General features: G+C 33.9%; 43 protein-coding genes (2 of these 43 cut by a window edge). 15 read left to right on the top strand and 28 right to left on the bottom strand.

All coding sequences use genetic code 11. From position 1 onward, the window contains the following. The 3 genes from gshB to aroC all read right to left on the bottom strand — a co-directional run. On the bottom strand, positions 1 to 169 hold the start of the coding sequence (gene gshB / locus IE051_RS00760; RefSeq protein WP_189358481.1) for a glutathione synthase. 869 nt of this gene lie to the left of the window's left edge; only the first 169 of its 1,038 coding nucleotides appear in the window; it begins with the start codon at positions 167 to 169; the stop codon falls past the left edge of the window. A 45-nt stretch (positions 170 to 214) separates the two neighbouring features. Then, positions 215 to 1,540: a dicarboxylate/amino acid:cation symporter gene (locus IE051_RS00755; protein ID WP_189358479.1), complete on the bottom strand. Its 1,326-nt coding sequence runs from the start codon at positions 1,538 to 1,540 to the stop codon at positions 215 to 217. A gap of 408 nt (positions 1,541 to 1,948) precedes the next feature. Then, positions 1,949 to 3,010, bottom strand: a complete 1,062-nt coding sequence (gene aroC, locus IE051_RS00750; RefSeq protein WP_189358477.1) for a chorismate synthase — start codon at positions 3,008 to 3,010, stop codon at positions 1,949 to 1,951. A gap of 187 nt (positions 3,011 to 3,197) precedes the next feature. Between aroC and IE051_RS00745 the strand changes: the two genes are divergently transcribed. Beyond that, the gene (locus IE051_RS00745) at positions 3,198 to 4,058 is read left to right on the top strand and encodes a UDP-2,3-diacylglucosamine diphosphatase (RefSeq protein WP_189358476.1); all 861 of its coding nucleotides are present in this window, start codon (positions 3,198 to 3,200) and stop codon (positions 4,056 to 4,058) included. On the opposite strand, the gene IE051_RS00740 is transcribed toward IE051_RS00745, so the two are convergent. Beyond that, entirely contained in the window at positions 4,050 to 6,959 is a 2,910-nt protein-coding gene (locus IE051_RS00740) for an FAD-binding and (Fe-S)-binding domain-containing protein (RefSeq protein ID WP_189358474.1), read from the bottom strand. The genes IE051_RS00745 and IE051_RS00740 overlap by 9 nt on opposite strands. A gap of 131 nt (positions 6,960 to 7,090) precedes the next feature. Between IE051_RS00740 and IE051_RS00735 the strand changes: the two genes are divergently transcribed. From IE051_RS00735 to IE051_RS00725, 3 genes are all read left to right on the top strand, one after another. Next, positions 7,091 to 7,516 (top strand): outer membrane insertion C- signal, encoded by a 426-nt coding sequence (locus IE051_RS00735; protein WP_189358472.1) that lies wholly within the window; start codon positions 7,091 to 7,093, stop codon positions 7,514 to 7,516. 193 nt (positions 7,517 to 7,709) lie between these two features. Beyond that, on the top strand, positions 7,710 to 9,164 hold the full coding sequence (locus tag IE051_RS00730; protein WP_189358470.1) for an MltF family protein: 1,455 nt from the start codon (positions 7,710 to 7,712) through the stop codon (positions 9,162 to 9,164). A gap of 71 nt (positions 9,165 to 9,235) precedes the next feature. Then, on the top strand, positions 9,236 to 9,607 hold the full coding sequence (locus IE051_RS00725) for a VOC family protein (protein WP_189358468.1): 372 nt from the start codon (positions 9,236 to 9,238) through the stop codon (positions 9,605 to 9,607). A 2-nt stretch (positions 9,608 to 9,609) separates the two neighbouring features. Here IE051_RS00725 and bshA read toward each other — a convergent pair whose 3' ends face one another. The 7 genes from bshA to IE051_RS00690 form a co-directional block, all read right to left on the bottom strand. Beyond that, on the bottom strand, positions 9,610 to 10,749 hold the full coding sequence (gene bshA / locus IE051_RS00720; RefSeq protein WP_189358466.1) for an N-acetyl-alpha-D-glucosaminyl L-malate synthase BshA: 1,140 nt from the start codon (positions 10,747 to 10,749) through the stop codon (positions 9,610 to 9,612). An 80-nt stretch (positions 10,750 to 10,829) separates the two neighbouring features. Beyond that, positions 10,830 to 13,748: a serine hydrolase domain-containing protein gene (locus IE051_RS00715; protein ID WP_189358463.1), complete on the bottom strand. Its 2,919-nt coding sequence runs from the start codon at positions 13,746 to 13,748 to the stop codon at positions 10,830 to 10,832. A gap of 324 nt (positions 13,749 to 14,072) precedes the next feature. Further along, positions 14,073 to 14,558, bottom strand: coding sequence for an ABC transporter ATPase (locus tag IE051_RS00710; protein WP_189358462.1), 486 nt, complete (start codon positions 14,556 to 14,558; stop codon positions 14,073 to 14,075). Positions 14,559 to 14,595: 37 nt separating this feature from the next. Continuing rightward, on the bottom strand, positions 14,596 to 15,387 hold the full coding sequence (locus tag IE051_RS00705) for a (Fe-S)-binding protein (protein WP_189358459.1): 792 nt from the start codon (positions 15,385 to 15,387) through the stop codon (positions 14,596 to 14,598). Between the two features lie 138 nt (positions 15,388 to 15,525). Continuing rightward, positions 15,526 to 16,839, bottom strand: coding sequence for a 4Fe-4S dicluster domain-containing protein (locus IE051_RS00700; protein ID WP_189358457.1), 1,314 nt, complete (start codon positions 16,837 to 16,839; stop codon positions 15,526 to 15,528). 2 nt (positions 16,840 to 16,841) lie between these two features. Further along, positions 16,842 to 17,792, bottom strand: coding sequence for an MlaD family protein (locus tag IE051_RS00695; protein WP_189358455.1), 951 nt, complete (start codon positions 17,790 to 17,792; stop codon positions 16,842 to 16,844). 50 nt (positions 17,793 to 17,842) lie between these two features. Next, a complete protein-coding gene (locus tag IE051_RS00690) occupies positions 17,843 to 18,940 on the bottom strand; it encodes an N-acetylmuramoyl-L-alanine amidase family protein (RefSeq protein WP_189358453.1) in 1,098 nt (365 codons plus the stop codon). A 184-nt stretch (positions 18,941 to 19,124) separates the two neighbouring features. Here IE051_RS00690 and IE051_RS00685 point away from each other — a divergent pair, with 184 nt between their 5' ends. Both IE051_RS00685 and IE051_RS00680 read left to right on the top strand, forming a co-directional pair. After that, a complete protein-coding gene (locus IE051_RS00685) occupies positions 19,125 to 21,896 on the top strand; it encodes a putative LPS assembly protein LptD (protein ID WP_189358451.1) in 2,772 nt (923 codons plus the stop codon). A gap of 38 nt (positions 21,897 to 21,934) precedes the next feature. Then, positions 21,935 to 22,315 carry a RidA family protein gene (locus IE051_RS00680; protein ID WP_189358449.1) on the top strand — a complete coding sequence of 127 codons (381 nt, stop codon included), beginning with the start codon at positions 21,935 to 21,937 and terminating at the stop codon, positions 22,313 to 22,315. Positions 22,316 to 22,325: 10 nt separating this feature from the next. On the opposite strand, the gene IE051_RS00675 is transcribed toward IE051_RS00680, so the two are convergent. Continuing rightward, on the bottom strand, positions 22,326 to 23,744 hold the full coding sequence (locus tag IE051_RS00675; RefSeq protein WP_189358447.1) for a response regulator: 1,419 nt from the start codon (positions 23,742 to 23,744) through the stop codon (positions 22,326 to 22,328). Between the two features lie 128 nt (positions 23,745 to 23,872). Between IE051_RS00675 and guaC the strand changes: the two genes are divergently transcribed. Continuing rightward, entirely contained in the window at positions 23,873 to 24,916 is a 1,044-nt protein-coding gene (guaC, locus tag IE051_RS00670; RefSeq protein WP_189358445.1) for a GMP reductase, read from the top strand. Positions 24,917 to 24,931: 15 nt separating this feature from the next. Here the strand turns inward: guaC and IE051_RS00665 are convergent, their stop codons facing one another. The 5 genes from IE051_RS00665 to IE051_RS00645 all read right to left on the bottom strand — a co-directional run bounded on the left by IE051_RS00665 (position 24,932) and on the right by IE051_RS00645 (position 33,690). After that, on the bottom strand, positions 24,932 to 26,104 hold the full coding sequence (locus IE051_RS00665) for an ABC transporter ATP-binding protein (protein WP_189358443.1): 1,173 nt from the start codon (positions 26,102 to 26,104) through the stop codon (positions 24,932 to 24,934). Between the two features lie 80 nt (positions 26,105 to 26,184). Beyond that, positions 26,185 to 27,045, bottom strand: coding sequence for an N-acetylglucosamine kinase (locus IE051_RS00660; protein ID WP_189358441.1), 861 nt, complete (start codon positions 27,043 to 27,045; stop codon positions 26,185 to 26,187). 81 nt (positions 27,046 to 27,126) lie between these two features. Then, a complete protein-coding gene (gene gap / locus IE051_RS00655) occupies positions 27,127 to 28,131 on the bottom strand; it encodes a type I glyceraldehyde-3-phosphate dehydrogenase (protein ID WP_189358438.1) in 1,005 nt (334 codons plus the stop codon). Positions 28,132 to 28,148: 17 nt separating this feature from the next. After that, positions 28,149 to 29,135, bottom strand: a complete 987-nt coding sequence (gene pfkA, locus IE051_RS00650; protein WP_189358436.1) for a 6-phosphofructokinase — start codon at positions 29,133 to 29,135, stop codon at positions 28,149 to 28,151. A gap of 148 nt (positions 29,136 to 29,283) precedes the next feature. Further along, the gene (locus IE051_RS00645) at positions 29,284 to 33,690 is read right to left on the bottom strand and encodes a translocation/assembly module TamB domain-containing protein (protein ID WP_229796688.1); all 4,407 of its coding nucleotides are present in this window, start codon (positions 33,688 to 33,690) and stop codon (positions 29,284 to 29,286) included. Positions 33,691 to 33,936: 246 nt separating this feature from the next. On the opposite strand from IE051_RS00645, the gene tsaD reads away from it, so the two are divergent. From tsaD to IE051_RS00610, 7 genes are all read left to right on the top strand, one after another. Next, entirely contained in the window at positions 33,937 to 34,959 is a 1,023-nt protein-coding gene (gene tsaD / locus IE051_RS00640) for a tRNA (adenosine(37)-N6)-threonylcarbamoyltransferase complex transferase subunit TsaD (protein WP_189358433.1), read from the top strand. Positions 34,960 to 34,999: 40 nt separating this feature from the next. Beyond that, positions 35,000 to 35,704, top strand: a complete 705-nt coding sequence (locus IE051_RS00635; RefSeq protein ID WP_189358431.1) for a 16S rRNA (uracil(1498)-N(3))-methyltransferase — start codon at positions 35,000 to 35,002, stop codon at positions 35,702 to 35,704. A 1-nt stretch (position 35,705) separates the two neighbouring features. After that, positions 35,706 to 36,353: a DUF4159 domain-containing protein gene (locus IE051_RS00630; protein WP_189358429.1), complete on the top strand. Its 648-nt coding sequence runs from the start codon at positions 35,706 to 35,708 to the stop codon at positions 36,351 to 36,353. 27 nt (positions 36,354 to 36,380) lie between these two features. Next, positions 36,381 to 36,881, top strand: coding sequence for a TrmH family RNA methyltransferase (locus IE051_RS00625; protein WP_189358427.1), 501 nt, complete (start codon positions 36,381 to 36,383; stop codon positions 36,879 to 36,881). Positions 36,882 to 36,939: 58 nt separating this feature from the next. Beyond that, positions 36,940 to 38,028: an AI-2E family transporter gene (locus IE051_RS00620; protein ID WP_189358425.1), complete on the top strand. Its 1,089-nt coding sequence runs from the start codon at positions 36,940 to 36,942 to the stop codon at positions 38,026 to 38,028. A gap of 6 nt (positions 38,029 to 38,034) precedes the next feature. Beyond that, a complete protein-coding gene (locus tag IE051_RS00615; RefSeq protein ID WP_189358423.1) occupies positions 38,035 to 39,213 on the top strand; it encodes a THUMP-like domain-containing protein in 1,179 nt (392 codons plus the stop codon). A gap of 102 nt (positions 39,214 to 39,315) precedes the next feature. Then, on the top strand, positions 39,316 to 40,374 hold the full coding sequence (locus IE051_RS00610) for a DUF4421 family protein (protein ID WP_189358421.1): 1,059 nt from the start codon (positions 39,316 to 39,318) through the stop codon (positions 40,372 to 40,374). Positions 40,375 to 40,469: 95 nt separating this feature from the next. Here the strand turns inward: IE051_RS00610 and IE051_RS00605 are convergent, their stop codons facing one another. From IE051_RS00605 to IE051_RS00585, 5 genes are all read right to left on the bottom strand, one after another. Further along, positions 40,470 to 41,270: an alpha/beta hydrolase gene (locus IE051_RS00605; RefSeq protein ID WP_189358419.1), complete on the bottom strand. Its 801-nt coding sequence runs from the start codon at positions 41,268 to 41,270 to the stop codon at positions 40,470 to 40,472. Positions 41,271 to 41,443: 173 nt separating this feature from the next. Beyond that, positions 41,444 to 42,559 (bottom strand): Zn-dependent alcohol dehydrogenase, encoded by a 1,116-nt coding sequence (locus tag IE051_RS00600; protein WP_189358417.1) that lies wholly within the window; start codon positions 42,557 to 42,559, stop codon positions 41,444 to 41,446. 11 nt (positions 42,560 to 42,570) lie between these two features. Further along, the gene (locus IE051_RS00595) at positions 42,571 to 43,824 is read right to left on the bottom strand and encodes an NAD(P)/FAD-dependent oxidoreductase (RefSeq protein ID WP_189358416.1); all 1,254 of its coding nucleotides are present in this window, start codon (positions 43,822 to 43,824) and stop codon (positions 42,571 to 42,573) included. Positions 43,825 to 43,826: 2 nt separating this feature from the next. Further along, complete coding sequence (locus IE051_RS00590) at positions 43,827 to 44,135, bottom strand: 2Fe-2S iron-sulfur cluster-binding protein (protein WP_189358414.1); 309 nt, start codon at positions 44,133 to 44,135, stop codon at positions 43,827 to 43,829. Positions 44,136 to 44,155: 20 nt separating this feature from the next. After that, positions 44,156 to 45,322 (bottom strand): cytochrome P450, encoded by a 1,167-nt coding sequence (locus tag IE051_RS00585; RefSeq protein WP_189358411.1) that lies wholly within the window; start codon positions 45,320 to 45,322, stop codon positions 44,156 to 44,158. Positions 45,323 to 45,626: 304 nt separating this feature from the next. On the opposite strand from IE051_RS00585, the gene IE051_RS00580 reads away from it, so the two are divergent. Further along, a complete protein-coding gene (locus IE051_RS00580) occupies positions 45,627 to 46,487 on the top strand; it encodes an AraC family transcriptional regulator (protein WP_189358409.1) in 861 nt (286 codons plus the stop codon). A 245-nt stretch (positions 46,488 to 46,732) separates the two neighbouring features. On the opposite strand, the gene IE051_RS00575 is transcribed toward IE051_RS00580, so the two are convergent. The 6 genes from IE051_RS00575 to IE051_RS00550 all read right to left on the bottom strand — a co-directional run. Then, positions 46,733 to 48,319: a hypothetical protein gene (locus IE051_RS00575; protein WP_189358407.1), complete on the bottom strand. Its 1,587-nt coding sequence runs from the start codon at positions 48,317 to 48,319 to the stop codon at positions 46,733 to 46,735. Between the two features lie 18 nt (positions 48,320 to 48,337). Further along, positions 48,338 to 50,053: a RagB/SusD family nutrient uptake outer membrane protein gene (locus IE051_RS00570; protein ID WP_189358405.1), complete on the bottom strand. Its 1,716-nt coding sequence runs from the start codon at positions 50,051 to 50,053 to the stop codon at positions 48,338 to 48,340. 18 nt (positions 50,054 to 50,071) lie between these two features. Further along, positions 50,072 to 53,155 (bottom strand): SusC/RagA family TonB-linked outer membrane protein, encoded by a 3,084-nt coding sequence (locus IE051_RS00565; protein ID WP_189358403.1) that lies wholly within the window; start codon positions 53,153 to 53,155, stop codon positions 50,072 to 50,074. Between the two features lie 403 nt (positions 53,156 to 53,558). Next, positions 53,559 to 55,745 carry a glycoside hydrolase family 3 C-terminal domain-containing protein gene (locus IE051_RS00560; protein WP_189358401.1) on the bottom strand — a complete coding sequence of 729 codons (2,187 nt, stop codon included), beginning with the start codon at positions 55,743 to 55,745 and terminating at the stop codon, positions 53,559 to 53,561. Between the two features lie 136 nt (positions 55,746 to 55,881). Further along, entirely contained in the window at positions 55,882 to 56,514 is a 633-nt protein-coding gene (locus tag IE051_RS00555) for a T9SS type A sorting domain-containing protein (RefSeq protein ID WP_189358399.1), read from the bottom strand. 129 nt (positions 56,515 to 56,643) lie between these two features. Next, positions 56,644 to 57,671, bottom strand: the end of a protein-coding gene (locus tag IE051_RS00550; RefSeq protein WP_189358397.1) for a T9SS type A sorting domain-containing protein. The gene runs 1,471 nt beyond the window's last position; only the last 1,028 of its 2,499 coding nucleotides appear in the window; its start codon lies off the right edge, out of view — the gene reads right to left on this strand; the stop codon is at positions 56,644 to 56,646.

The raw sequence follows: 57,671 nt of genomic DNA, 5'->3' as shown, positions 1-57,671 counted from the left end.
CAACTACGGTACAATTAGCTGTTGTTACACTATTCCTAATGGTAAGACTTGCCGGTGTACACATAGCTACACCATGTTTTCTTTTTACACATTCCTTGATTAATGCCAAAGTAGTGTCATTCTCAGGATCTATCTCTTCCCAAGGATACATGATAAAACACACATTCATATTGCAATTGTTTTAGGTTATTTACTTATGCTTAAAGTTATAAATTTATTTCACTTCATCATAATTATCATCCCATTCTTTGGGTTGTGGATCATGCAATTTGTTTAATGATTTAGCAACCATCATAGAAACCGTAGCATCGCCAGTAACATTCACAACGGTACGGCACATATCAAGTGGCCTATCAACTGCAAAAATTAAGGCGATTCCAATAGGAAGTAACTCTGCTGGAAAGCCAATAGATTCAAGTACTATTACGAGCATAACAAGACCTGCACTAGGCACAGCGGCACTGCCAATAGAAGCCATCAAGGCCGTAATTATAATTATAAGTTGATTTGAAAACACTAAGCCTTCCGGCCATATTACTTGCATAATAAACACGGCTGCAATGCCTTGATATAAGCTAGTTCCATCCATATTTACCGTAGCGCCTACCGGTAAAACAAAACCAGAAACCTCTTTATCTACCCCCAAATGTTCTTCAACACGCTCCATGGTAACTGGAAGTGTAGCTGCACTACTACTGGTTGAAAAGGCTAACAATTGCGCGGGACTTATTTGCTGTAAAAACCACAGTGGTGATTTTTTGACATATACACCAATGAGTAAAAGATAAAAACCAATCATTAAAACTAGTCCACCAATAACGCATAAGCTATACCATAATAATTTAATAAGGATTTCAGTGTCATCAAAAGCAATAATCACATTCGCTAGAAGTGCAAATACTGCATAAGGCGCAAAAAGCATGATGAGGTCCACCATTTTCATAACGACTTCATTTAGCGAGTCAAAAAAGTCTACAAGTGGTTTCGCCTTTTTTTCGCCAATGAGTAGCAAGCAAATACCAACAAATAAAGCAAAGAAAATAATTTGAAGCATAGAAGCTTCTGTAAAGGATTTAAAAATATTACTAGGAAAAATATCCACTAAAGCTTGGAGTGGACCTGCTTCTTTTTGAGCTGTCGCTTTTGCCAATTTATCTGTAACTCCAGCATCATTTTCATACTTTAGTTTGATTTTTTCAATAGTAGTTTGGTCCATACCTTTCCCTGGCTTTATTGTATTTACAATACTCAATCCAATAATAATGGCTACTAAGGTCGTTCCTATATAAATTCCTATAGTTCTTAAACCCATAGATTTTATTTTAGAAATATCCTTTAAATCGGATATACCTTTAATTAGAGAAGCTAAAATTAGCGGTACGGCTATTAATTTGAGAAGATTAATGAAGATGGTACCAAAGGGCGCTATCCAGTCAGCTACAAACCCCTTGCCTCCAGCAATATTATTCATTATAAAACCAAAAATGATTCCAAGAACCATTCCTATAATTATCTTCCAATGCAATGCCATTTTTTTCATATGCTCCTTTAATATTTAATTGCGATACAATATAGGTTTTTTTAAAATTGTTCAAAGCATTTCTTAAAATGGATATTTAACCGAATTTAAGAATCAAAACATGTGATTTTCCAACGGAATATCTTTAGAATGCTTTTTAACCAAGCCAATAAATGCTAGATATAATCCATTATTTGCCTCTAGAATGAAGTACATCCGTATAAAGGTGGTTAATTTATCCAACGCCTTTGAAGTCTTAAAAGCTAACCGAAACTAAATATAGAAAAGGGCTATGGTTCGCTGACTAACCTTTAATATTTAAATTTAATCCCTTGCTCAAAATCCAACTAAAACCTAGAAAAAACAAGTTTTGTTTACTTCAGAATAAAATAGAAATAGAATACTATATAGTAATCCCTCAAGTACCTTCTACTTGTACATTTTATTTATTAGTAAAAAGTCTGCTATAACCAATGCAGCCATAGCTTCTACAATAGGCACAGCTCTTGGAACCACACATGGATCATGACGTCCTTTACCTTGCATCTCAACAGTATTACCGGCTTTATCAATGGTTTCATATTTCTGAATAAGCGTAGCTACGGGCTTAAAAGCCACGTTAAAATAAATATCCATGCCATTACTTATGCCGCCTTGAATACCACCAGAAAAATTAGTTTTGGTAGAACCATCATTATTAAATGAATCGTTATGGTCACTGCCATACATGGTACTGCCGTGAAATCCGCTGCCATACTCAAAACCTTTTACAGCATTTATAGATAACATGGCTTTACCTAATTCAGCATGCAGTTTATCAAAAACAGGCTCTCCAAGACCTACAGGTACGTTTTTAATAACACAACTCACAATACCACCAACAGTATCTCCTTTACCACGGACTTCTTTGATATAGGTTTCCATTTTTGCCGCCATGTCTTGATCCGGACACCTAACAATATTAGATTCAATTTGTGTGAGATCTAAATCCGTATATGGTCTATCAATCTGTAGCTTGCCAACGCCTGAAACATAAGCCTGAATTTCAACCCCTTTAATTACTTGTTTTGCAATAGCTCCTGCTACAACTCTACAAGCTGTTTCTCTTGCTGAACTACGGCCCCCACCACGGTAATCCCTAATACCATACTTCTTGTCATATGTATAATCAGCGTGACTCGGTCTATAACTGTCTTTTATATGCGAATAATCATGAGACTTCTGGTTTGTATTCTCGATAACAAAACCAATTGAAGTTCCTGTAGTAACCCCTTCAAAAATTCCAGAATGGAACTTTACCGTATCCGGTTCTTTACGCTGTGTCACAATGGCTGATTGTCCAGGTTTTCTTCGGTTTAACTCATTTTGAATTTCATCCAAATCCAAAGTAATACCTGACGGACATCCATCAATAACGCCTCCTAGTGCAGTTCCATGAGATTCTCCATAAGTGGTAAGATTAAATAGTTTCCCGAAAGAATTTCCAGCCATAATTTCAATTTTTCGCTAAAATAAAGCTATTCCTAGAAATAAGGAAATGAAATAGCCTCTTGTTATTTATTAATTCTTATAGTCTTAAGTAACCTTTATTTAACAAATTGCTGATATTTAAATAATTAAGACATAATAATGAATTAATATTAAGACCATTACTTTGTAAAGTATAAAGACAAATACATTGAAAATAAAAAGAAAACTTGAAATTGCAGTCATATCCGATGTTCACTTAGGTACATACGGGTGTCATGCCAAGCATTTATTAACTTATTTAAACAGTATTGAGCCTAAGAAATTGATATTGAATGGCGATATCATAGATATTTGGCAATTTAGTAAACGGTATTTCCCAAAATCACATTTGAAAGTCATCAAGAAGATAATGACCATGGCTTCCAATGGCGTTGAAGTTATCTATATAACCGGGAATCACGACGAAATGTTAAGAAAATTTAGTAATACAACCATAGGAAATATTTCTATCGTAGATAAAGCAGTATTGGATTTACACGGAAAAAAGGCTTGGTTCTTTCATGGCGATGTTTTTGATGTTTCCATACAGCACGCTAAGTGGTTAGCAAAATTAGGTGGATATGGCTATAATTTTTTAATCCTTATCAATAGACTTTTCAATTGGTATTTAGATAAACGGGGGAAAGCACGTTACTCCATATCAAGTAAGTTGAAAAACGGCGTTAAAGGTGCTATAAAATATATTCATGATTTTGAAAGTGTAGCCGCTGAGCTGGCTATTGAAAATGGCTATGATTACGTAGTTTGCGGACATATACACCAACCTAAAATGGAACATTTTGAAAACAAAAACGGTAAAACCATCTACCTTAATTCCGGCGATTGGGTTGAAAACTTTACCGCTTTAGAATATCAATTTAAACGTTGGAAAATATACAATTTCAGCAAGGATAAACTGACACCTTTTAGTATAGAAGACGAATTCAATGACCTTGAATACGACAACCTTAACTATTTAATTTCAGCGATAACTATTGTTGATAAACCCTCAAATAAAAAATCAAATTAAAGCTGCTTTTAACACACTAATAGGGTGTTTGGCTTCTCGCTGAGTACCATCTTTAATCTGATGTCTACAACTTGTACCATTTGCAGCTATAATAACCTCTTCTGATGCTTTTCTTATAGCAGGAAATAAGGTTTGCTCACCTACGGTCATACTCACCTCATAGTGCTCTTTCTCATACCCAAAACTACCAGCCATACCACAGCATCCGCTTGGTATAATGGTTACCTTGTAATTGGCTGGTAAATTTAGAACAGAAAAGCTTGAAAGTTGATTAACCATGGCCTTTTGATGACAATGTCCATGAAATTTCACTTGTCTAGCCTCTTTAGTAAACTGTCCCGAATGTATATTGCCCAATTCAATTTCCTGCTGAATGAACTCTTCGATCAAAAAGGTGTTTTTTGCAATAGCCTCTGCTGATGTTTTATCGTCTGCTAATCTTATATACTCATCCTTAAATGTTAATATCGCAGAAGGTTCAATACCGATAAGCGGCGTATTTTCCGAAATAAAATCTTTAAATAGTGCGACATTTTTATCTGCACAAATTTTTGCTTGATCTAAAAAACCTTTAGATAAAAATGTCCTTCCCGATTCCTCATTATTAATGATTTTCACTTCATAATTTAAGGATTCCAAGAGATCCAGGGCGTCAATGCCTATATCCGTATCCAGTAAATTTATAAATTCGTCATTAAACAAATAAACCGTTTTAATGTAGCCTTTACCCTTTTGTCTGTTCTTAAAAGCGTGATAATGTTTCTCCAAGCTAGTTGAAGAAATAAAAGGTAGATTTCTTTGTTTCGCAACACCAAAACCTTTTTTAAGTAAACTAGCGCTTAATTTATTTGAAAACATAAAGTTTGCCAAACTTGGCACCATACTCCCAAATTTATTGAGTTGATTATTATAGGCAAACAATTTTGTTCTAAGCGAACTTCCATTACTTTTCTGATATTGATATTGAAACTCTGCCTTTAAAGCCGCCACATTTACACTACTAGGGCATTCACTAGAACAGGCTTTGCAACTCAAACATAAATCAAATACATCTTTCAGCTCTTTGTGATCAAACCTGTTTTCTTTATCAGAATTCGTCAAAAACTCCCGTAAGGCATTTGCTCTCGCCCTAGTGGTATCCTTTTCATTCCTAGTGGCTCTAAAACTAGGACACATGGTTCCTCCAAATTCGGGTAACTTTCTACAGTCTCCAGTACCATTGCATTTTTCAGCTTCTCTTAAAATACCAAGTGATTTTGAAAAATCCAGCAGCGTTTCAATTTCTGGTTCTTCTCTATCCGCTTTATATCGTAATGATTCATCCATAGGAAATGCATCCACAATTTTACCGGGATTGAAAACACATTCTGGATCAAAGACCTCCTTTATCTGTTTTATAATTTCATAGTTCTCATAGCCTATCATTAGCGGGATAAACTCAGCTCTAACAATACCATCCCCATGTTCACCGCTCATTGAACCATTATATTTTTTTACCAAATGGGCCACATCGGTAGTTATTTTCCTAAAGAGCTTTACATCCCCACTTTGTTTTATATCTAAAATGGGTCTTAAATGAATTTCCCCAGCTCCAGCATGTGCATAATATATGGCGTCTTGCTTGTAGCCCTTCATAAGATCGGTAAATTCAGAAATATAATTGGCTAAGTCTGGCAATGCTACTGCAGTATCCTCTATACAGGCCACCCCTTTTTTATCTCCAACAATATTACCCAATAACCCCAAACCGGCACTTCTTAAGTTAATGGCTTTATTAATATCCTCACCTCTTAAAACAGGGTAGGCATAACTTAACCCAGTATTCTTAATTTCTTTAAGCAATTTATCTGCTAAAACCTCAACTTCTTCTTGACTATTGGCCTTGACTTCACACATTAAAATAGCCATAGGGTCACCGTTAATAAAATAACGATTTTCTTGTTGGGTTTTATTATGCTTTGTACAATCTAAGATGGTTTTGTCCATCATTTCACAGGTGTACAAATTATGTTTCATTACCGGTTGAACAGCCTCTAAACACCTTTGAACGCTATCAAAATGTGCCGCAATCATAATGCTTTCCTTTGGAGGAATCTTGTCCAACTTTAAAGTTATTTGTGTGGTAAAAGCTAATGTCCCCTCACTTCCTGAAAGTAGCTTACACATATTGAACGGTAATTCTGATTCCTCAAAAACATTGGCATTGATAAGCGCATCAATTGCATAACCTGTATTTCTACGATGAATTTCTGGTTTTGGGAATTGCTCTTTAATGCGCGTTTTAACCTGATCTGATTTTAAGGCATTAAACACTTTATTATAAATGCGCCCTTCTAAACCTCCACTGTTTAATTTATCATCAAATTCTTTATTAGACAAGTTTCCAAAAACAGCTTGACTTCCATCACTTAACACGGCTTGAATTTCTAATACTTTATCGCGAGTAACACCATATTGTATTGACGTCGTTCCTGATGAATTATTACCAACCATGCCGCCAAGCATACATCTATTAGAAGTAGACGTATTAGGTCCAAAAAACAAATTATAAGGTTTAAGATAATTATTAAGAACATCCCTCACAACACCAGGTTGAACAGTAACCGTTTGATCCTTTTCATTAACTTCAATAATCTTGGTAAAATACTTTGATACATCAACCACAAGTCCTTCACCTACACATTGACCTGCCAACGATGTCCCTGCCGTTCTAGGAATTAAAGAGGTTTTATTGGCCTTCGCAAATTGAATAAGCAATTTAATATCATTTTCATTTTTTGGATAAGCCACGCCTAAAGGTAGTTTTCTATACACCGAGGCATCTGTGGCATAAATGCTTTTTGAAAGATTATCAAAAAACAATTCCCCTGAAAATGTTGACTTTAAAATATTTATTGTCATAAACTAAAATTTGTAATACAAGAACTTCCTGAAGCGCTAAATTCCTATTACTTTTGAAGCTTTATATTAATAAGGTCAATATACTTTAAAAAAAGAAAATTTTAATAACAAACACAGAAAATTAAGAACTTATGAAACATTTAATTTTAGCCTTTTTTATGATTGCCTCAGTTGCCTTAAGCGCCCAAGAAATAGGTATTCGCTTTGGTCAAGTTTCTGGCTCCAACAATGTAGCTGTTGATGGTATAATCCCAACAGGTTCTGGTAGAATTCATGCGAATGTATCCTTTGGTGATGGTGTTGGATTGGATGCCTTATGGGACCTGTTATACAAACCTCTAGGCGAAGACAATCTTAACTGGTACGTTGGCGTTGGACCTTCTGCTTATTTTGGAGACAAGTTTTTACTTGGAGCTAGTGGAGAAATAGGCTTAGAATATACGTTTGATGCACCCATTTCCATAGGTGTAGATTACCGACCAACATTTTGGATTGTAGAAGATACCGATTTTGAATGGGGTGGATTTGGACTTAATATTAGATATCGATTTAATTAAATTACCTCCTTTAGTCGAACAAATAAAATGAAGCACCTATTATAGGTGCTTTTTTTTTTACAGCTAGATAAGTGGTAAACCGCCGAAATTAAGGACTTTCTGAAAAAAAACACTTTTCTAAGAACTTAACTAAAGAAAGAATATTTTCATTTCTCTTCTAACGTTTGTATATTCCAAAAATTAAAAGCCCTCTATGAAATTACAAACCTACCTCTATTTAACTGCCATATTTATCTTATTTTCCTGTACTTCGGAAAAAAAACTAGCAGAACATGATATACCTTTTGATAATCCCTCAATAGCTGGGCCTATTAATTTTGATTTAGAGGCCATTAAGAAAAGGGGTGTTTTAAAGGCAATTGTAGTTAGTGGACCAACTAGCTTCTTCATATATAGAGGTGAAACTATGGGGTTTGAGTATGAACTTTTAGAACGTTTTGCAGATGACATAGGGGTTACTTTAGAAATTGTTGTAGCAAAAGATTTTAGTGTTCTAGGCGAATGGCTTAATAATGGCAAGGGTGATATTGTTGCACATGGTTTCACGCCCACTCTAAGTAGAAAAGAGCGATTTACGTTTTCGAACTACTTATACCTAACCAAACAAGTTCTTGTTCAAAAAAAACCAGATAACTGGCGGGATTTAAAATTACATGAAATTGATGGCATGCTTAAGAATGACGTTATTGAATTAATTAATGATACGGTTAGTGTGAGAGCCAATTCTTCATACAAAATGAGACTTGAAAACTTAATGGATGAAATAGGTGATGTTATTCATATTGATGAAGTTAATTCTAATATCACAACAGATGAGCTGATTGGCATGGTAAGCACAGGTGAAATAAAATACACCATAGCAGATAATACATTGGCTCAAATGCACGCCTATAACTTTAAAAACCTTGATGTATCCGTTCCTGTGAGTTTATCGCAAAAGGCATCTTGGGTATTGAGGAAAAACGCCACTGGCCTAAGTAGTTATTTAAACGAATGGGTGTCTAAAATAAAAAACACTACCGACTATTATGTAATATATAACAGGTACTATAAAAACAAAAGGACAATAAAAAAGCATATTAAAAGTGATTATTTCTTAAATAACACCGGAAAACTTAGTCCTTATGATGACTTAATAAAGAAATATGCAAAAGATTTACCTTGGGACTGGGTCTTATTAGCCAGTCAAATATTTCAGGAATCTAGGTTTAACCCGAATGCCAAAAGCTGGGCAAGTGCCCATGGCTTAATGCAAATTATGCCTTCTACTGCCAAAGAATTAGGCGTTTTAGATACCTCTAGCCCAGAAGAAAGTATTAAAGCCGGTACTAGATACCTTAAACAACTTTGGAATGAGTGGAAATCAATACCAGATAGAAATGAACGCATTAAATTTACTTTAGCAAGCTATAATGCAGGCATAAATCACGTTAAAGATGCCGTGACATTAATCAAACTAAATAAGGATGGTAATCAAAATATTTGGGATGAAAATATTGAAGCGTCCCTCCTTAAACTTACCTATAGAAAGCACTATACTAAGCCCGGTATAAAATACGGGTATGTGCACGGTATAGAACCCATTTCATATGTAAAAGATATTTATGAACGTTATAATTTGTACAATCAAATTCTTGAAGCACAATAAATCATTTTCTATGATTTATTTGATTTTCAGTAATAATCAATATCTTTAGAGAAGAACCAACAACTAAAATTATGAAATTAGGAGCCTTTTCAGTTAGTCTGAGTGTTAAAGATATTAATGCCTCAAAAACGTTTTATGAGCATTTAGGATTTTCTGTTTTCGCAGGTGATATTGATAAAAATTATCTGATAATGAAAAATGGAAATTCACTCATAGGCTTGTTTCAAGGGATGTTTGAAAATAATATTATGACTTTTAACCCAGGTTGGGATGAAAACGCTAACACGTTATCAGATTTTGACGATGTTAGGAGTATCCAAAATCATTTAAAAAACCAAGGGATTAAATTAACACAGGAAGCAGATGACAGTACCACAGGTCCTGCAAGTATCGTTTTTATGGATCCTGACGGCAATACAATTTTAATAGATCAACATGTATAATTTTAGAGCACTAAGCATTTTGCTAAGGTGTCTTTATAAATTGCTTCATACATAGGTACAATAGCATGTAAATCAAAATTCAAAGATTGTTTCCTTGCTTTATCCTTAAAGGTTTTTAATCGCTGTTCATCCTCTAGAATATATAAGGCATTTTTGGTCATATCTTCAACATCACCAACCGGACTTAAAAACCCCGACTCACCATGAATATTCACTTCCGGAATACCGCCTGTATTACTAGAAATTACAGGCACCCCTGAAGCCATTGCTTCTAATGCCGCTAATCCAAAACTTTCCGTAAGTGATGGCAACAAAAACAAGTCGCTAAAGCATAATATTTTATCTATTTCATTACTTTTTCCAAAGAACACCACTTTATCCAGAATACCTAGTTCTTGACAGGTAAGCTCTACTTTTTCCTTCTCTGGCCCCTCACCTATAAACATGAGTTTTGCAGGCATTTCTTTTTGAATATTATAAAAAACACTAATCACATCTTGTACACGCTTCACCGGACGCAAATTACTAATATGTGTAATTATCTTTTCATCATCATTTGCCATCATACCGCGCTGACAATCTGTAAAACCATGAAGGTTATGTTTTTCTAAATCTATAAAATTAGGCACCACACTAATGTCCTTTTTTATATCAAAAAGACGCATCGTATCATCTTTTAAACTTTGAGAAACAGCTGTAACGGCATCAGATTTATTAATACTAAACGTTACCGCCGGTTTATAAAATGGATGACTACCTACTAGAGTAATATCTGTACCATGCAGCGTGGTTACAATAGGTATATAAATATTTTCTTCTTGCAGCATCTTCTTGGCCATATATGCTGCATAAGCGTGAGGAATAGCATAATGCACATGTAATATTTCAATACCATGAAGCTTAACCATATCTACCAATTTGCTCGATAAAGCTAGTTCATATGGCTGATAATGAAACAACGGGTACTCCGGTACATTAACTTCATGGTAGTGCACATTATTGCTTATAAGTTCCAGCCGTACAGGTTGGTTATAAGTAATAAAATGAATTTCATGGCCACGCTTAGAAAGCTCTAAACCAAGTTCAGTAGCTACAACACCACTACCTCCAAATGTAGGGTAACATACAATACCTATTTTCATATACTTTTTTTTAATGCCTCAATTTTACAAGTCCAAAAAAATAAAAATTTAGACTTTCAAAACGAAAAACTACAGATCCTTTATTCTTCTATTGCCTCATATATGAGACGTTGTATTTCAGTTCTAATATTCTCCCTTAACAATAAATTTTTTCCTGCATTAGGGTAAGTTCTATTCGCTAAAAAGATATAGACAATTTCTTCTTCAGGGTCTGCCCATGCGTAAGTCCCAGTAAAACCAGAATGTCCAAAACTAGTCATTGAAATACAACCACAAGTAGGACCAGCATCGCCCAACTGTGGCTTATCAAAACCTATGCCTCTTCTATTGTCACTTTCACAATAATAACAGGTGTTAAATTTATCTATAGTTTCAGGTTTTAAATAACGCTTTCCACCATAATAGCCTTTTTGCAGGTACATCTGCATAATTTTGGCAACATCATTTGCATTACTAAAAACCCCTGCATGCCCGCCAATACCACCTTGCATTGCTGCTCCCATATCATGAACATAACCATGTACTTTTTGATTTCGGTAATAGTCATCAATTTCTGTAGGTACAATTTTCTTACTACTGATGTTGTGGTATGGATTGTACATGGTATAATTAGCCCCTAATGATTCATAAAAATGTGATTGAACCAATTGTTCTAATGTTCTGTCGTAATGCTCCTCTATAAATTTCTTTAAAATATAATAAGGAAAATCACTGTAGCGGTATTTAAGTTTACTTAATAATTCAGAATCTTTTATAATTTCAGGGATAGAATCCTGATAATCCGTTCGTAAAAACAAATTTCTTGCAACCTCCACCTCAAAAGCATCAGATCTACTAGATCGATAATATTTTGCATCAGGCTTTTTGGTTATCGAGTCCAGTGTTTTATAATAGAAGGGTTCCCAAGGCCTTAACCGCGCATAATGAGACAACATTTCTTTTACAGTAATATTTGCCTTATTAGAATCTCCATATTCCAAAAGTAATTCTGATAGTTTTGAATCTAGTGAAATTATACCTTGCTCTTCCAATTCCATGGTTAAAGGCAAAGTAGCTAATATTTTGGTTAAAGAGGCTACATCATAAATATCATCAAAACCCACTTCTTCTTTGCCTTCGTAGGTATGTTTCCCAAAATTTTTATTATAAATAACCTTACCGCTTCTTGCTATAAGAAGTTGAATCCCTGGAGTCATTTTTTTTTTGACAGCATAATTTGCTATCGAATCAATCTTTTTTAATTTCTCAGAACTCATGCCAGCGCGCTCGGGTATTGTATAACTTAGTCTTTTAAGGGCATTGGTAGAAATTCCAGAATACATTAAGAAATGGTCTCCAATGGATACAGGCAGTCTTCCTTGAGATGGCAGCGCTCCAAAAACAATTTGAGCTGACTTTTGTTGTGCTATCTCACTATTTTGATAACTAATTACAATACTGGCTATATTATCAATGCTTTTCAACTCAGCAAGTGCATAAGGTTTTACAAAAACATCCAAAATAATAGTATGCGTCTTTGAAATCTCTTCTATCCAATCAATCTCTGCTTCACTAAATTTATAAGACTTCCAAGGATTGTCATTAGAACGATGGAACCCCACAATTACAGTGTTGTACGGTTGTAGCTTACCTTTTAACTGGCTAAGGCTGTCAGCTGAAATGGCATGTACTTTGGCATATTTTTTTAGTTCATTAAAAAAAGTAGAACCAGAATCATCACCTAATTCCACATAAGCAATACTTTTAGTTTCAAGCTGTCGCAGTGGTAGTATGTCATTTTCGTTCTTTACAATAGTAATGGCGCTTTCCATTAAAACTTCATATAACGCATCGTCTTTTAATCGGTTTAAATCTTGAGATAGATTTTCTAATTGAATAGGTTGATAATTATGCAAGCCTACCTTATATTTTGCTTGAAGCACTTTTTTTACAGATAATGCTAAGCGCTCCTCGCTAATTTCTCCATTGTTGTAGGCGTTTGTTATTTTAGAAATACCAAGGCCAACATCTTCCGACATGAGCATGACATCATTCCCTGCCATAAATGCCGCCAAATCAATAGCGCCTGTTTCACTAAAGTCTGATGCGCCTTTCATTGTTAAAGCATCTGTAAAAATAAGACCTTGAAAATCGAGTCGTTCTTTTAAAATATCCGTAACGATGTATTTAGACAAAGAAGACGGATAACCTGGTTTAGATTCCAAACTAGGCACATTTAAATGTGCTACCATAACACTGGAAAGACCTTCTTTTATTAATTTCTTGTACGGATACAATTCTACCGAATCAATGCGTTTTTCGGTGAAGTTTATAGTTGGTAAGGTTTTATGCGAATCTTGATCTGTATCGCCATGGCCTGGAAAATGCTTCGCATTGGCTAAAACTCCAGCACTTTGCATGCCGTTCATAAATGCCAAAGCCTTATTTGTAACATTCTCTCTACCCTCTCCAAATGAACGATTACCAATTATCGGATTCAAGGGATTGGTATTAATGTCTACAACAGGAGCAAAATTAAAGTGTACTCCTAAACGTTTGCAATGCTCTCCTATTTGCCGTCCTGTTTGCTCAATAAGTTTATTATCCTTAATGGCGCCTAATGTCATATTCCAAGGAAAAGCATAAGTCGAGTCTAAACGCATGCTTAAGCCCCATTCTGCATCCATACCAACAAGCATAGGTACTTTTGATAATTCTTGAAGCTCATTATTTAACTTCGCCTGCCTGTAAGGCCCTCCGTTGGAATAAATAATACCGCCAATACAATAATCCTTTATAATTTGTGAAATTTTCTCCTTGTTAGCTTCATCTTGATTGGACATGACTTGCACCATATATAACTGTCCAACTTTTTCTGATAAAGTCATGGAACCATAAATACTATCCACCCATTTTTGTTGCAGTTCAATGTCTTCTGATAATAAGGGATTCTTTGTATTTTGACTATAGCTATTAAATGCTGTAGTGAAAATCAAAAGTAATAAATATAGATGGCGCATATAAGGAATTCATTAAGAATGAAATATAGTATTTAAAAATACTAATAACCGCGGCAAAATAATACTTTTAAAAGAAGATTAAAAGACTTTAAGACAGATTTAATAAGATTTCAAAACTATCTATTAAATCCATTTCATTAAGATGGTGAAAATATAATTCTAGTCACCAATGTTATCCCAAGATTAACTTTTGATGTTTCTCCTAGAAATACTCATTTATTTCAATTTTATAAGTATAACCGATTTAGTTTCGAATTATTCTGAACTAGTTTTTGATTGTAAAAAAACCATTTAATAATGAAATAATTATTAAACGGTTAAGTATCATTTTATAAATCTACTATGCCAACTCTCGCTAGCTGGTACTTCCCAGTTTTCTCGGAATTCTGAAATATTTGTGACCAGATTATTAAATACTATGGTGTTTTTAGATATGGCTTTATCTTTAGCCATTTTTCTGAAGTCCGTTAAGGATTTATAGGCAACGTACTCACCTTGCTTGTAGGATACATTCATTTTATCCATAAGGTCTACATTATATTCCTTTTCAAGCTGTTGAATAAAATGAACAGACGCATCAATGGAACAGCCGGTCGCCGCATTCATGTTTTGATTTAATCCCAAAACTATAAAACGCTTGTATTCAATAACATAACCAGCCTGTAAATCACTACCATGCGCAGTCCAATTCTCAATAAATAAATCTATTTTCGACTTTAAATCTTCAAGTTCCTGCTCTGAAAACGAACGACTAGCTTGATAAATCCAAACTCTTGACTCTTCTGGTAATGTATTAAAATCTACTAGCATTTTTAGTCTAAAATATTATAATTAATAATTTTATGGATTATAAATCTTGTGCATTTGCTATAAGTTCAGCAATGTCCATAACAGCAACTTCAGCCTCTTTTTCTTTGGCTTTTACCCCATCAGTCATCATAGTGTTACAAAACGGACACCCTGCTGCAATAATTTCTGGTTTAATATCTAAAGCCTGCTCTGTACGCTCAACATTTACCTCTTTATCCCCTTTCTCGGCGTCTTTAAACATTTGAGCACCACCAGCGCCACAACATAAACCATTACGTCTACAATTCTTCATTTCAACCAATTCAGCTTCCAATTTCTGAATTAAATCTCTAGGTGCTTCATATACATTATTAGCCCGACCTAAATAACAAGGATCGTGAAATGTAATACGCTTGCCTTTAAACTTACCACCTTCAATTGTTAGTCGGCCTTCATCTAATAAGGCTTTTAAAAACTGTGTATGATGCATAACGTCATAGGTCCCACCAAGACCAGGATATTCGTTTTTTATGGTATTAAAACAATGCGGACATGCCGTAACAATTTTTTTTACCTCATAAGCATTTAAAACTTCTATGTTGGTTACCGCTTGCATTTGAAACAAAAACTCATTTCCTGCTCGCTTTGCTGGATCTCCGGTACAACTCTCTTCGGTACCTAAAACCGCAAATTCTACATTAGCCTTATTTAAAAGTTTAACAAATGCTTTAGTGATTTTCTTAGCTCGATCATCAAAACTTCCAGCACAACCTACCCAAAATAAAACTTCAGGTTGTTTTCCTTGAGCCATAAATTCGGCCATTGTTGGTACTTTAAGTGTCTCGCTCATATGCTTGATATATTGTTGTTCTTGTATACGTTAGTGCTTTAGCAATTTTTAGAACTCTTTCTTTTAAGTCCTTTGTTTTAGCCTTCGGGATATACTAGCTAAAAGCCGCCCCTTTGGCTAACACCCTAAATTAACGTATTATTCGTTTTTCCAGTTTAATCGATCCATTTGATTATATGGCCATGGCGCTCCATTATTCTCAATATTCGTCATCATATTATTTAATTCAGTTGGCGCGGCCGACTGTTCCATAACCAAATAGCGACGCATCTCCAAGATAATAGATAAAGGGTCTATGCTTACAGGACAAGACTCTACACATGCATTACAAGAGGTACAAGCCCATAATTCTTCTTTGGTAATATAATCATCTAATAACTGCTTACCGTCTTCCTTAAACTCACCATTATTGGCATCAATATTTTTTCCAACCTCCTCAAGACGGTCTCTGGTGTCCATCATTATTTTACGCGGCGACAGTTTTTTTCCTGTTTGATTCGCTGGACATTCACTGGTGCATCGCCCACATTCCGTACATGTGTAGGCGTTAAGTAATTGCACCCAATTTAAATCTTGTACATCACTAGCGCCAAATTTTTCAGGAACATCATCTTCGGTTCCTTCTGCTGGAGCAGCAAACGGATCTGCATTGGGGTCCATCATCATCATGACCTCATTTGTAACGGCATCTACATTTGTCATTTGCCCTTTGGGCTTCAAATTACCATAAAAGGTATTAGGAAATGCCAATAAAATATGCAGGTGTTTTGAAAAATACAAGTAATTTAAAAATACCAGAATGCCTATAATATGCAACCACCAAGCCCCTCTTTCAATGACATGTGAGGTGCTTTCTGGGAAACCACTAAACCAAGGTGCTATAAATTGACTTATCGTATTTCCCGAATTTAACACTTGAAATTGTAAATCTGTAGCATTCATGATTAGAAACAAAGACATGAGTACCATTTCAAAATAAAGAATGAAATTACCATCATTCTTTGGCCAACTTGTCATTTCACTTTTCCAAAAACGCGCCAGCTTTATAACGTTTCTTCTCATCCAGAAAATAATTACTGAAACAAAAACCAAACACGCTAAAATTTCAAAAGTTCCTATAAAAAACCCATAAACAGAAACAGGTAAAACCGCTAGTCCTATTCTATGAGTGCCGAATAAACCATCTAAGATAATCTCTAAAACTTCTAGATTGATAATTACAAAGCCAACATAAACAATGACATGTAAAAATCCTGATACTGGTCGTCGTACCATTTTACTTTGCCCTAAGGCAATCATTGCCATATTCTTCCAACGCTGTGATTTATTATCAGTCCTATCTGTATCCTTACCGAGCTTAATGTTTCTAATAAGCTTTTTTACATTTTTAGCAAAGTAACCTACGGCAAGTATTAGAATTATTGCAAAAATTATATTTGATAAATATGGCATGATTATTTAGTTTCTTCAACAGTTTCCTCTTCATAAGGAATCTCCTTTTTCGATAATACTCTAGTATAACGCTTGGGGTGTAACTTAATATCTCTTAATAAGGCTTCAAGTTCAACGGCAGCGGCATTAAGATTTTCGTATAAAGCTTCGTCCTTTAAAAGTTTACCCATAGTACCCTCTCCACTATTAACTGCTGTAAGTGTTTTATTAAAACTGTTAAGGGTTTCCTCCAAGGTTTTAATGGTTTGATCAATATTAGAATCTGAAATCGTTTTTGTAACATTAGCCATGTTACTTGTAATTCTATTGGTATTTGTTAAAACACTATCAATATGAGCTTCATTACTTTTAATCATGTGATTTAAAGAAGCTGAAGTATTCTTGAAAGAAGCCATGGTTTCACTTAATTCGGCAATACTTTTCTTTAAATTCCCTTTGGTTTCCTCATCAAAAACATCATTAAGGTTATTAAGCAGAATATCAGCACTAGCCATCATCGTTTCAATTTTCTCCTGTAATGGCGTTAATCTTTGATTCACCAAATCAGTCAAACCTGCTTTTTTTCCTCCTACTAGTACATCGCCATCTACAGCGTTTTCAGCACCATCAAATGCGGGAACGATTGCGATAGCCTTTCCGCCAATAAGTCCTGTTTCATAAAGTTCAGCACTACTATTTTTAGAAAACTCAAATTCACTCTCTACAAGAATTTTTACCAATAACTTTCCAGATCCATCTTCCTTAAAACCAATTTCTAAAACTTTACCAACCTGCATACCACTTATGGTAACCGGTGTTGACGCCACCAACCCTTCTACATTTTCATACTCTGTGAAAAATACCCGAGATGAACTCAATAAATTTTCTCCTTTCAAATAATTGAACCCAAAAATAAAAAGAATGATTCCTAATATTACGAGTACACCTGTTTTAACTTCTCTGCTTATTTTCAAAATAGCTATGTTTGAATAACAAATTTAATATAATTTTAAAAAGAACTAGGCTAATTGGAAGTTGATTTTAAAGCTTCAGATAAAGGTATTTTTTTACCATCCTTAAAAGCGACTATAAAACACGATTTATACCCTTTAGTCTTAGCTTCTTGCACAAAGCCGTTTGCCGTGTCATAATTTGAGGTATTACCATAATAATATTTATACAGGCTTCCTTCTTGTATTTTAGAAATATCATCTAGACCTTTAAAATTATATGATTTAGTCTCTATAGATTTAGAGCTAGCCGAAATTTGCACCTTATATATAATGTCATCAATTTCTACGGCGTCTGTGGAGATGGACTCAACAACATTATAGTTTGTAACATTTTTATCTAATCCAGACTTGTATTCTAAAATGGCATCTTTAATTGCCATAGACATTTCTCGTTGGCCGTTTTTAGAATTTAAATAAGCGCCCTCCTTTCTATTGGTTAAAAAGCCTAATTCAACTAAAACACTAGGCATCACCGTTTGATGTAACACAATAAAACCGGCTTGTTTTACTTTCCTGTCTTTTCGTTTAAGTTTATTTGCAAAATTGTTTTGAATTAAACCAGCAAGCTTAATACTTTGATCTAAATACTCTTCTTGTGTTAGCAAAATACTCATGACAGATTCAGGAGAATTTGGATCAAATCCAGCATAATTTTTCTCATAATCTTCTTCTAAAAAGATTACGGAGTTCTCCTTTTTAGCAACTTCAAAATTTGTTTTATTTCGGTGCGTTCCCAACACAAAGGTTCCAGCACCATAGGCTTGAGAGTTATGTGAGTCACAATGCACTGAGACAAATAAATCTGCCTTTGCCTTATTAGCAATTTTTCCGCGTACAAAAAGATCAATAAACTCATCTTTTTTACGTGTATATATCACTTTAATATTAGGGTTCTTTTCTAATTCCTTACCTACAGCTAGAACTATTTTAAGCGCTATATCTTTTTCTTTATAGCCATTTCCTAAATTTCCAGGATCTTTTCCACCATGACCCGCATCTAGAACAACAACAAACTTTTTTCTAGTATCAACATCAGTCGTCTCAATAAAAGAAGAACATGTTAATACTATTATAATAGATACGAAATATAATATGTTGTGCGTTTTCATGGAGTGACTTATTATTTTTTAATCGCTATCTTATAACCTATCATTTTTTATCACAATTTAAAAGCTATATATCATGTACTTAAACGACCAAAAATCTCGGTTTATTACCCAATTGAATTGAGGCTAATTTTAATTTAAAATTTTAATTGATTATTAAATCAATCACAGAAAAATATATGTAATTTTGGCTTTTCAAAAACCGAGCCATACTTTTACAAAAATACATTTAAAAGCGTTGCGTACAAACAACTTTAAAATACTTTTTGCATTAAGTTTTACAGTGTTTATCAACACGTTTAGCTACGCTCAAGATATCCCTAAAGAGAATCAAAAAATTGAGCGTACAGTAATAGATCCTATTGATATAGAGGCTGAGCAAATAGAATTGACCGCGGATAGCTTAGATATTGCTGATTATCCAGAAAAAGCTCAGGACAGTACAATTACAGACTCCATTAAACCTAAAAAAGAACTTTTAGAAAACATTGTTGTTTATCACGCTGATGATTACACCAAGTTCAACAATAAAAAACACCAGTTACAATTATATAATCAAGCTAGAATTGAATATGGTGACATGAAAATTGAAGCCGGAATCATAACCATTGATTACAGCACAAATACAGTTTATGCTAAAGGTATTATTGATACTTTAGATGCATATACTCAAAAACCCGTGTTTACGCAAAGCGGAAATGTTGTTGAACCAGATTCTATTGTTTTTAATACCGAAAGCCAAAAAGCATTAATCTATAATTCACAAACCGAGCAAGGAGAAGGTACTGTGGTTTCTCAGATTACAAAAAAAGAGAATGATTCCGTTTATTTTGTTAGAAATGCAAAATACACAACCGCCAGTAACCTAGAAGATCCTGATTATTATATTAAATTAAGAAAAGCCAAAATTGTACCTGGAAAAAAAATAGTTACAGGATTAGCCAATATTTTCATATATGATGTACCTACCCCTGTAGGATTGCCTTTTGGTTTTTTTCCACAAAGTGAAACACAAACTTCGGGGATAATTATACCAACTTTTGGCGAACAAAATGACCGTGGCTATTTTTTACAAAATGGAGGTTATTATTTTGCCATTAGTGATTATTTCGATTTAACGGTGTTAGGAGATTATTATACCAACGGAAGTTGGGCCCTTCGGTTAGAAAACACCTATGCAAAACGCTATAAATTTAGAGGTAATTTTAATTTAAGGTATGAGAGTTTCATAACCAGTGAACGTGGTTTTCCTGATTATGCCAAAAGTACCATTTATAATGTACGTTGGACGCACAGTCAAGATTCAAAAGCCAATCCTAGTTCCAGATTTTCAGCTTCTGTTAACTTAGGTAGTAGTAACTATTACCAGCTTTCAAATAATCAAGCCAATGTCCCTAATAGACTTAACAACACATTAGCTTCATCTATTTCATATTCAAAAACATTTCAAGGTGAGCCTCAAGTTAATTTTAGTGTTACTGCATCCCATTCCCAAAATACACAGACCGAACAAATCAATATGACCTTACCTACTTTTCAAGGTAGTATAGGCAGAATGTATCCTTTTGCATCAAAATCTGGTTCAAAAAAAGGGATTATTCAAAATGTGAATTTTCAGTATAATTTGCGTGGTGAAAACAGAATTCAAACTACAGATTCTTTATTTTTTAAGCCTGGTATGTTTGATGATGCCAAAGCAGGTTTTCAACACTCTATACCACTAACCACAAACTTTAAGGTCTTTAAGCACTTTAGCGTTAGTGCTAGTACAAATTATAATGAGGTTTGGACCTTTAAGACCGTTAACAAATACTACGATCCCGAAGAAGAGGAAGAAGTAACAGAAACCATTAATGGCTTTGATTCTTTTAGAACGTACAATTTTAGTACCAGTGTAGGAACTACGGTATACGGTATGTTTAACTTTGAAAAGGAAGGGAAAGATTCCAAAATTAAAGCCATAAGGCACGTGATGCGTCCATCGCTTAGTTATAATATTAATCCATCATTTGAAAAATATTACGATTCTTATGAAGTGATTGATGCTGATGGAAATACTTCAGGTGAGGTAGAATACACCCGATTTGAAGACGGTATTTTTGGCACTCCAAACAAAACATTTTCAAGTTCCGTAGGAATGTCTTTATCCAACAATTTTGAAGCAAAAGTTAGGGATAAAGATAGTACGGCAACTGAGGCTAAGAAAGTCATTCTACTTAATAACCTTAATTTTTCAACAGCGTACAATGTAGCGGGAGATTCGCTTAATTGGAGTCCTTTACGAATGACTGGTGGTACTCAATTTTTTGACAATCAATTAAGTGTTAATTTCGGCGCAACTTTAGATCCATACGCCTTAGATAACAATAACAATAAAATTGACGTATTTAACATTGATAGCGGTGGTAGTCTTTTTAGATTAACTAGTGGTAATTTAACTGCTAGTTGGGCTTTTTCAAATAAAGGAGGAGATAAAAAAGGCAAAGATAAGAACATGAATGAAAACCTTGAAGGCGGTGGGCGTGATGATGATTTATTTGGTGTTTCTGAAGATTTCTCAAGAGCACAGAAAACCGACTATGACAATGATGACAAAGAAGAATCTGAAGAATCATTTTATAGCCATAAAATACCATGGAGTTTAAGACTGGCCTATGCCGTAAACTATTCAAATTCGCGAAGGCAAAATGAAATTTCTTCGCATTCTCTTATGTTTTCTGGCGATATTCAACTCACCGAAAATTGGTCTATTGGAGGTTCTTCAGGTTACGACTTTAAAAACTTAGGTTTTACGCCTACTCAATTGCGATTTGGGCGAGATTTACAAAGTTTTACTATGAACTTTTCTTGGACGCCGTTTGGCCCCTATAAATCATGGAACTTCTTTATTGGTATTAAGGCCAGTATGTTACAAGACCTTAAATACGAAAAACGAAGACAACCTGATATACAGCTTTAATTCTAAAAAAAGGTCATTATCATAAAATACCATTACATATGAAAACTATAATTACCACAGAAAAAGCCCCTGCACCTATTGGACCTTATAATCAAGCAATATTAACCGGTAATACCTTGTATACATCGGGACAAATAGCCATTAACCCTCAAACCGGAGCGCTAATAACAGAGGATATTGAAAAGGAAACGACTCAGGTCATGAACAACTTAGCTGCTGTACTTGAAGCGGCCAATATGACCTTTGAACATGTAATTAAAACATCTATTTTTATAACCGATATGAATGACTTCAATATAATCAATTCGGTTTATGGAAAATATTTTGATGATGACAGCGCTCCAGCTCGTGAGACGGTACAGGTAGCTAAACTTCCTAAAAATGTTAATATGGAAATCAGTGTTATTGCAGTAAAATAAATCGAATTATCTAAGCACTGGCATTGGTACTCGAATATTTAATAAGTAATGCTCTTAGTTTACTCACTTCAATGGGTTTTGCAAGAAAATCATCTATACCCGCCTTTTTTGCATTTTCTATATCCTCATCAAATGCACTGGCTGAGACTGCAATAATTGGCGTATGCTCCTTTGAATATTTATCCGTTTGCTTTATATGTCGTGTGGCCTGATAACCATCCATATCTGGCATATAAATATCCATAAATACCATATTAAAATCTAGATTTTTATACATATCCAATGCCTCTACACCGTTCTTGGCAAAAGAGCAAATGGCCCCTTGGCGCTCAAGTAGAAATTCAATAACTTTTTGATTTGTTTTATTATCCTCAGCTACCAAAACTTTATACTTATTCTCAAACACCGGTTTATCTTTCAACAAGTCTGCTTTTATGCTTAATGTTTTCTTAAGCGGAAGACTAAAATAAACAGTTGAACCTTCATTTTCTTTGGTCTCTAGTTTTAAATCTCCTCCCATTAACTTTACTAACTCATTCGATATAGAAAGCCCGATACCACCACCTCTATAATCTCTCATCATAGAAGTGTCATAGTCTAATTCTGAATTTGCCAAAATGCGCTTCACTTCTTGCTCACGCATACCTACTCCGGTATCCTTAATATAAAAAGTAACAATCTGTGTTTCATCTATACCAACGGTTTGATCTACAATAATTGAAACTTCTCCAAGATGCGTAAACTTAATCGCATTATTAATTAAATTAATTAAAACTTGTTGAATACGAGTTGAATCAGCTAACACGAAAAACTTTTCCTTTTCTTCGGATAAAAATTCGTATTTGAAATCTAATCCTTTATCCAACATTTGATATTCAAAAACTTTAAACAATTTAGTTAAATCAGCTTCTAAATCTACTGTTTCTAAATTCAATTTAACGGGTTCCTGCTCAACTTCGGCATTATCAATCACCATATTAACTAACTGCAACAAATGCATTGAAGAATGTTCGGCGATTTCCACTTGGGCCTGCTGATCAGGATTTAATTCGGTTTGCTTTAACATATCAAGCATTCCAAGGACGGTACTTAAAGGAATACGAATTTCATAACTCATATTCGATAGATAGATGGATTTATGATCGGCAAATTTTTCAGCTTGTTTTAAACTTTCCTGAAGTTCATCAATACGAAGTTTGAAATTCTCAAGTTTTACGTCATTTTTAAGCTGGTTTTTCAGGAAATATTGTAATCCAAAAACCTGAAGTATCGCTAATACAAACAAAAATAGTGCGGCTGTTTCAGTATAAATTTTCTTTTCAAGAAAAAAATACCCTAGTGTTAGTATGGTTCCAATGCAAAAAAGAATGAAAAAAGATAATTTCTTTTTCTTTTTTATGGATTTAATAAACATCGGGACTAAATTCATTTTACACTTCCTAAATTTACATTAGTATAAAGATACTAATTTCAAGAAACTATTATACCGCATCATTAGGCTTAATTATTATTAAATTTCTTAATTTTAATGAAAGAACTACCTTAATACAATAATTTATGAGAATTGAACAAGATATAAAACTTGGGTTTAAAGATGTTATGATTCGCCCTAAACGATCAACTTTAAAAAGTAGATCTGAGGTGCATTTAGAACGTCAATTTAAATTCTTACATAGTCCCTTTACATGGACAGGTATCCCTATTATGGCTGCTAATATGGATACCGTGGGTACATTTGAGATGGCTAAAGTACTAGCTAACAACAAACTATTCACGGCAATACATAAACACTATTCCATTGAGGAATGGCAGGAGTTTGCGACGACGAATAATTCAATTGATGTACAGTCTAATTTAGCGGTAAGTACTGGAATTAGTGCAAATGACTCTGAAAAACTAAAACAAATCCTCAATATCATTCCAAATTTAAAATTTATATGTATTGATGTTGCCAACGGCTATTCAGAGCACTTTTCTGAATTTGTTAAACAAACACGTACAACATACCCTGACAAGGTGATTATTGCCGGAAATGTTGTCACTGGTGAAATGGTAGAGGAACTTCTACTCTCAGGCGCTGACATTGTAAAAGTGGGAATTGGCCCCGGTTCCGTTTGCACTACGAGATTAAAAACTGGTGTTGGCTATCCGCAACTATCAGCAATTATTGAGTGCGCGGACGCCGCACACGGATTAGGTGGGCAAATTATTAGTGATGGCGGATGTATAACTCCAGGAGATATCGCAAAGGCCTTCGGTGCTGGTGCTGATTTTGTTATGCTTGGCGGTATGCTAGCTGGTCATGATGAGAGTGGGGGTGACATAATAAATAAAAATGGTGAACCGTACAAAAGATTCTATGGAATGAGTTCATCTACAGCAATGGAAAAACATGTTGGTGGTGTTGCGGAATATCGCGCTAGCGAGGGCAAAACGGTTGACGTACCTTACAAAGGACTCGTTGAAAACTCTTTACTAGATATACTTGGTGGTTTAAGAAGTACTTGTACTTATGTAGGTGCAGCTAGATTGAAAGAATTAACAAAACGCACTACTTTTATTCGTGTGAACGAGCAGGAAAACAGGGTTTACGAAACGTAAATATCAGTAACTTATTTAATTGATTTGGCCGGTAGAACCTCCTGTTGGATTTGGTGTAAGTTCAAATATTTTATCTGGATTTATATGCTCTTCTTTTCTATGCGACACATAAATTATTGCCGTATTGCTTTCAGAAGCTATTTTATTTACTAATTCTGAAAAAATATAGGAATCTCTGTCATCAAGACCATTTGTAGGTTCATCCAGAATTAGTAAAGGAGGATGTTTTACCATAGCCCTGGCTATGAGTACAAGTCTTTTATGTCCGCCTGATAAAAACGAAAAACTTTTGTTTTTTATACTGGTCATACCCAAAAGCGCCAACCATTGGTTTGCTATTTTAATTTGGATATCTGAGGGATAACTATAAAGCCCTATAGAATCTAAAAAACCCGAAATAATCATGCTTTCTATAGTATCTCTTCTTTTAAATCCGCGTAACATTTCAGAGGAATAAAAACCGATATTCTTTTTGATATCCCAGACAGATTCACCACTACCCTTCTTTATTCCAAACAATGTCATATCAGCCATGTACCCCTTAGGATTATCTCCGGAAATTAAGGAAAGAATAGTGCTCTTTCCAGAACCATTAGGCCCAATAAGTTGCCAAAATTCTCCTGGTTTTATAACCCAATTGATGTTACTAATAATAGCACGCTCACCATAATGTACTGAAACATTTCTCAATTGAATTAGCGGATTATTGCCAGAAACCCTTTGAATTAGGGGTTGGGGTAATTCATTGACAAAAAACTTTTTTGATTTTTTACTTGTTTTTAAAGTATCATCAACCAATTGAAGCTTTCCTTGGTGGACAGAAAAAACAGCGTTAATAAAAGGTAAAATATCTCTTTTTCTTGTAGCTATTTGAACAACTTTTGTTTGCTCGCTCAACCGCTCCAATCTTATGTTCACCTGTGATTGGGCAGATCGATCTAAACAATCATAAATATTATCAAGTAAAATATAATCTAGAAGTGGTTTTGATAATAAGTGATTTAACAAAGCCCTTTTTCGTTCGCCATCCGAAGAGTTTTTCAAACTATTACTCGTTGTAGTTTTTACCTCAAATTTCCCATGACGCTCTTCTTCTTCAATAAAATGATTTAATGTTATATCAGAAAAAATAGACCCTTTTAACCTACGGAGTTCAGGTATAAGTTCTCCCGACGTAATCTTACGCAAAAGCAACTTTTTATTTTCGTTATTCGAAAGGTAAATTGCTATATGCTTAGGCACAAATGTAAAGGTTTAATCTCTGAAAATTATAAATCCTTGGTATGAAATGGCACAAGACCGTCAATAGGTCTACGTTCAAAATTCCCAACCTTAAAGCCCATCTCTTCCCCTACTTCCTTAATTTCGTTTTGAGCAAAGAAAGCAATAGATCCCGCAAAATGAACAGGAACTGTTTTTAGTTCTTCTTTGTATTGAAAAATCATGTTTTTCGCAAACAAACGAATCCCATTTTTAATAAGATTTACAGTATACTCCGAATCTTTATGTAAAAACATAAATTCTGCGAAATTGGCCAAATAAGCATTTGGACTTGGTTGTTTGTATAAATTGTATTTAATAAAATCGGCATCCATATTATACTTGGCACCAAAAGCTATTTTCACATTTTCTGGCATATGATTAAAGTAATAATCTCTAATCAATTGTTTACCGAAATAATTTCCAGATGCATCATCCATAAGGGTATATCCTAGTGATTTAACACGTTGATGCAATGCTTCACCATCATAATAACTACAATTAGAACCAGTACCCAAAATACAAACCACTGCAGCCTCATCCGGCGTATTAATTGTGGAATATACAGCCGCTAAAGTATCTTCATTTACCTCGACATGTGCGTTAGAAAACATTTCTTTTAACACACCCTGTAATAACGTTCTAGCGTTATCTGTACCACAACCCGCACCATAGAAAAAAACATGGGTTACCTTATCTTTATTATCCTTTAAATCTTGACTCTTCCTAATTATTTTACTTAGTTTTTTTTCACTCAAAATGGCAGGATTCAGGCCCTTAGTCCTTACCTTTTCCATTAATTTATTACCGTTATTATCTACAGCCAACCAATCTGACTTAGTAGAACCACTATCAACAATTAAAATCATAAGTTTAAAGATAAAAAAACTCCACAGATAACTGCATTAAAAACACAATAGTTCTGTGGAGTAAGTATTATTAATATAATATTATTTTACAGATGCAATATGCTGTGCTAAATCAATTAATTTAGTTGAATATCCATATTCATTATCATACCAAGATACTAATTTAATAAATCCATCATTCAAGGCCATACTTGCATTAGCATCAAAGGTACTTGTTTTAGGTTCAGATACGAAATCTTGAGAAACCACACCTTCTTCTGTATATCCTAGAACACCAGCTAATTCGTTTTCAGCAGCATCTTTTAAAGCGCCTTTGATTTCATCCCAAGATGCTTTCTTCTCAATACGACACGTTAAATCTACCACAGAAACATCAACAGTAGGCACTCTAAAAGCCATACCTGTTAATTTACCGTTTAATTCTGGAATTACTTTTCCAACAGCTTTTGCAGCACCAGTAGAAGCTGGTACTATATTATTTAAAGAAGCACGTCCTAATCTGTAATCTTTTCTAGAAGGTCCATCAACAGTAAATTGAGTTGCAGTAGCGGCATGAACAGTTGTCATTAACCCTTCAGCAATACCAAATTTATCATTAATTACTTTAGCAAGAGGTGCTAAACAGTTTGTAGTACAAGATGCATTTGATACAATAGTATCAGCAGCAGTTACATTATTATGATTAACTCCCATAACAAACATTGGCGCATCTGCAGATGGTGCAGAAATAGCAACTTTCTTAGCACCAGCAGTAATATGCGCTTGTGCCTTATCTAATGTAGTAAAAATACCTGTACAATCTAAAACAACTTCTGCTTCAACAGCATCCCATTTTAAATCTTCTGGGTTACGTTCTGCAGTAATTCTTATTTCATTTCCATTAACAACCAAGTTTCCATTGTTTGTTGAAATACTTCCATCAAACTGTCCGTGAACAGAATCATACTTTAATAAATAAGCTAAATGCTCTACATCTAATAAATCATTAATTCCAACTACTTCAATATCAGGTCTTGATGCTGCTACTCTAAAAGCAATTCTACCTATTCTACCAAATCCGTTAATTCCAATTTTTAATTTTGACATAATCGTGTTTATAAATGTTAAGTGCTCATGATATCTGAGACACGCAATAATTCTAAGTTAATTTTTGTTTTTCCTTTTATGGCGTTATCCAAAGGTGTTAATTCCATTTTATTATCTAAAAGTCCAACCATATAGTTACTTTGACCGTTTAACATGGCTTCTACAGCTTTCACACCCATTCTACTTGCTAGTACTCTATCAAAGCAAGACGGCGCTCCTCCACGTTGCATATGACCTAAAACAGATACTCTAACATCATAGCCTTCCATGTTTTCATCAACATAATCTTTAAGTTCAAAAATATTCTTTCCTATTTTATCCCCTTCAGCAACCACCACAATACTTGATGATTTTCCTGATTTCCTACTTTTATTTAAAGATTCTACTAATCTATCTAAACCTAAATCTTCTTCAGGAATTAATATTTCTTCTGCACCACCAGCAATTCCAACGTTTAAAGCAATATGACCAACATCACGGCCCATAACTTCAATAAAAAATAGTCTATTATGTGAGCTCGCAGTATCTCTAATTTTATCTATAGCATCTACTACGGTATTAAGTGCAGTATCAAAACCTAAGGTATGTGATGTCCCAAAAATATCATTATCAATAGTACCTGGTATCCCCATTACTGGAAATCCAAACTCTTGATTAAAAATAAGTGCTCCAGTAAAAGAACCATCTCCTCCAATAACTACAAGACCATCAATTCCTTCTTCACTTAAATTATCATAAGCTTTTTGCCTACCTTCTTTAGTTCTAAATTCTTTTGATCTTGCCGATTTTAAAATAGTACCACCTTTGTTAATGATTCCCTTAACACTTCTGGCATCCATTTTTTTAAAATCACCCTCAATAAGACCTTCATATCCCTGATATACTCCATAACATTCTACATTATGAAAAGCACATGTTCTCACTACTGCTCGAACAGCTGCATTCATACCCGGTGAGTCACCTCCAGAGGTTAAAACTGCAATTTTTTCTATTGATTTTGGCATTTACTTTTTAATTTATCACGGTAAAATTACTAAACAAAAATCGATTATCTATAACATAAGTCATATTTTAGTAATACTTTAAAACTATAACGTTTTAGTAAGTAAATTAAATTTCCAACTACATTAAATAACTAAAATAAAATAGGTTTCAATTCGTTTTGGAGGGCTTCATCGTTATGTAATCAGGTAGGTTAGCGTCATCGGATTTTTCTTCTTCCTCATCCTCAACGACGTCAATATCATCTGGTTTTTGAAAAAGTTTTTGAAGCAATTCTTTGAAGGTATCAAAATCCACATTATATGAAATCCCTATACCTTGAGTGTACCCTATTTCTTCTCCAAAATTTCTAATACTGTTCTCTTTGTTAAAAACTTGAGCGCTTAAAGATCCTTCGTCGTTTAGTAAAAATGAAATTTCAACATCTCCAGCAATAACAGTTTGCGTTTGACTTTCCCCCCTTCCAGCAATAGGAACTCCTACTTTACCATTAATAGAAACACGATCGCTTATTTGCGTTTGTAGTGTAAAACCAAACCTATCATCAGTTTGGTAATCCGGATTATTTTGGCCAGCTTCATAATTGAGTCCAATATTTAATTTACCATCGCTATTTGCAAAAATATTATTTACAATACCGTTAAGTCGTTCTGCAATGGTTCCAGATATATTAAGATTAGTTCCTGTACCAGAAAACGATGCTGTAGAAATCAAATACAAGGCTTGATTTTGTTTTTCTTCTTGAGTTTGCAATCTATAATTTAACTCAGATTTAACTGTTGAATTTACATTAGGAAATTCAAAATCAAACTCAGGTTGTGGTTGCTCCAAATCACCCACCAAGGCTATTTGAAGTTCAACAGGAATAGTCCTATTTATTGGACTATCTAATAAAGGTGATGGATTGGCTCGTGTTTTATAAATGGCCAACATGTCTATTTGTGCTTTTAAAGGGTCACCAGACCAAGCAATAGTCCCTCCTGGCTGAACAATAAATTGTTTTCTAATTATGCCTCCATAGGCAAAATTATAAACCCCTTCAAATACCGCAAAATCCCCCCACATATTGAATTTTCCATTGGTATTTATTTCTACAAGTATACCACCTCTTCCTTTCCCTTTTAGAGAGTGTCCTGTTCGTTGATCAATTATAAGTTCCACTTCTGCATCTTCAGTAAGGTCTAAATCGAAATCCAATTCTAGTCCTTCAATATCATTAACCACAAAATCATTACCTTCCTCTTTAGCTCTTTTCTCTTCCTCCGTAATAAAATGAATATAGGTATTATCTCCAAAGGTAGTTGCGTCTCTTAGCGGGATTTTAAATGCCGTTCCACGCTCAGTCACCCCTGTAACGTTAATAACCAATTGTTCTGTAGGGCCTTTTATACTTGCGCTACCGCCAATAAAACCGGTGCCGTAATATAAGGACTCCTCGGACTGCTCGGTATCAAGAACCAATAATCGCGATGTGTTAATACCTAAATCCAAATTCCAGTTTGAAAAATTCACATGACTAATGCTTCCGTTAAACTGCCCTTGAGAATTATGTTTTACGTCGGTTATTTTAATATCATTAAACTGAAACGTTTGATTAACAAGTGAAACTGAAGCACGCTCATTAAAGTCATAATTAACACCAAGATAAGGCACGCCAAGTCCAGCATCATTGAGAATTAAATCCCCATTAATATCAGGTTTTTTCAAATCACCAACCACCTTAACATCACCTGAAGCAGTTCCTCTAATATCCGACAGAATTCCTGCCAGCAAAGGATTTAAAGGAAAAAGGTTAAACTCGTTAAAACTTAAAGTAACGTCTATATTGGACTCATTTGCCAAAACATTTATATCGCCAATAGCACTGAACGATTTACTATTATCATCTTTTATGGTGGCATTAACCTTGTAATTAGTCAATGACTCATTACCTTCTATTGTAGCGTCAAAAGATCCTAATAAAAACGTATTGACTTTGAAATTATCAACTACAATATTTGAATTGGGCAAATAACTTCCGTTTTGCTGTAATATTTCTAATTTACCATTAACGTTTCCATCTAATCGCAAACTATCAATATCTGGGGTGATATTATGTAAATCCACATTTGTAAAATTCAACTTAATATCCTTTTGGGTTGAATCTCGTACAAATCCTTTTATGGTAATTTCTTCACTATCATGGTTAAATCTAAACTTCTGAATATCAAATTTTGTTAGTTTTTTGTCAAATGACAATTTATGTAAGCTGTCGTTGTTTTCATTAATAAACCACTTATTTTTCTTTACTGTAAAATCAGACTTCGTAAACCCAATTACCGATTCGTTTTCTTCATTTATGGTATGATAAAAATTCAAATTGAATTCATCATTATTTTTTTTGCCTCCGGTAAATTCAGATCGCATGAACAATGTATCATTTACGGTAACGTTTATTAGGTTAAAATTAGAAACATTATAATATTTAGTATTTAAACTATCAATCTCAACATAAGTATCAAAAACCGGATTACTATTATCTAATTGCAGTTCAATATTATTAGCGAAGTATTCATTTACTTTAATTTTTGGAGATTTGAACGTTAGTTTAAATCGTTTTTCATCACTTTCAACACGTCCCTTAATAAAGGTGTTTTTTCCAAGTTCAATTTCAGGATAAATAACTTCAACAATCTTGTTATAAATTTTAAAATCAAAATCTATATTTTGATCAGAAACTACTTTATCTGGAATATAATTAGAATACACATAGCCAAAGGAATTCTCAAAAAGTTTTTTTACATCCCTCAATTTAAACTTTCCTTTAAGCCCACCTTCAATGATATCTGGGGAATTTATAGATACATACCTTGTATCATTTTCAAACCTAGAAGCCACATAAAATGAATCGAATTTATAGGTGTCGTTTTCATTTTTATAGCTCATGTCCTTAAATATAATTTTACCTGAAGCATCATCAAAACTCCCGGCATTCATATTCATTTTTACTGTGCTTTTAAAAATTGAAATACTATCTTTCTTTACAAAATTCAAGGTATTTAGGTCAGCATAATCCACTATGGCCTTAAAATCATACTTCTTTACATAATCTGAAAAATCAACAAAACCAGTAAAATTTAATTTCAAATTCTTATCATTAACTATAAGATTACCATCAAAAATCTTATCCATGATATTTCCCGCAACCTTAATTTTACTGTAGTTATAATCTTTAAACTCTAACTGAAAAACATCACCTTTCACCTTAGCATCTAAAGTTTTAGGCGCAAACCCTTTGCCATTTACATCCAAGTTTAATGAACCAAAACCTAATTGTGGGTTGTTAAAAAAAGTGCCAAAATCAAACTGTTCCAAAGCAATTTCTCCTTTATAAAGGGCATTATCAATATCATTTATTTTATTGATTTCCAGTTTTGAGTCAATAAAACCTAATTCTGTTGTAATATCAATATCGGCATGAACCGTGGACGTTGTTACTTGTGTATTTCCAACAATTTTAAACTTGCCTAAACTATCAAAAGATGATGGTATAGATGCTCCCAAAACATTTGGCAATAATGCTTTTAAATCTTTATATGTAGAGGATAGATTTCTAAAATTTCCATTCATATAGAAATTATTATCCGCTCTACTGAACAAGTTTTTAAAATGTAAATTCCCGTAAATCTTTGTATTCCTACTTGAAGTTAATTTTAAATTTTTTGTATATAAATCATTTAATGTCCCGGATAAATTCACGCTAAAATTTGCCGATTGATTTCTACCAAACTCATTATAAAAAACGTTAAGCTCATCTAAATGCACCTTAGAATCCTTAAAATTCGCACTTATAATAACCTTATCAGTAAAATATTGTAAATCCTCACGCTTGTATGAAAACTGTAAATCTCCTTTTAAAACAGAAGCAGGTGTTGTTAATTGAAGGTTATCAAATGTTATATCTGTGAGCGTATAGGCGAAATCTGTCATTAAATTTGTCACCTCTATACCCCTGCTGTCTATAAAATTTAATGTATTTATACGCGCACTTACATTACTCCCATAGATTAAAAAATTAGTTGCATTAATATCTAAATCTTTAAATTTAAAAAGCTCTAAAGTTTCAAGATTTTCGTTGGACATGGAAAATAGTCCCGAGTAAATAGATACATCGCTTGAAGACAATAAGAAAGTACTTTTTTCTTTACTGGGATTATCACTTTCAAATTTGGCTACAAAAAAATCAAGGTTAGTATCTTTTTCTCCTTTATAGGTTTTAATATTAAAATACAATCCCATGATGTCAATATCACCAAAAACTAAATCTCCTTTGGCTAAATTTCTAAAACTCAAAATAGAGGTATTAAGTTCATCAATGGCTATAAGGGTATCCTTTTTATAATCCCTAATTAATATGTTTTTCAACTCAATATCACCATTAAGTTGCATACTAATTCGGTCGATATTTATATTGGTTTTAAAATCATCATTTAATTTTTTAGTTGCATAATTCCCTAAGCCTGTTTGAACAAAAGGAATGGACAAAACAAGCACCAAAATGATGAAAAGCAGCAGCAAAATTCCTGCTATTTTGGATAGTATTTTTAAAAACTTCTTAATAATCTCTAAATTTATAAATTTATAAAGGATTATCTACCTTCCTTGAATAATATCTCAAGCAAATAACTATTAAAGTAAAAGAGTTTAATCTTTTTAGCACCTCTAAAAAAAATAATTGAGTAATTTTGCCTTTGAAGATAAATCTTAAGTTTAAATGGATTATTTGTTTTCAAAATTAACAATTATTGTGCCTAATTTTAATTAATGTCCTCACAAAATATCTATATTCTTGGAATTGAGTCCTCATGTGATGACACCGCAGCATCTGTAATATATAATGGGCGAATATTAAGCAATGTCATTGCTACTCAAAAAATTCATGAAGAGTACGGGGGTGTTGTACCTGAATTAGCATCAAGGGCACATCAGCAGAATATTGTTCCTGTGGTAGATCAAGCTTTAAAAAAAGCGAATATCAAAAAAGACCAGTTAAATGCAATAGCCTTTACTAGAGGCCCAGGACTTATGGGGAGTTTATTGGTTGGCACTTCATTTGCCAAATCGTTAGCTTTTGGTTTAAACATCCCATTAATTGATGTCAATCATATGCAAGCCCATATTTTGGCTCATTTTATTGACGAGGAAGGTTTTGATAAACCCCAATTTCCTTTTTTAGCTATGACAATTTCTGGCGGACATACACAAATTGTTAAGGTAGCTAGTTATTTTGATATGACTGTTATTGGAGAAACCATTGATGACGCTGTTGGTGAAGCCTATGATAAAAGTGGTAAAATACTAGGTTTAGGATACCCTGCGGGGCCTGAAATTGATAGAAGAGCACAATTAGGAAACCCCAAAGCTTATAAATTCACTAGGCCCAAAGTAGCTGGATTGAATTTTAGTTTCTCTGGTTTAAAAACAGCTATCCTTTACTTTATTCAGCGCGAAACAAAGGTCAATCCAAATTTTATTACTGAAAACCTAAATGATATTTGTGCTTCTATTCAATATACCATTATTGGGATTTTAATGGACAAATTAAAAATGGCAACTAAAGAAACAGGCATTAAACGTATAGCCATTGGTGGAGGCGTTTCGGCTAATAGCGGAATACGACAAATTTTAAAAGAGTCCGAGCAAAAATTTGGATGGACCACTTACATTCCTAAATTTGAATTTACTACTGATAATGCTGCTATGATAGCTATAGTTGGGTATCTCAAGTATTTAAACCAAGATTTTGCACAACATGATACTCTAGCATCTGCACGGTTAAAGATATAAGTACTTCAACAATTCTCAATTTCTTTTATATATTCGTGATATGCAACTTTTTTATAATCCAGAATTAAATGAATCTACAGAAGAATTCGCTTTTCAAAAAGAAGAAAGTAAGCATATTATAAAAGTTTTACGAAAAACGACAGGTGATATCATGTACATAACCAATGGGAAAGGTTGGTTGTTTTCTGCAAAAATCATAATCCCCAACATAAACAAATGTACTGCTCAAGTCGTATCAAAAGTATTACAGGAGTCTCCTAAATATCTCTTGCATTTGGCTGTCGCACCTACAAAAATGAACGACCGCTATGAATGGTTTTTAGAAAAAGCCACTGAAATTGGCATACACAGTATTACGCCAATTATTTGTGATCATAGCGAACGTAAAATTATTAAACCAGAACGTTTTAATCGTATTTTACAATCTGCTATGAAACAATCACTCAGTTGTTTTCTTCCAAAACTCAATGAAGCCATATCCTTTAAAGCATTTGTTCAACAGGATTTTAATGGAGACAGATTTATTGCACATTGTGAAGAAATGGATAGGAAATCGTTAAAAGAAACCTTAAAACCAAAAACAAATACAACTATATTAATTGGCCCAGAAGGTGATTTTTCAAAGAATGAAATTGAACAAGCCATTAAAAACAGTTTTGTGCCAGTAACCCTAGGTCAATCTCGATTAAGAACTGAAACTGCGGCAATCGTAGCCTGCCATTCCGCTGCCTATACAAATGAATAGTATGAAAAAAATAGCCTTTTTAATTTTTAGCTTTGCCATTATTACTTATAATTTTCAAGCTCAAGAATTGGCTACATTAAAATATAAAGGTGGAGGTGATTGGTACAGTAATCCCACAGCGCTTCCTAATCTTATAAAGTTTTGTAACTCCAATATTAACACAAGAATAAGTCCTAAACCCGCAACCGTTGAAGTAGATAATCTAGATATTTTCCAATACCCTATTACTTTTATGACCGGACATGGTAACGTTTTTTTTAGTGAATCTGATGCTGAAAATTTGCGTAACTATTTAATATCCGGAGGTTTTTTGCATATAGACGACAATTACGGCATGGAACCTTTTATTACCGAAGAGCTTAAAAAGGTTTTTCCCAATAAAGAACTCATTGAAATTCCATCTAGTCATCCCATTTTCAATATAGTTTATAAATTCCCCGATGGTTTACCTAAAATTCACGAACATGATGGTAAACGTCCGCAAGCATTTGGCATTTTTCAAAAAGATCGTTTAGTCCTATTATTCACCTATGAAAGTGATCTGGGTGATGGTTGGGAAGACGTCGAAATTCATAATGATCCCGCCGAAGTTAGAGAAAAAGCCTTAAGAATGGGCGCAAACATTGTTAAATATGCTTTTGAGAACTAGTTTAATATTCTAAGCTCATACATCGTTATGCAACTTACCCACTACAATACAAATTTCAAACAACATGAGTTTCCCATTACCTTAGTGTGCGACAATGTTACGAATGCTGCAAATATTGGAAGTTTATTTAGAATTGCAGATGCATTTGGAATTGAAAAACTTGTGCTTTGTGGTCCAAATATCACTTTAGGCAGAAAAGTGGCAAAAACTTCTCGAGCAACCGAAAAAATTGTAAAATTTGACAAGACGGAATCAGCTATTGAGGTTATTAAAGCCCTTAAAACAGATGGACATTTAATAATATCCTTAGAAATAACAAGTCAGAGTCAAGCCATTCATACCTTTCAAATTTCACAGGATAAACCCATCGTTCTTGTTATTGGTGACGAAAACTTTGGCGTTTCAGAATCTATCCTTAAAATTTCTGATCATGTGATTCATATTGATATGTATGGCCGTAATAGCAGTATGAATGTGGTCCAGGCCGCAAATATTGCACTTTATGAGCTGACTAAGCAATTACTTTAGTCTTGAATTTCTGTTTTTCACATGAAATACCTAGATTTACTAGATAAAATATTTAACATTGAAAGCTAAAGCAATTTCCAACGGTATTTTAAGGGCCATCGCCATTTTAACTGGTGTAGTTTTATTAGTAATCTTCATTTATAAAGTACAGTCTGTTATTGGTTATTTAGCAATAGCCTCTGTAATTTCTTTAATTGGTAGACCTATAGTTCGGTTTTTAGAGCATAAATTACGTTTTAAAAACACTATTGCCGTAGTTGCCACTATGATCATTCTATTAGGATTGTTCATGGGTTTAATAGGCCTGTTTATTCCTTTAATAATTCTTCAAGGGAAAAATCTTTCTTTACTAAACATTAATCAATTACAGGTTAATATTGAAAATTTATATAAAGAAATTGTCACTTATTTTAATTTATATCATATCAATTTAGAACAATCTCTAAATACTTCAACTTGGTTTTCAGAAATAGATTTATCCCATATTCCAACGTTTCTCAATTCTTTTGTAAGTGGTTTGGGAAGTTTCAGTATTGGATTGTTTTCTGTACTTTTTATTTCCTTTTTCTTCTTAAAAGACAGTAAATTATTTGAGAACGTTATTTTGACTTTTATTCCTGATGATAAAATATCTCGGTGGAAAAATTCTTCGGATAAGATAAAGGACTTATTATCACGTTATTTTGTTGGACTTATTATTCAAATACTCATACTATTTATTATATATACTATTGGCTTACTTATAGTTGGTGTTGAAAATCCTATTGTTATTGCTTTTCTTTGCGCGCTGCTTAATTTAATACCATATTTAGGGCCTGTTATAGGTGCTTTTTTAATGCTTACTTTAACTATGACAAGTCATTTAGGAGAATCGTTTAGTGCGGTCATGTTACCAAAAGCATTATGGGTTTTAGTGATTTTTGGCATTGGTCAACTAATCGATAATTTCTTTAGTCAACCCATCATATTTTCTAGAAGTGTTAAATCTCATCCTTTAGAAATATTCTTAGTTATTCTTAATGCAGGTATTTTATTTGGTGTCATAGGGTTAATTCTGGCCATTCCTGTATACACAGCCATTAAGGTGATTTTACATGAGTTTTTATATGACAACAAATTTGTTAAAAAACTCACCAAAGGTCTCTAATCTAAATTGAATCCATTTATTTTAAATACTGACGTTCAAGAGTTTATTAATGCCAATTTAAAAACGGATGTTTCAACGCTTGCACTCAAAGGCACGACTTTCCCCAAGGTTGACACTAAGGAAATTATAGAGCAAATTGAGTCTAAAAACCGGGCTAAAAAAAAGTTACCTACTTGGTTTCTCACACCTGGTATTTACTACCCCAATAGATTAAATATAGAACAAACATCTTCGGAAGTCACAGCAAGCTATAAATCAAAATTAATTTTTGGTGATTCTATAATTGATTTAACCGGTGGTTTTGGAGTAGATTGCTTTTACTTTTCTCAACAATTTACTACTGTGGAGCATTGTGAGTTAAACACCTCCCTTTCACATATTGTAAATCACAATTACAGAAAGCTCCAAGTTAAAAACATAAAAACTATCGCTGAGAACGGGATATCCTTTGTATCGAGCTCCAATAAAACCTATGATTGGATCTACATAGACCCTTCACGACGACATGATAGTAAGGGTAAAGTGTTTTTTTTAAAAGATTGTCTGCCAAACGTTCCAGAACATTTAGATTTACTTTTTCAATATACTAAGCACATTCTCATAAAAACATCACCGCTGCTGGATTTATCTTCTGGAAAAGCTGAATTAAAGCATGTTAAATCTATCCATATAATTGCAGTAAACAATGAGGTTAAGGAGTTATTATGGATCTTGGAAAACAATTATCAGGATGATATTTACATTAAAGCGGTAAATATTAAACCAGAAAAAACACAAATTTTTGAGACTTCTTTTGAAGAGGAGGCAACGGCAATTTCTGAATACAGTCTACCTCAATCTTTTTTATACGAACCCAACTCAGCCGTTTTAAAAGCTGGCGCTTTTCATGCTATATCGCAACAACTGATTGTTTATAAGCTGAATAAACACTCTCATCTGTACACTAATGACAAACTCATAGATTTTCCTGGTAGACGTTTTAAAATTGAGCATATTCTTCCATATAACAAAAAGAACCTTAAAAAAATGGCGATAATCAAAGCCAATATTACGACTAGAAATTTTCCAGAAACTGTGCAACAAATCAGAAAAAAACACAAAATTAAGGATGGAGGAGATTTATATTTGTTTTTCACAACGCTTATGGACGATAATAAATGCGTTATAATCACAAAACCAATATAAATTTATGCCCTATTTTATAAATGGATATTAACTTTTATATTTATTCAAACTGGCTTAATTCCTTTAAAACATTTAATTAATATACGAACAACAAATTACTAGATGAAGCACATCATATTCCTTGTTTTATCGTTACTATGGGTTAATGAATTGTTAGCTCAAAAAATCAGGTCTTATGACTTAGATATGCAGGCCAAACATGCTAAAATAAAAGGCTATGATACTTTGTACAGAGTTAATTACTTTGAAAACATTATTGTTAAAAGCACATTTTCATCAGATATAAGAGAAATTGAATATAAAAACGGAACCACCGGAAACAGAATAAGTTTAATACCTATTTCAGAATACAAAATAGGCGCCTCTTTCGATTATAAATGGATCGCCTTAAGCGCCAACTTTACGCCAAAATTCTTAATGAATCCAGAGTTTAATGAGGCAGCTCAAAACAGCAGTTCATTGGGTTTATCTATTAATTTCTTTTATTCAGATAGAATGCGGCAAGAATTAAGTTATAATCAATTCAAAGGCTTTTATACTGAAATTGAAAGGACCAATGAAGGTGTTAAAAATAACATGGCATTAAAAGACACGCAGTATGACTCTTTTGAAGGAAGCACCTATTTTATTGTAAATAGGAACTTTTCATTTAGAGCACATTACGCACAGACAGAACGGCAATTAAAAAGTGCCGGTAGCATTATACCCAGACTTAAATATGGTTTGAGTAGCACAGATATTATCTTTAATAACGATGAATTTATTAACGAAATTGACGAACTAAAGAACTTCTATCTTGTTGGTCAACTTGGGTATCTTCATACTTTTGTTTATAATAAAAAATGGTTTGCTACTATTGGAGTTCACCCTGGAATTGGATATAGTAAGACTGAACTTAAATATTATAAAAGGCCTGAGACTAATGCGCCTTTTAACAGCCTAGCCTTTACATTAGACGGTGAACTAGCTTTGGGATACAACGATTATCGTTGGTTTTTTGGTACATCTCTTAATTTCAGAAATAGTAATTATACCAATAATCAAAATGATGAATTTAATAATCTTTCTGATTATTTTACATTATACCTTGGATACCGATTCAATGACAACAAACCCATGCGTAAATTCTTCGGCTGGTTTGAAGACACCTTTGGGTTTTAAAGATTAAAAACTCTTTTAGTTGAAAAAGCGCTTATTTACCTGAATTATAGATTTAGGCCATCAAATATACCACTGTATAAAAAAACGAGAAACACTCAAATTAAGGAATTAAAAAATATTAATGTATCCTTAATATGCTCCTGCCAATAGCTCCATTCGTGTTTACCTTCAAATTCTTGATATGAATGTTTAACTCCTAGGTTTATTAGATTGTCATGAAGTATCCTATTGTACTCAATTAGTAGGTCCGCTTTTCCACAATCAAAACGTATTGAAGGTAACATCTCCTTATTCCTTTTCATCAATTCAAAAAGGTCATTCTCCACTTCCATATTCTTAAAATAGTCACTTTCCTTTTCTTCGACAAACAAATGCATTTGATTGGTATTTGTCAATGAAGAGTGGCTCGATATAGCCTTAAATCTATCATGGTACTTTACACCAAGTCTTAATGCGCCATATCCCCCCATAGATAATCCTGCAATGAACAAATCAGAATTGTTACTCACACAATTAATATTCTCCCTGACCACATCAATAACATCATTCACAATCCAACTTTCAAAATTATAATTATGATGTGGTAAATATGCCGACCCATCGCCCCATAGGCCATCTGAAGGCATAGCTATAACCATAGGTTTAATCAACCCTTGCTCCATCATCTTTAAAGCTGTAAGGTGAACCCCAGCTTTTTGACTCCATATCCAAGCACTCCCATACACCCCATGCAATAGGGTCACTATCGGGATATCTTTTAAATTCTTAAATGGTGGAACAAAAACACAAACATCTCCCCTGCCTTTTAAATTTGGTGTTTTTACCGTAATAAATCTTAGGTTATTACTCTCATATTCTGAGTTTGATATTTCTGTTGTTCTAAATTTTGAATTCATAAAAAGTTAATTGCAATGCTTATTATTCAGTCTTTTGTTAAAGTTAAAGCTTCCACTTACTTATTAAATAAAATTAGTACCCTAAGTAGTTACAATCTTTTACGAATTCCCATTCAAGAGCAGGGTGTTTAACTTTTGACATTAGCCTAAAGTAAACTTCCTTTAAATATAAATTAAAAAACTATAACACCTTTAGCATTTCTTCCTGAAAGCATATCCTGAAACGCGTGTTCCAACTTTTCTATGGGATAGCTTCTAGTTATCATTTCATCTAGTTTTATATCTCCATTTTTATAGTACTCTACAATTTTAGGAAAGTCTTTTTGCGGACTACATTTGCCATACAAGGGGTTTATATACTTCTTATCCCATTCAAACAAGGACATATCAATTAAAACTTCTTTTTCTATGCCACTCACTTGAACTGCAGTGCCTGCATTTCTTACCATAGCTAACGGCGCTGCACCTAATTCTGGAATTGCCGTACATTCAAATGCATAATCAGCACCTCTTCCATTGGTCATTTCCTTTACTGTTTCAGCAGCTTTAAGCAAACCTTTATCATTTCTGTCTGCTAAAATAGTATGGGTAGCACCAAACTCAAGTGCCATTTCTAAGCGTTGTTCATTAACATCAACAGCGATAATTTTTGAAGCTTTACAAACCTTAATGCCTTGTATAACATTCAAACCCACACCACCAGTTCCTAAGACTACAGCAGAGGCATTTTCTTCAACTTGAGCAGTATTTACTGCTGAGCCAAAACCTGTCATAACACCACAGCTTATAATACTTGCTGCACTATGATTCATATTTTGAATCGGGTTTTTTACCACCGCTGATTCTTTTACCAATGTATATTCAGATATGGTTCCAATATTAAAAGACCGTTCAATAGAATTTCCACGCCAAGTAGTACCATCTTTGTGCGCATGTCCCGGAGTGTAACCATTTGCGCCGGCGACTACAGGTGAATTTTGTTCACAAATATGCTCATTTTCATTAGTACATTGAAAGCACTCACCGCAGGGTGTTGCCCAATTTAATATTACCGCATCTCCTATTTTTACTTGGGTTACATTTTTACCAATGGCCTTTACAATTCCTGAACCTTCATGCCCCATTATAATTGGTTTCCCCCAATGTAACGAATCGTGATCGGTATGACATAAACTCGCCGCTTTTATAGCAACAAGTACTTCATCTTCTTTAGGGGTTCCTATTTCTATGGTTTCAATTGAAAAGGTTCCATCTCCTTTTGCTATTGCAGCTTTACATTGTATACTCATTGTTCTGAAATTTAATCTAACAAAAAACTTGTTGGTTTAATTGGTATCGAAACATCTTTCAGTTTAGATTTATCAAGTATTTGTTTTCCTTTAATAAAACGTGTTCCTAAAACATATGCTTTTCCGTTATTTACAGCATCAACGGCTAATAAATCATCATCTCTAAAATACCAAACCGATTGACATTTTTCATTACCCAATTCAATACGTTTTATAACGTTATTATAGCCTTGTGATAAACCAACCATTTGTAGTTTTACATCGTATTGATCAGACCAAAACCAAGGAATAACATCGTAATTCACCTCATTTCCACAAATTGCGGCGGCAGCAACTTTTGCTTGATCAACAGCATTCTGCACAGATTCTAAACGAATATATCTTTTGTAATGTTGGTTATAATGAAAAGTACAATCTCCAATAGCATAAATATGTGCATCATTTGTTTTTGCTGAAGTACTGACTTTAATGCCATTTTCTAATTCTAATCCCGCCTGAGCAGCCAATTCAGTATTAACTTCTATACCCACCCCAACAACTATCACATCAGCTTCATAGCTAGTTTTATCGTCACAAATTACCGTGCTAACACCTGACGAGTTTTCGATGGAAATTACATTTTTACTTGTCAATAAATCCACACCATTTGCATGATGTAAATCCTTGAAAAACACAGACATTTCAGGAGCAGTAACCCGCTCCAGCACACGTTTTTCACGCTCTAAAACCACAACATTAGCACCTGCCTTTTTTAGTGAAGCTGCGGTTTCTAAACCGATGTAACCACCGCCTATAATGACAACTCGCTTATTTACTGAAGCTAGAAGAGCTCGCTGAATGCCAACGGTGTGGCCAAACGTTCGCAATGAAAACACATTTTTTGCGCCTTGTAACCCATCAATTTTAGGTACAATAGGGCGTGCTCCCGAAGCGAGAACCAAGGTGTCATAACCTTGCTTTGAACCGCCAGACAATTCAATTGTTTTTAATAATTTATCGATAGCTATTACCTTTTTTCCGAGATTTAATGTGATGTTTTCGCTTTCATAATTTTCTTTAGGAAATAGTAAATCTAGTTGCGAATTGTCTTGAGCAGACAAATAGCCCTTAGACAGAGGTGGCCTATGATATGGTAATTCAGGATCGCTATCATAAACTAAAATTTCACCAGCCCAGCCATTTCGGCGTAAAGCAAATGCAAAATTAACACCGGCGTGACTTGCGCCAATAACAATGCAAGTTTTATTGGATGCAGCTTCTGTCATTACTAATTAGCCACTTTTAAAACAATGCCATCAATCGTGTCATCAACATTAATTTGACAGCACAGTCGGCTATATTCACTTACATGGTCGTCAAATTCTAGCATATCACTTTCTAGAGTACTTGGTGCCCCCACACGATCCCAGTCCTCAGGTTGCACATGCACATGACAGGTGGCACAGGAACATACTCCTCCACAATTACCCTCTATTCCTTTAATCTTATTCTGAACCGCAAGTTCCATAACATTGCCTGAATTTCCTTCAACAATTATAGATTCATTATCCTGTGTAATAAATGTTATTTTAGTCATCTCCTAAGTTTTTTAAAAATTTATAATGTATTTGATGCGTTGAACTTCACTTTAATACTATTAAATCCAACTTTACGCTTAAATTCACCAAGTGTTTCAATATTATCTTCTGCTTCAATGATATCAATGGAACCCACCTTGTCTATTAAGATATTTATTAAAACTTTCAATATTTGTCTAGCATGGGTTGCTCCTAAACAATTATGTGTCCCAAACCCAAAAGCCACATGAGGATTTATTTTTCGGTCAATAAGAACCTCATTGGGTTTTTCAAAAACGGAGGCATCTCGATTTGCTGAAGCCCAATTTAATGAAATACGTGAATCAGCCTTTACAGCATGTTCACAAACATGAGTATCTTCAGTGACTACACGTCCCATATGGGTTAATGGTGAAAAATACCGTATCAATTCTTCAATGGCAAAATTCACCAACTTCGGATCTTCTTTTAGTCTATGTAATGCTTTTGGATGTTCAGCAAAATAGGCTATGGAATTGGTCACCGCATTAATAACTGTATCTCTACCGCCTGCAAAAGTTAAAATTATGACGCCTTTAATTTCTTCCTTGGTTAATTTTTTCTCATTAACTTCAGCGGCTAAAAGCATTGAATAAAAGTCGTCGCCTGGATTAGCAATGGCATGAGTAATTTGCTTATCTATATAATCATATAATACGTTGGCCTTGCTAGCATCTAAGGCTGTTTCTTGACTTCTAAAAACATGTGTTCCCCAGGATATCCAAGTTTGTGATTCCGAAAACGGAACATTAAATAATAAAGTTAATGCTCTAGATTGTAATACCAAAGCAAATTCTTTTACAACCTCAACAACATCTTTTGATAGCGCTTCATCTATTATAGCTCCAATTTGTTTTTTTAAGGCTGTGTTATAATCCGCTTCCAAAGGACGCTTAAACCAGGGCTCTACAACGGCTCTATACACGCCATGCATGGGTGGATCAACTTCAAAAGGTATCTGACGTATATCCCTTATGCTAACTTCAGAAGGAATAACAATGCGTCCTGGCTCTGCACCAGAAATAAACGTTTTATGATTGTGGGCACACCTTCTTACATCCTTATGACGTAATGCCATAATTACAGGATCATTTTGATCATCCATTTCACCTATACCTTTCTCTAATCGCGCTTTTTCAAAAGGGTCTGAGATTTCACTTTTTGCCATGGTAACATATTTGAAATTAGTGTTCTAAATAACGTTTCAAAAATCATATATCCATTCTAAAAAAATATAATCATATTTAACAAAAAAGATGCCTATTTTGATAATTAATATAAATTTCACTAATATTACAGTCAAAATAAGTATTGAATTTTAAAAAGCACTTAGCTCAACTTCTAAAGCATAGTAGTTGTTTAATACCATAAATTGTTTAAGCAATGCATTAGTCACACAAGCATCTTATTTTGATAGAAATTAAATAATAAGTATTAAAACTAAATATATATGACTGCAAATTCTCTTGTTTATGAAAGCTCAATTTGAAAAAATCCCTTCATCCCTTTCCAATTCATTTTATGCATTTAAATATGAAAATATACATTTCGATGCGCCGTGGCATTTTCATCCAGAATACGAGTTAACGTATATTGTTAAAGGTACCGGAATACGATATGTTGGAAATCATATACAAGAGTTTAATGCAGGAGATTTTGTTTTAATTGGCTCTAATTTACCGCATTGTTGGAAAAGTGATCACCAATATAAGGATACTGTAAAATCAATTGTAATTCAATGGGATAATGATCTCTTAGGAGAAGGGTGGCTTGAAAAGAACGAATTTAAACATATCAAAATACTATTACAAAAATCATCAAAAGGCATTCGCTTTGAAACGATCAATTCAAAAAAAACCATAAATACATTAACTAGCATTCTCAACAAGAATGGCTTTGAAAAAATGCTACTTTTTCTGAAGTTACTAGAAGAACTAAGTACGCTTAATACCATAAAAACACTTACTTCAGAGGGGTTTTCGCCCAAACTAAATAGGAAATCGAATGACAGAATTGATAAGGTTTATGATTATGTTCAAGAAAATTATAGTCATAAAATAGTTTTAAGCGAAGTATCAAATCTTGTAAATATGGGTGATGAATCTTTTTGTAGATTCTTTAAAAAATCTTTAAACAAATCATTTTTCACCTTTGTCAATGAATATAGAATCAATTTAAGTTGCAAATTATTAATTGAAACCAATAAACAAGTGAGTCAAATAGCGTATGATTGTGGGTACGAAAGTTTGCCTTTTTTTTATCGACAATTCCAAAAATTCATGAATTGTTCCCCTTTACAATTCAAAAAAAAATATTTAAAGATGTTAAAATAATTTATTTTTAGCTCGTTTGATATTCATTCATTTTAGCCTAAGCTAATTTCAACAATTTACTCGGCCTTAATAAGAGCAGGTTAGGCATTATCTTTTTCCTATATTCTTAATTGCTATGACCATTGATGTTGCAATTCCCTATTGTTAACAATCAAAGTCACAAATACTACGAATATTTAATATTAATAAAAAAAGGAATACTTATTAAAGTATTCCCTTTTTAAACAAAACTAACTAACAAATTTTTATGGTCTACTTGAAAGTTTATACAGTGATAAATCATCCATATAAAACTTTAGTGTTTCAGAATTTACGTTTTGTCCTCTTAACATAAAACTTTCATTACCATCTGCCGAAAAATTCACTATGGCAGAAGAATAAAACCACTCTCCTACTGGAGAATCAGCAGAAAATGTAGGATTGTCAGGAACTCCCCAGTTCGTTGATGGCCTCCAATACATTCTTACATTAGAGATTACTGGAACTCCTGCATCTACAACATAGAACCAAGCTCCCATCTCGTAGTTGAATCCTTTCTCCGTAGGGAATGTTATGTTTTCTCCTGATGCATCAACATTTCCTATAATCATTCCGCCCTCTGGATGAAACTCTAAATACATGCTTTTTTCACCTGAATGGGCTTGATCATAAGAAAAACTCATGTCATATGCATTCCAGGGTGCTCCCCACGGTAGATTTGGCCAATTTTCAACCTCTGATTTTTCAAAAGAATTGTCAACATCTGAAAAATTAGGATCATCAAAAAGATTCTCTTTTATGAAGTCGGTTAAAACAGCATCTACTATCTCAGTAGCATCTACCAAATCAGATGTTCTTAGTGTTCCAGGGATATAAGATACTTTAACGGTATCATCATTATATATCATTTCATTAGATAATTCAACTACCAATACATTCCCTTCTGTATTATCAACGGAAACATTCGCTATAACAGGATTTAATACGGCCCCTGATGCAGTTTCTATTTTTACTGTAAAATCATCTTTATTAACAGACTCAGGATCCATTTCTCTACTAAATTCTAATCCAATACTTGTTTCTTTCGTTTTTTCAAAAACGCGATCTAGCGTAACTGGTTCTGTAGAAGCTACTACTTTAATAAACTTCTTAACATTTATGGTATCTGCCCCACCTGGTCTATTCCTTGAAGCAATAAACTGTAAATCCCAAGAACCTAACTTACTATATCTCACATCTACTTCTGGTTCAGCTTCAGCCACTTGATCTGGTTTTGCTCCGGGTAAATTCCATACAAAATCCTCAGGTGCACCGTCAGCTGTATAAGACAGACGTACATATTTACTCGCTGTTAACTCATTTTCAGCATTATCAGACAAATCTAACTCCTCTCCTGTAGTTCCATCATCATTAATATAATGCGCTTTTATATAAGCCTCTACTGGACCAAGAACAGTTACAACAATAGTAGTATCTAACTCCCTACCATCTATTGGCTCTTGACTGTCTTCATTTGGATATACATTTTTCTTAAACACTTGGTTAAGTGTCACATCATATACTCCTGGTGTATTAAACAACCCTTTTACTACATCTTTTGATGATGTGTTACCAGAAGCACCAACAATAGTTGATACTGTTTCAGGAAATGTCCACAATCTAGATTCCACACCTTGCGAAATATCCCCAAAATCAATATGTCCACCAACATTAATGGTGTTATCAAAATTCATCTCAGAAGTCACTATAACTCTATGACTTGGCTCAACCAAATTCACTAATTCGTCTTTGTCACAAGAAAGTATGGCTAGTACAACAAAGAGAAAAAGATTAAAATTTCTTATTTTTTTCATAATTCGTTTTTTTAAATTTTATAAATTTTCATTTGTTTGTAGCTCCTGACTAGGAATTGGGAAATAATTATGCTGCTCTGCGTTATAATTAGGAGCTGCTAATACAAAGTCTGGTCTAATTCTCTCATTAATGAATAAAGGAGCTTCTCCTTCAATATCGGCAAAATTTTCCTGACGCCATTGTTCATCGGCAAGTAATTCATCAAAAACCTCCTGAACAATACCCCATCTTACCAAATCTTTCCATCGGTGTCCTTCAAAACATAATTCTACGGTTCTCTCTACACGCTGTAGATGCTTCAATACAGTTTCTGCATTTGCAACAACCATAGGTTGTTCTCCATGTACTTGTTTACTAACGTGTAGTTGAGGAAACATTCCAGAATTAGCATCCATATATTGTTGTAATGTAATAACTCCTGCTCTACTTCTTACCATATCGATATATTCAATGGCAGTAGTATAATCAGAATCAGCCATAAGAACAGCTTCTGCATACATCAACAGTACATCAGCATATCTAATATGTCTGAAATTAATACCTGATCTTGATTGAGCAGGCTCTGCTTCTAAATGGTACCAGTTTGAATGTTTTTTCACATAAGCACTTTGACCATAACCAAATCCTCTAATTTCTTCTGGTTCAAAATTATAGTATGTGCCTTCCATGTTTCTAACGGCTACTGTTGAATTCATTCTTCTAGATTCAAGATTACCATCATTTATAGGATTAGTGTCATCTACTTCATCATTAACAAGCATCTCATGTAAACTATAAGAGGCCAATATGGTATTAAAACCTCCATAATTAAGTTGTCCTACAGCTGTTGCCATTGTTGAGGCCTCAGCACTAGTCTCAGTAGGCGTATCGTCAACCACTGCTCCCGGTACTCCTGGTGATAATGTTCCTGAATAATTTACTTCAAAAATTGATTCTGAGTTAAATTCATTTTCGTGTTGAAAATTATCAGAAATATTTCTGGTTAAGCTATACACATCTGAATCAATAACAGTTTTAAACTGACTAGCTGCTTTTGCCCAGTCTTGATCATAAAGATATACTTTACCAAGCAAACTTGCGGCAGCTCCTGAAGTTGCGCGGCCTATATCATTACCATCCCATGTTAATGGTAAATTTGCCTGAGCAAATTCCAGATCCGGTACAATAATAACCTCATTAACCTCAGCGATAGTTGAAAATGGCTTAGAAAGCTCTTCATCAGTTTGCGCAACTTTATCATGAATTACAGCACCTCCATAAGTATGCGCTATTTGCCAATAAAAGAAAGCTCTTAAAAAACGTGCTTGTGCTTCAATTTGAGATTTAGCTTCGGCATCGGTAAAAATACTTGGATCTACTTGCTGAATATATTCTATCACTTGATTGGCTCTAAAAACACCTATATAAAGTTGGTTCCATTTATCAGTTACATGGTAAATACTTGCATTGAATGCTAAATTTCTGAATGCTTGTGGTCTATACCAAGATTCTGTTCCGCATATATCGCCCAATACAAATTCATATTGAAGCTCTCCTCCACTAATATTTTGAAATTGAAGTGCTCCATAAACGGTTGTTAATGCGCTATTGAATTGTCTGTCTGTTTGCCAAAACGTATCCGTAGTGATAGCGTTTGGGTTTATTTCTTCTAAAAATTTATCTTCACTACACCCAATAAAAACTACTGAGAGAAGAAAAATTAATGTAAAACTTTTATTTTTTAATAATTTCATAGTTATGAATTTTTATTTTTAAAAACTTAATTGAAGACCTAACATGATTTGACGCGTAACTGGGTAGTTCCCGCGATCAACACCACGTGTAAATATTCCATCACCACCAACTTCTGGATCATAACCTGAGTAGTTAGTAAATGTAAAAGGATTTTGAGATGTTAAATACACTCTCATCTTTTCAATTCCAGATTGAGATATACCAGGGATAGTATATCCTAGTGTTAAAGTTCTAATTCTTAAGTAAGTACCATCTTCAAGAAAGTAATCAGAACCTGCTTTCACGTTACTATGGAAACCATTTTGTCTGAATGTTGGCACATCTGCCGTTGGGTTTTGTGGAGACCACATAGACAATAAGTCTGTATGTCTTCCATTTTTATAAGCATAAAGTCTAGCACCATTGTAAATTTCAGCACCATGAGAATATAGACCTTGAAGATTAAAATCAAATCCTTTATAACTCATGTTAATGCCCAATCCAACTTCATAATCTGATTGTCCTGATCCTGAATATACACGGTCAGAATCATCAATTTTATTATCATTATTGGTGTCTTTGTACATCATATCTCCCAATCTAGCTGTTCCTAAACTAGACAAGTCTAATTGGTTATAAGCATCTAATTGCTCTTGAGTTTTAATTACACCATCATGTTGGAGTAAGAAAAATGCACCTGCCTCATAACCTGTTGCCAAAAAGGTAGTGTACTCTACATTATTACCCATTGATGTTATAGGTCTACCATTTCCATAACCTATTTCAGTACCATTCAAATCAGTTACTTCATTACGGTTCTGCGTAAACGTACCGTTAACACTATAGTTAAAATCCTGTCCTATTTGATCTTTAAATCCAACGGCTAATTCAAATCCTTTATTAACCATGTTACCCCCGTTGACAACCTTTACATCATAAACACCTTCTGCTCTTGGATGATACGTTCCTGTAGATGCTGGCACGCGTTGTTGTAATAGCATGTCTTCTTTATCATTTTGATAAACATCAGCTGCAACAGTTAATTTGTTTTTAAACATGGCAAAATCAAGACCAATGTTTTTAGATATGGTTGTTTCCCATTTGATATTAGGATCCACATAACGGCGCTGGATTGATCCAAAATTCAAATCTTCTTGTGGTCCAAAAGGATAATTAACTCCCGTTTCTATGATAGGCGTAAATAAGTAACTTGGGATATTCTGATTCCCTACTTCTGCCCAACTCGCTCTTAATTTAAAATTATTGATGGCATCCACATTAAACCAGTTTTCTTCATGAATATTCCATCCGGCAGAAAAACCAAAGAAATCTCCATATCGGTTTTGATCTGAAAATTTTGAAGATCCATCACGTCTATAACTAGCAGAAACTAAATACTTTTCATCATAATTATACTGTGCTCTAACTAATTTACCACTTAAAGTTCTAGTTTCATTATAACTAGAAGGCTTAACCCCTTCTGCTCCAGAACCTAATGTTTGTAAAGAATTACTAGATTCAGTGCTATAAACCACACCAATACCAACATCTCTTCTATTAAAACGTTCGTAAGAAAGCACCCCTAATAAAGAAATATTGTGCTTACCAAAATTAGTCTTATAGTTAATAATGTTTTCCATAGACTCTCTATGAGTAAAGCTATAATCTTCATCTAGCATAGCTTGTGGTGTAGATGCTGTAGCATTATATTCTCCTGTACGACCATAAGCTAAGTATTGAGGTCTGAAAAATTTTCTGAAATAGTTATATTCATTTCTACCAAGTCTTAAGTTATACTTTAAACCCTTGATAAATTCATATTCTAGATTTACAGCGATATTATTTGTTTTGATTTCTCTTTCATCAATATTATCTAATTGACGCGATAAGTAACTATAAAATATTTCGTTACCAACATCTAAAATCACACTGTTTTCCCCATTTGAAGGAATTTCATTTAAAGGTCTAGACCATGGTTGTTGCCCAATAGCATATTCATAAAGTGCCCATGGTTCTTGGGTATTGTTTTGTACCGATAAACCTAAGGTTACAAATGCCTTAAATTTTCCTTTAGTAAACTGTCCAGTTAATCTATTTGATAATCTATCAAATCCTGAATTTATTAAAACCCCCTCTTGGTTAAAATACGTAGAAGAAAAGTTTAAAGTTAAATTTTTAACCCCTCCAGAGATATTTAAATTAAGGTTTTGAATCAATGCATTGTCATTTTGAACATCTTTTACAAAATCAGTATCATAATCTAATGCATCAGGATTAAAGAAAAAGGTCAAAGGTTCAGTACCTAGTTGTTCTGTAGTTACCTCTAAATTATACAATTGTTGTACTGTATTCATTAAAGGTGTACCAGATGTAATATTTTGAACACCGGCATAAGTATTAACATCCACCTGAATCTTTCCAACTTCACCTCGTCTTGTTGTAATAATTACAACACCATTTGATGCCCTTGTTCCATATACAGAAGCTGCAGCACCATCCTTAAGGATATCAATAGATGCAATTTGCTCTGGAGCAATGTTAGGGTTATCTTCATAGGGAATACCATCTACAACATAAAGAGGTCCTAATGCGCTAGCACTTATAGAACCTAAACCCCTAATTTGAATATTAGCCGCTTCTCCTGGTCTACCACTGGCAGCTTGTACATTAACACCAGCAACCTTACCTTGAATAGCCGCTCCTAAATCTGAAGTTGCCGTTTTAAGAATTTCATCGGCATCAACTTTAACTACAGCACCCGTTACTTCTTTCTTCTTTTGCGTGCCATATCCAACTACAATGACTTCATCAAGTTCAGATAAGTCTTCTTCTAAAACAACATTAATTTCCTTTTGTCCTTTAATGGCAACTTCCTTTTTTCTAAAGCCTATAAAACTAAACTCTAAAACAGCATTGCTACTCGCTTTAATCTCATAAAACCCGTCAAAATCAGTCACGCTTCCTTTGGCGGTTCCTTTTACAATAACATTTACACCCGGCAATGGTTGACCATCTGAGGTCACCTGCCCATTTATGGTTTGGTCTTGGCCATGAATGAGTCCAAAACTCAAAAACAGCATAAAAGCCAACCCATATTTCATAATCGATAATTTAATACTCATAAGTTTAATTAGTTTACAATTTAGATACCCAAATATTAAAAATTTGTTAATGCAACCATGAAACACTTACTAGATTTAAACTTTACGGCAGTATCTTTCTATTTATATTTACTTGATTTTAACTAGACAAGCAAGCACAACAAAACAGTAAATTACTCAAAATCAATATTTTAAATGTTTTTAAAAACTTTTACGGTGTATTTTAATCCATCCAAATCAATTGGTGGCTTACTAGTGCTGTATAGAAAATAGTAGAAGGTATATGCAGTGACCCCGTTCCAATATTCTAAATAAAAAAAATATAGAAAGCTCAAAACCTTCTATATTTTTAGACGCACACACTACATACTAAAATTTTCACTTCAATGGAATAGGTCTATTCAAACAGAACGATTAAAACCTGTTATTTTAATTTTATTTGCGCTTGAATTGGTAAAGAAGAACCAAGTGCAACACTTCTTTCACTTGGTAATGCATTTGAAATAATAACTTTATACGTTCCCTTTAACCATACTTTTTCACCATTTACATTAACTTGTTTTAAATCCTCTGAATTTAGATAGAAGTTAATTGTTTTGGTTTCATTGGCATCTAGTTGCACTCTTTCAAACCCCTTCAATGAATACATAGGTAAATAATCTGGACCATCCACAGGTACTAAATATACTTGGACCACTTCTTCAAAATTAGTCTTCCCTGTATTTTGTAGGTCTACGGATATTCGTAATTCGTCATCCAACTTAAGCTTCTGCGAATTTAATTGGATATTACTAAATTTGCTCGATGAGTAAGACAATCCGAAACCAAATGGATATAATGGTTCATCAATCATATATTTATAGGTACGCCCTTTCATACTGTAATCATCAAATGCCGGTAATTGGTTTACGTTTTTAGGAAACGTTATGGGTAAATGACCTGAGGGCGCAACATCGCCAAATAGCACATCGGCAATAGCATTCCCGCCTTGTTCTCCAGGGTACCACATACATACAATAGCATCAGCTAATGGCTCAATCTCTTCTAATGACACAGGACTCCCTGTACCAATAACAACAATGATAGGCCCTTTTTTGTATTCATATAATTCTTTTAAATAGTCTATTTGACTTTGAGGTAGTTTTAAATCTCTTCTGTCTCCCTTAAATTCTGAGGCTATGGCATCAACCTCCTCGCCTTCAATTTCATTTGAAATCCCCACAACTACAATAGTCGCTTCTACCTGTCCCGCTACCTTTGGTGCCCAATTTAAAGGATTCAAATTCTTACTAAACGGTAACACGCCTTGACGGTAATTCAATGACGTTCCTAATGAAACTTTGTCTGTAATACCTTCTAAAACCGTCACCAAATTAGCTGACATGCCATAATAATTGGCAATTAAAATATTGCTTGACGATGAAAAAGGTCCAGTGACATATAAATTCTTAATATCCTTCTTTAGGGGTAACACATTATTGGCGTTTTTTAATAACACGATGGATTGTTGGGCTACCTTACGCGCTAAATTTTTATGTTCATCAGAATTAATGACCTCTGGCTTAACCTCATTAAAAGGATTACTTTCTTCTTTATCAAAGAAACCTAAACGGAAACGGATCAAGAGCAACTGCTTTAAGCGTTCATTTATCAGAGCTTCTGTAATTAAACCTTTATCGATAGCCGCTTTTATATTGTTATATACCCAACCACAATTTAAATTGACACCCGCTTTCATGGCCAGTGCTGCTGCTTTTTCAGCTGTGTTCACCTTCTTGTGCCCTTTCATTATATCACCTAAGGCACCACAATCTGAAACAATATAACCATCAAATCCCCATTGTTTTTTTAATAATTCATCCAACAAAAATTCACTGCTACAGGCAGGTTCTCCATAAACAGCATTATAAGCCCCCATAACCCCTTGCACATTTCCTTTTGTAACCAATGCTTCAAAAGCAGGAAGATAGGTTTCGTATAAGTCTAGTTTAGATGGTTCGGCATTAAAATGATGCCTTAATTCTTCAGGTCCGGAATGAACGGCAAAATGTTTTGCGCAGGCTGTCGCTTTAAAATATTTCGGATCATTTCCTTGTACCCCCTTCACATAAGCTACTCCAATTTTTGAGGTTAAAAAAGGATCTTCGCCATACGTTTCTTGGCCTCTGCCCCAGCGTGGGTCTCTGAAGATATTAACATTTGGTGACCAGTAGGTTAAACCAGCATACAAACCTTTATTTCCCATGGCCTGAGCTATTTTATATTTCGCCCTGCCTTCGTCTGAAATTGCAGTCGCCATGTCTTTAATAAGATTGGGGTTAAAAGTAGCGCCCATTGCTATCCCTTGGGGGAAAATAGTTGCTTTTCCATTTCGCGCTATGCCATGAAGTGATTCATTCCACCAATTATACTCAGAAATACCTAATCTTGGAATAGCTGGTGAATCATTCAAGAATTGAGTGACCTTTTCCTCTAGGGTCATAGCGTCAATTAACAATAAAGCTCTTTCTTCAAAAGATATAGCATCATCAAACCATTTTTGACTCTGCGATGGAACATTAAAGACCATTGTAAAAAACAATACAGCACTTAATATTTGTTGAGTTTTCATGGAATATTTATTATTATAAATTCAATTTCTTATGTCTTTATCTACAGTAATGTTAAGTCTATATAATTTAATTAAAAATAAAAAAGACACATGTTAAAACACGTGTCTTTTGCTATTAATAATTATTAGAAACTATTTAGTTTTTAATAAATTTTTGATAATTATTGTCTAGACCTAAAAAGTAAACACCTTTCTGTAAATCTTCAATGTTAATAACTTTAGAGAACGCTCCTTTTTTAATTACTTTACCAGTAATATCTATAATTTTAAAACTTTCAAATTGCTTTGTAGTATTTAAGTTAATTTCAGTTTTAACTGGGTTTGGATAGAAACTAAAAGCTTGCTTAGCAATATCCTCAGTAGACAGTGCTGCCTCGACCTTCCAACTATAATCAAAAATATTTTCTCCAGAGTTAGTAAAAACAGTCGTAGTAGTAGTTCTTATCTGAAGAATAGAAGGTGCTACTAATTCAGTTGGGGTCAACGTGACTGTAAGCTGCCCATCAGCAGTTGTTATTGGCACACTAGAAACGTTAGCTGTATCTGCGAAAGACACACCAACCAACATCTTAACAATTAAATTATTAGCAGTAGTGGCCTGCCCTGTAAAATCGATTACAAAATCATAGCTTGTTCCAACTCGAAGTGTAGCATTATTAGCTTGCTTAAAATCATTAAGGGCTTCTCCATTAATTGAAACCAATGAAACAGTTTGTTGGGCAAAAGATAGTGTACCGACTAAAAAAAGTAATAAAGTAATTTTTTTCATAATATTTTAGTTTAGAATTAATATTACTTCAAATGAACTATTTATTTCTATTGATGACTCAAAACTAGACTTGACTAAAACTTGAAGCATTAAGAAAAACAACTAGACAAAAACTAGACAAGACAATATTTATTTGATTTTCAACACCTTAAAACTCAACCCTGTATTCGTCTTCAAGAAATAGATACCATTAGTGAGGTTAGAGATATCGATAGGTGCATTTGCTTTAGATACTTTTATCAATTTACCTGTGATACTATAAATTAAGATTTCTTGAAAATTAACAGGCCCTTTAAGATTTATAATTCCAGTACTTGGGTTAGGATAAATTACAATGGAATTATCCTTATCTATTTCAACTTCCCCCAATGTAGGGTTTCGAATATCACTACTAAAATTATAAACTTGCAATGTTGTCGTACTAATATGCCCTCCAGTATCGCTAAACTTAACCGTTATAGTATTATTTGCTTGAATCAAATCAAATGGCACTGGAATTTCTAAGGTTCCAAAAAAACGTTCTCTTTCTAACTGGTCGTCACCTCTCCAATTCTCTGGAACAGATATTTCAGTCCCATTGCATGTAATAATAGGCTTTAATGATAGTCCATGAGGTCTACCGGTTCCAATCCTTAAAACAGCCTCACCATAATGATTTTTAGTAACACCATTAACTGTAAAAGAAACTTCTTGATTTGCTTCAATGGGTTGTAGGTAGCTTGTAGCATAGTATTTTGTTTCAGTATTAGATTCATTAATAACAACCGCATTATTAAAAGTATATTCTAGAATCATGGTACTTTCTGCGTTCAGGGTAACGGACGCCGTATTTATATCTAAAGACGCTTCTAATAATGTAGGTACATTGCTCCCATTTAAATACAAGTGCTTTTTATTTAGTGTTGAAATACGTCCTCCCTGAGTTTCCACTAGATTTAAATCGACATTGACATCAGAAAACTTAAGATTATTTAAAATAAGATAAACCTTATTGCCGTCAACATAACCTTCAACCTGAATATCAAGATCATCAGAAAACGTATCTATTCGCGTACCATTAACATTTTGCCATAGTTGATAGAACTTTACCATATCAGTATAAACCCAGCGCCCTGAATAACTTACTGGCTCATTTTCTTTTCGCATTAAACGATGGT

The sequence above is a fragment of the Algibacter mikhailovii genome, from assembly GCF_014651495.1.
In the GTDB taxonomy this organism is placed as follows: Bacteria; Bacteroidota; Bacteroidia; order Flavobacteriales; family Flavobacteriaceae; genus Algibacter_E; species Algibacter_E mikhailovii.
The sequence above is the reverse complement of the archived record's forward strand: the minus strand, read 5'-3'. Positions and strand labels throughout refer to the sequence as shown.

Bases quoted from the DNA above. Each gene is read 5' to 3' on its own strand.
- IE051_RS00755 (WP_189358479.1), bottom strand. From the start codon at position 1,540: ATGAAAAAAATGGCATTGCATTGGAAGATAATTATAGGAATGGTTCTT.
- aroC (WP_189358477.1), bottom strand. From the start codon at position 3,010: ATGGCTGGAAATTCTTTCGGGAAACTATTTAATCTTACCACTTATGGA.
- IE051_RS00740 (WP_189358474.1), bottom strand. From the start codon at position 6,959: ATGACAATAAATATTTTAAAGTCAACATTTTCAGGGGAATTGTTTTTT.
- IE051_RS00735 (WP_189358472.1), top strand. From the start codon at position 7,091: ATGAAACATTTAATTTTAGCCTTTTTTATGATTGCCTCAGTTGCCTTA.
- IE051_RS00730 (WP_189358470.1), top strand. From the start codon at position 7,710: ATGAAATTACAAACCTACCTCTATTTAACTGCCATATTTATCTTATTT.
- IE051_RS00725 (WP_189358468.1), top strand. From the start codon at position 9,236: ATGAAATTAGGAGCCTTTTCAGTTAGTCTGAGTGTTAAAGATATTAAT.
- bshA (WP_189358466.1), bottom strand. From the start codon at position 10,749: ATGAAAATAGGTATTGTATGTTACCCTACATTTGGAGGTAGTGGTGTT.
- IE051_RS00715 (WP_189358463.1), bottom strand. From the start codon at position 13,748: ATGCGCCATCTATATTTATTACTTTTGATTTTCACTACAGCATTTAAT.
- IE051_RS00710 (WP_189358462.1), bottom strand. From the start codon at position 14,558: ATGCTAGTAGATTTTAATACATTACCAGAAGAGTCAAGAGTTTGGATT.
- IE051_RS00705 (WP_189358459.1), bottom strand. From the start codon at position 15,387: ATGAGCGAGACACTTAAAGTACCAACAATGGCCGAATTTATGGCTCAA.
- IE051_RS00700 (WP_189358457.1), bottom strand. From the start codon at position 16,839: ATGCCATATTTATCAAATATAATTTTTGCAATAATTCTAATACTTGCC.
- IE051_RS00690 (WP_189358453.1), bottom strand. From the start codon at position 18,940: ATGAAAACGCACAACATATTATATTTCGTATCTATTATAATAGTATTA.
- IE051_RS00680 (WP_189358449.1), top strand. From the start codon at position 21,935: ATGAAAACTATAATTACCACAGAAAAAGCCCCTGCACCTATTGGACCT.
- IE051_RS00675 (WP_189358447.1), bottom strand. From the start codon at position 23,744: ATGAATTTAGTCCCGATGTTTATTAAATCCATAAAAAAGAAAAAGAAA.
- guaC (WP_189358445.1), top strand. From the start codon at position 23,873: ATGAGAATTGAACAAGATATAAAACTTGGGTTTAAAGATGTTATGATT.
- IE051_RS00660 (WP_189358441.1), bottom strand. From the start codon at position 27,045: ATGATTTTAATTGTTGATAGTGGTTCTACTAAGTCAGATTGGTTGGCT.
- gap (WP_189358438.1), bottom strand. From the start codon at position 28,131: ATGTCAAAATTAAAAATTGGAATTAACGGATTTGGTAGAATAGGTAGA.
- pfkA (WP_189358436.1), bottom strand. From the start codon at position 29,135: ATGCCAAAATCAATAGAAAAAATTGCAGTTTTAACCTCTGGAGGTGAC.
- tsaD (WP_189358433.1), top strand. From the start codon at position 33,937: ATGTCCTCACAAAATATCTATATTCTTGGAATTGAGTCCTCATGTGAT.
- IE051_RS00635 (WP_189358431.1), top strand. From the start codon at position 35,000: ATGCAACTTTTTTATAATCCAGAATTAAATGAATCTACAGAAGAATTC.
- IE051_RS00630 (WP_189358429.1), top strand. From the start codon at position 35,706: ATGAAAAAAATAGCCTTTTTAATTTTTAGCTTTGCCATTATTACTTAT.
- IE051_RS00625 (WP_189358427.1), top strand. From the start codon at position 36,381: ATGCAACTTACCCACTACAATACAAATTTCAAACAACATGAGTTTCCC.
- IE051_RS00610 (WP_189358421.1), top strand. From the start codon at position 39,316: ATGAAGCACATCATATTCCTTGTTTTATCGTTACTATGGGTTAATGAA.
- IE051_RS00605 (WP_189358419.1), bottom strand. From the start codon at position 41,270: ATGAATTCAAAATTTAGAACAACAGAAATATCAAACTCAGAATATGAG.
- IE051_RS00600 (WP_189358417.1), bottom strand. From the start codon at position 42,559: ATGAGTATACAATGTAAAGCTGCAATAGCAAAAGGAGATGGAACCTTT.
- IE051_RS00595 (WP_189358416.1), bottom strand. From the start codon at position 43,824: ATGACAGAAGCTGCATCCAATAAAACTTGCATTGTTATTGGCGCAAGT.
- IE051_RS00590 (WP_189358414.1), bottom strand. From the start codon at position 44,135: ATGACTAAAATAACATTTATTACACAGGATAATGAATCTATAATTGTT.
- IE051_RS00585 (WP_189358411.1), bottom strand. From the start codon at position 45,322: ATGGCAAAAAGTGAAATCTCAGACCCTTTTGAAAAAGCGCGATTAGAG.
- IE051_RS00580 (WP_189358409.1), top strand. From the start codon at position 45,627: ATGAAAGCTCAATTTGAAAAAATCCCTTCATCCCTTTCCAATTCATTT.
- IE051_RS00575 (WP_189358407.1), bottom strand. From the start codon at position 48,319: ATGAAAAAAATAAGAAATTTTAATCTTTTTCTCTTTGTTGTACTAGCC.
- IE051_RS00570 (WP_189358405.1), bottom strand. From the start codon at position 50,053: ATGAAATTATTAAAAAATAAAAGTTTTACATTAATTTTTCTTCTCTCA.
- IE051_RS00565 (WP_189358403.1), bottom strand. From the start codon at position 53,155: ATGAGTATTAAATTATCGATTATGAAATATGGGTTGGCTTTTATGCTG.
- IE051_RS00560 (WP_189358401.1), bottom strand. From the start codon at position 55,745: ATGAAAACTCAACAAATATTAAGTGCTGTATTGTTTTTTACAATGGTC.
- IE051_RS00555 (WP_189358399.1), bottom strand. From the start codon at position 56,514: ATGAAAAAAATTACTTTATTACTTTTTTTAGTCGGTACACTATCTTTT.